At 72.7% G+C, this 56,744-nt stretch carries 50 protein-coding genes (1 of these 50 only partly in view); 21 read left to right on the forward strand and 29 right to left on the reverse strand.

Annotation, left to right across the window (positions count from 1 at the left end; genetic code table 11):
• From ACWEVP_RS12735 to ACWEVP_RS12750, 4 genes are all read right to left on the reverse strand, one after another.
• Positions 1-2,297, reverse strand: the 5' portion of a protein-coding gene (locus tag ACWEVP_RS12735) for a pyruvate carboxylase (protein ID WP_452062691.1). It extends 1,081 nt beyond the left edge of the window; 2,297 of the gene's 3,378 nt are visible here — the first part of the coding sequence; its start codon is at positions 2,295-2,297; the stop codon falls past the left edge of the window.
• A gap of 133 nt (positions 2,298-2,430) precedes the next feature.
• The gene (locus ACWEVP_RS12740; RefSeq protein ID WP_452062692.1) at positions 2,431-3,339 is read right to left on the reverse strand and encodes a S8 family peptidase; all 909 of its coding nucleotides are present in this window, start codon (positions 3,337-3,339) and stop codon (positions 2,431-2,433) included.
• Positions 3,340-3,376: 37 nt separating this feature from the next.
• The gene (locus ACWEVP_RS12745) at positions 3,377-5,791 is read right to left on the reverse strand and encodes a caspase family protein (protein WP_452062693.1); all 2,415 of its coding nucleotides are present in this window, start codon (positions 5,789-5,791) and stop codon (positions 3,377-3,379) included.
• A 62-nt stretch (positions 5,792-5,853) separates the two neighbouring features.
• Positions 5,854-6,978, reverse strand: coding sequence for an erythromycin esterase family protein (locus ACWEVP_RS12750; protein ID WP_452062694.1), 1,125 nt, complete (start codon positions 6,976-6,978; stop codon positions 5,854-5,856).
• A 31-nt stretch (positions 6,979-7,009) separates the two neighbouring features.
• Between ACWEVP_RS12750 and ACWEVP_RS12755 the strand changes: the two genes are divergently transcribed.
• Positions 7,010-7,624 carry a TetR/AcrR family transcriptional regulator gene (locus tag ACWEVP_RS12755; RefSeq protein WP_452062695.1) on the forward strand — a complete coding sequence of 205 codons (615 nt, stop codon included), beginning with the start codon at positions 7,010-7,012 and terminating at the stop codon, positions 7,622-7,624.
• Here the strand turns inward: ACWEVP_RS12755 and ACWEVP_RS12760 are convergent.
• Genes ACWEVP_RS12760 through ACWEVP_RS12770 form a run of 3 tightly spaced genes read right to left on the reverse strand, consistent with a single transcriptional unit; the run spans position 7,605 to position 11,804 of the window.
• The gene (locus tag ACWEVP_RS12760; RefSeq protein ID WP_452062696.1) at positions 7,605-8,075 is read right to left on the reverse strand and encodes an N-acetyltransferase family protein; all 471 of its coding nucleotides are present in this window, start codon (positions 8,073-8,075) and stop codon (positions 7,605-7,607) included. The genes ACWEVP_RS12755 and ACWEVP_RS12760 overlap by 20 nt on opposite strands.
• Positions 8,072-10,225: an ATP-dependent DNA helicase RecG gene (gene recG / locus ACWEVP_RS12765; RefSeq protein ID WP_452062697.1), complete on the reverse strand. Its 2,154-nt coding sequence runs from the start codon at positions 10,223-10,225 to the stop codon at positions 8,072-8,074. The genes ACWEVP_RS12760 and recG overlap by 4 nt, the downstream gene beginning before the upstream one ends.
• A 4-nt stretch (positions 10,226-10,229) precedes the next feature.
• A complete protein-coding gene (locus ACWEVP_RS12770) occupies positions 10,230-11,804 on the reverse strand; it encodes a DAK2 domain-containing protein (RefSeq protein WP_452062698.1) in 1,575 nt (524 codons plus the stop codon).
• 134 nt (positions 11,805-11,938) lie between these two features.
• On the opposite strand from ACWEVP_RS12770, the gene rpmB reads away from it, so the two are divergent.
• Positions 11,939-12,130, forward strand: coding sequence for a 50S ribosomal protein L28 (gene rpmB / locus ACWEVP_RS12775; protein WP_003091970.1), 192 nt, complete (start codon positions 11,939-11,941; stop codon positions 12,128-12,130).
• Between the two features lie 49 nt (positions 12,131-12,179).
• On the opposite strand, the gene ACWEVP_RS12780 is transcribed toward rpmB, so the two are convergent.
• The 3 genes from ACWEVP_RS12780 to ACWEVP_RS12790 all read right to left on the reverse strand — a co-directional run bounded on the left by ACWEVP_RS12780 (position 12,180) and on the right by ACWEVP_RS12790 (position 14,253).
• Positions 12,180-12,947 carry an alpha/beta fold hydrolase gene (locus ACWEVP_RS12780; protein ID WP_452062699.1) on the reverse strand — a complete coding sequence of 256 codons (768 nt, stop codon included), beginning with the start codon at positions 12,945-12,947 and terminating at the stop codon, positions 12,180-12,182.
• 67 nt (positions 12,948-13,014) lie between these two features.
• Positions 13,015-13,692, reverse strand: a complete 678-nt coding sequence (locus tag ACWEVP_RS12785) for a uracil-DNA glycosylase (protein ID WP_452062700.1) — start codon at positions 13,690-13,692, stop codon at positions 13,015-13,017.
• 30 nt (positions 13,693-13,722) lie between these two features.
• Positions 13,723-14,253 (reverse strand): gamma carbonic anhydrase family protein, encoded by a 531-nt coding sequence (locus tag ACWEVP_RS12790; RefSeq protein ID WP_452062701.1) that lies wholly within the window; start codon positions 14,251-14,253, stop codon positions 13,723-13,725.
• Positions 14,254-14,291: 38 nt separating this feature from the next.
• On the opposite strand from ACWEVP_RS12790, the gene ACWEVP_RS12795 reads away from it, so the two are divergent.
• Entirely contained in the window at positions 14,292-15,488 is a 1,197-nt protein-coding gene (locus ACWEVP_RS12795) for a glycoside hydrolase family 27 protein (protein WP_452062702.1), read from the forward strand.
• Here ACWEVP_RS12795 and ACWEVP_RS12800 read toward each other — a convergent pair.
• Positions 15,475-15,954 (reverse strand): GNAT family N-acetyltransferase, encoded by a 480-nt coding sequence (locus tag ACWEVP_RS12800; RefSeq protein WP_452062703.1) that lies wholly within the window; start codon positions 15,952-15,954, stop codon positions 15,475-15,477. The genes ACWEVP_RS12795 and ACWEVP_RS12800 overlap by 14 nt on opposite strands.
• A 16-nt stretch (positions 15,955-15,970) precedes the next feature.
• Complete coding sequence (locus ACWEVP_RS12805) at positions 15,971-16,927, reverse strand: thiamine-phosphate kinase (RefSeq protein WP_452062704.1); 957 nt, start codon at positions 16,925-16,927, stop codon at positions 15,971-15,973.
• A 137-nt stretch (positions 16,928-17,064) separates the two neighbouring features.
• Between ACWEVP_RS12805 and ACWEVP_RS12810 the strand changes: the two genes are divergently transcribed.
• Both ACWEVP_RS12810 and ACWEVP_RS12815 read left to right on the forward strand, forming a co-directional pair.
• Positions 17,065-17,298 (forward strand): Lrp/AsnC family transcriptional regulator, encoded by a 234-nt coding sequence (locus ACWEVP_RS12810; RefSeq protein WP_003091994.1) that lies wholly within the window; start codon positions 17,065-17,067, stop codon positions 17,296-17,298.
• 19 nt (positions 17,299-17,317) lie between these two features.
• On the forward strand, positions 17,318-17,851 hold the full coding sequence (locus ACWEVP_RS12815) for a DUF3515 domain-containing protein (RefSeq protein WP_452062705.1): 534 nt from the start codon (positions 17,318-17,320) through the stop codon (positions 17,849-17,851).
• On the opposite strand, the gene ACWEVP_RS12820 is transcribed toward ACWEVP_RS12815, so the two are convergent.
• Positions 17,848-18,942 (reverse strand): D-alanine--D-alanine ligase family protein, encoded by a 1,095-nt coding sequence (locus tag ACWEVP_RS12820; protein ID WP_452062706.1) that lies wholly within the window; start codon positions 18,940-18,942, stop codon positions 17,848-17,850. The two genes, ACWEVP_RS12815 and ACWEVP_RS12820, sit on opposite strands and share 4 nt — an antisense overlap.
• 106 nt (positions 18,943-19,048) lie before the next feature.
• Positions 19,049-20,434 carry a MocR-like pyridoxine biosynthesis transcription factor PdxR gene (gene pdxR, locus ACWEVP_RS12825; protein WP_452062707.1) on the reverse strand — a complete coding sequence of 462 codons (1,386 nt, stop codon included), beginning with the start codon at positions 20,432-20,434 and terminating at the stop codon, positions 19,049-19,051.
• 81 nt (positions 20,435-20,515) lie between these two features.
• On the opposite strand from pdxR, the gene ACWEVP_RS12830 reads away from it, so the two are divergent.
• Positions 20,516-21,166, forward strand: coding sequence for a pyridoxamine 5'-phosphate oxidase family protein (locus ACWEVP_RS12830; protein WP_452062708.1), 651 nt, complete (start codon positions 20,516-20,518; stop codon positions 21,164-21,166).
• Here the strand turns inward: ACWEVP_RS12830 and ACWEVP_RS12835 are convergent.
• The gene (locus tag ACWEVP_RS12835) at positions 21,144-22,565 is read right to left on the reverse strand and encodes a sensor histidine kinase (protein ID WP_452062709.1); all 1,422 of its coding nucleotides are present in this window, start codon (positions 22,563-22,565) and stop codon (positions 21,144-21,146) included. The two genes, ACWEVP_RS12830 and ACWEVP_RS12835, sit on opposite strands and share 23 nt — an antisense overlap.
• A complete protein-coding gene (locus ACWEVP_RS12840; RefSeq protein WP_452062710.1) occupies positions 22,562-23,272 on the reverse strand; it encodes a response regulator transcription factor in 711 nt (236 codons plus the stop codon). Before ACWEVP_RS12840 ends, ACWEVP_RS12835 begins: the two co-directional genes overlap by 4 nt.
• 148 nt (positions 23,273-23,420) lie before the next feature.
• On the opposite strand from ACWEVP_RS12840, the gene ACWEVP_RS12845 reads away from it, so the two are divergent.
• From ACWEVP_RS12845 to ACWEVP_RS12870, 6 genes are all read left to right on the forward strand, one after another.
• A complete protein-coding gene (locus ACWEVP_RS12845) occupies positions 23,421-24,767 on the forward strand; it encodes a ferredoxin reductase family protein (RefSeq protein ID WP_452062940.1) in 1,347 nt (448 codons plus the stop codon).
• Between the two features lie 12 nt (positions 24,768-24,779).
• Complete coding sequence (locus ACWEVP_RS12850) at positions 24,780-25,235, forward strand: FMN-binding protein (RefSeq protein WP_452062711.1); 456 nt, start codon at positions 24,780-24,782, stop codon at positions 25,233-25,235.
• Positions 25,232-25,972, forward strand: a complete 741-nt coding sequence (locus ACWEVP_RS12855) for an FAD:protein FMN transferase (protein ID WP_452062712.1) — start codon at positions 25,232-25,234, stop codon at positions 25,970-25,972. Before ACWEVP_RS12850 ends, ACWEVP_RS12855 begins: the two co-directional genes overlap by 4 nt.
• 61 nt (positions 25,973-26,033) lie before the next feature.
• Positions 26,034-26,414: a VOC family protein gene (locus ACWEVP_RS12860; protein ID WP_452062713.1), complete on the forward strand. Its 381-nt coding sequence runs from the start codon at positions 26,034-26,036 to the stop codon at positions 26,412-26,414.
• Positions 26,411-27,229, forward strand: coding sequence for a class I SAM-dependent methyltransferase (locus ACWEVP_RS12865; protein ID WP_452062714.1), 819 nt, complete (start codon positions 26,411-26,413; stop codon positions 27,227-27,229). The genes ACWEVP_RS12860 and ACWEVP_RS12865 overlap by 4 nt, the downstream gene beginning before the upstream one ends.
• A 13-nt stretch (positions 27,230-27,242) precedes the next feature.
• A complete protein-coding gene (locus tag ACWEVP_RS12870) occupies positions 27,243-28,220 on the forward strand; it encodes an asparaginase (protein ID WP_452062715.1) in 978 nt (325 codons plus the stop codon).
• A gap of 5 nt (positions 28,221-28,225) precedes the next feature.
• Here ACWEVP_RS12870 and ACWEVP_RS12875 read toward each other — a convergent pair whose 3' ends face one another.
• The 3 genes from ACWEVP_RS12875 to ACWEVP_RS12885 all read right to left on the reverse strand — a co-directional run bounded on the left by ACWEVP_RS12875 (position 28,226) and on the right by ACWEVP_RS12885 (position 30,639).
• Positions 28,226-28,705, reverse strand: coding sequence for a cysteine dioxygenase (locus tag ACWEVP_RS12875; RefSeq protein ID WP_452062941.1), 480 nt, complete (start codon positions 28,703-28,705; stop codon positions 28,226-28,228).
• Between the two features lie 198 nt (positions 28,706-28,903).
• Positions 28,904-29,920 carry an NAD(P)H-dependent glycerol-3-phosphate dehydrogenase gene (locus ACWEVP_RS12880; protein ID WP_452062716.1) on the reverse strand — a complete coding sequence of 339 codons (1,017 nt, stop codon included), beginning with the start codon at positions 29,918-29,920 and terminating at the stop codon, positions 28,904-28,906.
• Positions 29,920-30,639: a lysophospholipid acyltransferase family protein gene (locus tag ACWEVP_RS12885; protein ID WP_452062717.1), complete on the reverse strand. Its 720-nt coding sequence runs from the start codon at positions 30,637-30,639 to the stop codon at positions 29,920-29,922. Before ACWEVP_RS12885 ends, ACWEVP_RS12880 begins: the two co-directional genes overlap by 1 nt.
• 983 nt (positions 30,640-31,622) lie before the next feature.
• On the opposite strand from ACWEVP_RS12885, the gene cofC reads away from it, so the two are divergent.
• The 3 genes from cofC to ACWEVP_RS12900 are packed head-to-tail and all read left to right on the forward strand — an operon-like array spanning position 31,623 to position 35,596.
• Positions 31,623-32,234 carry a 2-phospho-L-lactate guanylyltransferase gene (gene cofC, locus ACWEVP_RS12890; RefSeq protein ID WP_452062718.1) on the forward strand — a complete coding sequence of 204 codons (612 nt, stop codon included), beginning with the start codon at positions 31,623-31,625 and terminating at the stop codon, positions 32,232-32,234.
• A gap of 42 nt (positions 32,235-32,276) precedes the next feature.
• Positions 32,277-34,646 (forward strand): RNA degradosome polyphosphate kinase, encoded by a 2,370-nt coding sequence (locus ACWEVP_RS12895; protein ID WP_452062719.1) that lies wholly within the window; start codon positions 32,277-32,279, stop codon positions 34,644-34,646.
• Positions 34,643-35,596 (forward strand): NUDIX hydrolase, encoded by a 954-nt coding sequence (locus ACWEVP_RS12900; protein ID WP_452062720.1) that lies wholly within the window; start codon positions 34,643-34,645, stop codon positions 35,594-35,596. The genes ACWEVP_RS12895 and ACWEVP_RS12900 overlap by 4 nt, the downstream gene beginning before the upstream one ends.
• A gap of 77 nt (positions 35,597-35,673) precedes the next feature.
• On the opposite strand, the gene ACWEVP_RS12905 is transcribed toward ACWEVP_RS12900, so the two are convergent.
• The 4 genes from ACWEVP_RS12905 to leuC all read right to left on the reverse strand — a co-directional run bounded on the left by ACWEVP_RS12905 (position 35,674) and on the right by leuC (position 41,899).
• Entirely contained in the window at positions 35,674-38,385 is a 2,712-nt protein-coding gene (locus ACWEVP_RS12905; RefSeq protein ID WP_452062721.1) for a BTAD domain-containing putative transcriptional regulator, read from the reverse strand.
• A 555-nt stretch (positions 38,386-38,940) separates the two neighbouring features.
• Positions 38,941-39,612 carry an HU family DNA-binding protein gene (locus ACWEVP_RS12910; RefSeq protein WP_452062722.1) on the reverse strand — a complete coding sequence of 224 codons (672 nt, stop codon included), beginning with the start codon at positions 39,610-39,612 and terminating at the stop codon, positions 38,941-38,943.
• Between the two features lie 229 nt (positions 39,613-39,841).
• Positions 39,842-40,444, reverse strand: coding sequence for a 3-isopropylmalate dehydratase small subunit (gene leuD, locus ACWEVP_RS12915; protein ID WP_452062723.1), 603 nt, complete (start codon positions 40,442-40,444; stop codon positions 39,842-39,844).
• Between the two features lie 21 nt (positions 40,445-40,465).
• Positions 40,466-41,899, reverse strand: coding sequence for a 3-isopropylmalate dehydratase large subunit (gene leuC, locus ACWEVP_RS12920; RefSeq protein WP_452062724.1), 1,434 nt, complete (start codon positions 41,897-41,899; stop codon positions 40,466-40,468).
• Between the two features lie 142 nt (positions 41,900-42,041).
• Between leuC and ACWEVP_RS12925 the strand changes: the two genes are divergently transcribed.
• A complete protein-coding gene (locus ACWEVP_RS12925) occupies positions 42,042-42,743 on the forward strand; it encodes an IclR family transcriptional regulator (RefSeq protein WP_051183801.1) in 702 nt (233 codons plus the stop codon).
• Positions 42,744-42,757: 14 nt separating this feature from the next.
• Here ACWEVP_RS12925 and ACWEVP_RS12930 read toward each other — a convergent pair whose 3' ends face one another.
• Positions 42,758-43,072 (reverse strand): nuclear transport factor 2 family protein, encoded by a 315-nt coding sequence (locus ACWEVP_RS12930; protein ID WP_452062725.1) that lies wholly within the window; start codon positions 43,070-43,072, stop codon positions 42,758-42,760.
• Positions 43,073-43,172: 100 nt separating this feature from the next.
• On the opposite strand from ACWEVP_RS12930, the gene ACWEVP_RS12935 reads away from it, so the two are divergent.
• On the forward strand, positions 43,173-43,418 hold the full coding sequence (locus ACWEVP_RS12935; RefSeq protein ID WP_452062726.1) for a hypothetical protein: 246 nt from the start codon (positions 43,173-43,175) through the stop codon (positions 43,416-43,418).
• A 52-nt stretch (positions 43,419-43,470) separates the two neighbouring features.
• Complete coding sequence (locus tag ACWEVP_RS12940) at positions 43,471-44,043, forward strand: hypothetical protein (RefSeq protein ID WP_452062727.1); 573 nt, start codon at positions 43,471-43,473, stop codon at positions 44,041-44,043.
• A 4-nt stretch (positions 44,044-44,047) separates the two neighbouring features.
• Here ACWEVP_RS12940 and ACWEVP_RS12945 read toward each other — a convergent pair whose 3' ends face one another.
• The 5 genes from ACWEVP_RS12945 to ACWEVP_RS12965 all read right to left on the reverse strand — a co-directional run bounded on the left by ACWEVP_RS12945 (position 44,048) and on the right by ACWEVP_RS12965 (position 53,827).
• On the reverse strand, positions 44,048-46,108 hold the full coding sequence (locus ACWEVP_RS12945) for a glycoside hydrolase family 3 C-terminal domain-containing protein (protein ID WP_452062728.1): 2,061 nt from the start codon (positions 46,106-46,108) through the stop codon (positions 44,048-44,050).
• A 401-nt stretch (positions 46,109-46,509) separates the two neighbouring features.
• Positions 46,510-47,487, reverse strand: coding sequence for a hypothetical protein (locus ACWEVP_RS12950; protein ID WP_452062729.1), 978 nt, complete (start codon positions 47,485-47,487; stop codon positions 46,510-46,512).
• Entirely contained in the window at positions 47,484-50,885 is a 3,402-nt protein-coding gene (locus tag ACWEVP_RS12955; protein ID WP_452062730.1) for an AAA family ATPase, read from the reverse strand. The genes ACWEVP_RS12950 and ACWEVP_RS12955 overlap by 4 nt, the downstream gene beginning before the upstream one ends.
• 1 nt (position 50,886) lies before the next feature.
• Entirely contained in the window at positions 50,887-52,047 is a 1,161-nt protein-coding gene (locus ACWEVP_RS12960) for an exonuclease SbcCD subunit D (RefSeq protein ID WP_452062731.1), read from the reverse strand.
• 37 nt (positions 52,048-52,084) lie between these two features.
• The gene (locus tag ACWEVP_RS12965) at positions 52,085-53,827 is read right to left on the reverse strand and encodes an ATP-binding protein (protein ID WP_452062732.1); all 1,743 of its coding nucleotides are present in this window, start codon (positions 53,825-53,827) and stop codon (positions 52,085-52,087) included.
• A gap of 529 nt (positions 53,828-54,356) precedes the next feature.
• Between ACWEVP_RS12965 and ACWEVP_RS12970 the strand changes: the two genes are divergently transcribed.
• From ACWEVP_RS12970 to ACWEVP_RS12980, 3 genes are all read left to right on the forward strand, one after another.
• The gene (locus ACWEVP_RS12970; RefSeq protein ID WP_452062733.1) at positions 54,357-54,935 is read left to right on the forward strand and encodes a hypothetical protein; all 579 of its coding nucleotides are present in this window, start codon (positions 54,357-54,359) and stop codon (positions 54,933-54,935) included.
• A 366-nt stretch (positions 54,936-55,301) separates the two neighbouring features.
• The gene (locus tag ACWEVP_RS12975) at positions 55,302-55,958 is read left to right on the forward strand and encodes an HU family DNA-binding protein (RefSeq protein ID WP_452062734.1); all 657 of its coding nucleotides are present in this window, start codon (positions 55,302-55,304) and stop codon (positions 55,956-55,958) included.
• 585 nt (positions 55,959-56,543) lie between these two features.
• Positions 56,544-56,720, forward strand: a complete 177-nt coding sequence (locus ACWEVP_RS12980; protein ID WP_452062735.1) for a hypothetical protein — start codon at positions 56,544-56,546, stop codon at positions 56,718-56,720.
• Positions 56,721-56,744: the final 24 nt, after the last annotated feature.

Below are 56,744 nucleotides of genomic sequence, written 5' to 3' on the forward strand. Positions count from 1 at the left end.
GTGCCCGCCATCGACGAGACCGCGCCGTCGACGGCGTCCGCGCCCGCGTTGATCGCCGCGAGGTAGGTGGCCAGCTGGCCGCCCGCGGTGTCGTGGGTGTGGATGTGCACCGGCAGGTCGAACTCCTTGCGCAGCGCGGTGACCAGCTTGGTCGCCGCGGGCGCGCGCAGCAGCCCGGCCATGTCCTTGATCGCCAGGACGTGCGCCCCGGCGCCGACGATCTGCTCGGCCAGCTTGAGGTAGTAGTCGAGCGTGTAGAGCTTCTCGGCCGGGTCGGACAGGTCCGACGTGTAGCAGAGCGCCACCTCGGCGACGGCGGACCCGGTTTCGCGCACGGCTTCGATCGCCGGGCGCATCTGCTCGACGTCGTTGAGGGCGTCGAAGATCCGGAAGATGTCGATGCCGGTCTTCGTGGCCTCCTGGACGAAGGCGGTGGTCACCTCGGTCGGGTACGGCGTGTAGCCGACGGTGTTGCGCCCGCGCAGCAGCATCTGCAGGCAGATGTTCGGCACGGCCTCGCGCAGCGCGGCGAGCCGCTCCCACGGGTCCTCGGCGAGGAACCGCAGCGCGACGTCGTAGGTCGCGCCGCCCCAGCACTCCAGCGACAGCAGCTCGGGCAACGTGTTCGCGACGACCGGCGCCACCGCCAGGAGGTCCTTCGTGCGGACGCGGGTGGCGAGCAGCGACTGGTGCGCGTCGCGGAACGTCGTGTCGGTGACGCCGATGTGCGGCGACTTCCGCAGCCACTCCGCGAACCCGGCCGGGCCCAGCTCCACCAGCTTCTGCTTCGACCCCGGCGCCGGCTGGGCGTCCTTCGCGAGCTTCGGCAGCTTGAGCGTGGCGTCCGGCGTCTTCGGGCGCTCGCCGTTGGGCTTGTTGACCGTCTGGTCGGCGAGGTAGGTCAGCAGCCGCGTACCGCGGTCGGCGGACTGCCGCGCGGTGAGCAGCTGCGGGCGCTCCTCGATGAACGACGTCGTGACGCGCCCGGCGCGGAAGTCCGGGTCGTCGAGCACCGCCTGCAGGAACGGGATGTTCGTCGCGACGCCGCGGATCCGGAACTCGGCGACGGCGCGGCGCGCGCGGCCGACGGCGGTCTTGAAGTCGCGGCCGCGGCAGGTGAGCTTCACCAGCAGCGAGTCGAAGTGCGCGCTGATCTCGGTGCCGGAGAAGGCGGTGCCGCCGTCGAGCCGGATGCCGGAGCCGCCCGGCGAGCGGTAGGCGGAGATCATCCCGGTGTCCGGGCGGAACCCGTTGGCCGGGTCCTCGGTGGTGATGCGGCACTGCAGCGCGGCACCGCGCAGGTAGATCTTGTCCTGGGACAGGCCGAGGTCGTCGAGGGTCTCGCCGGAGGCGATCCGCAGCTGCGACTGCACGAGGTCGACGTCGGTGACCTCTTCGGTGACCGTGTGCTCGACCTGGATGCGCGGGTTCATCTCGATGAAGACGTGGTTGCCCTGCTTGTCGAGCAGGAACTCGACGGTGCCGGCGTTGCGGTAGCCGATCTGCTTCGCGAACTTGACGGCGTCCGCGCAGATCCGGTCACGCAGCTCGGGGTCGAGGTTCGGCGCGGGCGCCAGCTCGACGACCTTCTGGTGGCGCCGTTGCACCGAGCAGTCGCGCTCGTAGAGGTGGATGATGTTGCCCGCGCCGTCGGCGAGGATCTGCACCTCGATGTGCCGCGGCTCGACGACGGCCTTCTCCAGGAAGACGGTCGGGTCGCCGAAGGCGGACTCGGCCTCGCGCGCGGCGGCCTCGATGGACTCGCGCAGCTGGGCGGGGTCCTCGACGCGGCGCATCCCGCGCCCGCCACCACCGGCGACGGCCTTCACGAACACCGGGAAGCCCAGCTCCTCGGCCGCCGCGACCAGCGCGTCGACGTCGCTGGAGGGCTCGGACGACCCGAGCACCGGCACGCCGGCCTCGCGCGCGGCCTTGACCGCGCGGGCCTTGTTGCCGGTGAGCTCGAGGATGTCGGCGCTCGGCCCGACGAAGGTGATGCCCGCTTCTTCGCACGCGCGGGCGAGGTCGGGGTTCTCCGACAGGAAGCCGTACCCGGGGTAGACGGCGTCGGCCCCCGCCTTCTTCGCGGCGGCGACGATCTCGTCGACCGAGAGGTAGGCGCGCACGGGGTGACCGGGTTCGCCGATCTCGTACGCCTCGTCGGCCTTCAGCCGGTGCAGGGAGTTGCGGTCTTCGTGCGGAAACACGGCGACGGTCCCCGCGCCCAGTTCGTAGCCGGCGCGGAACGCTCGGATCGCGATCTCCCCGCGGTTGGCCACCAGCACCTTGCGGAACATGCCCGGTCCTTCCCAGTTGGATCGGTAAGTCAACGCACGTTACCCGGTTCTTCCCGCTCTGCGGGAGTTCAGTCCCGGGTGATGGACATCATGCGCCGCTGGGGGTTGGCGCCGACGGCGTCGGGGCAGCTTGTCAGGATCCCGGTGGCGCGTAAAGCAGCCGGTTGGCCGTGCCGTCCGGAACCCCCTTCAGCGCGTCCGTCGTCGCGGCCTGAACAAGCGCTTGGTCCACCTGGGCCGGGGTCGATTCCGGGTGCCGGGCGAGGTAGAGCGCCGCCACGCCGGCCGCGAACGCCGCCGCCATCGACGTCCCCGATTCGGGCCCCGCGCCGGTGCCGCCCGCGATCGGGCCGGGGACGTCGACGCCCGGGGCGTAGAGGTCGACGTCCTGGCCGAAGTTCGACGCCTTGTCCGGGTGGTCCTGGCTGTCGGTGGCCCCGACGGTCAGGGCTTCGGCGACCCGGCCCGGGGAGAAGCCGCTCGCGTCCGCCGTCTCGCTGCCCGCGGGGACCGCGACCGGGACGACGGCCGCGAGGCGCTTGACCGCGGCGTCGAGCCGGTCGTTCGGGACCCCGCCGATGCCGAGGACGGCGACGGCGGGCTGCTGGGCGTTCTGCGCGACCCAGTCGATGCCGGCGATGATCTGGTCGGTGGCGCCGCCGCCGTCCTTGTCGAGCACCCGCACCGGGACGATCTGCGCGCCCTTCGCGACGCCGTAGTCCTTGCCGGCGGCGATCCCCGCGAGACGGGTGCCGTGGCCGTTGGTGTCGGTGGTGTCGGAGCCGCCGTTCAGGAAGTCCCGCCCGGGCGCGACGCGGCCCTGGAAGTCGGGGTGCTTCGCGTCGACCCCGCTGTCGATCACGTAGAGGGTGACGCCCGCGGCATCGGTGGCGTAGCGGTAGGTGTGGTCGAGCCCGGCATGCTGGTCGATCCGGTCGAGGCCCCAGCTGGGTGGGTCGGCCTGCACCCCGCCGTCGGCGAGGGCGGGGGCCTGCCCGGCGAGCACGACCACCACGGCGGCCACCACTGTCGCTGTCTTCATGATCGTCGTCGTACCCCGGCGATGCCGGGCCGACAACTCAGGACTGTCGCTCGATCGGCTGATTCCGCCGGGCCGGCACGACTACGTCGGCGGCGAGCAGCACGAGCGCCACGACGGCGACGACCTGCCCGGCATAGGTGAGCGAGGAGTAGTCGGCGAGCGCGGCGAAGGTCGGCGGCAGCACGGCGACCGGCCCCGCGAGCCCCGTGGCGAGGACGGCGGGCGTGACGGGCCGCAGCACGACGGCGACCACCGGGACGACGACGGCCACCAGGGCCCCGAGCAGGAAGTAGGCGCCGTTGCGCCCGGCGCTGTCGGAGTCGTAGGCGGCGAGTTCGGCGAGCTGGAACACCCAGCCGGCGGCGGCCACGATCCCCAGCGCGACGGCGGCCCAGGAGGCCCACCCGGTGATCGGCCCGGCGCGGAGACCGCCGTTCCGCCGAAGCGCGACGAGGGCGGACACGCCGGCGACGGCCCAGGCGAGGTGGGCGAGCAGCGCGAACGTGAAGCCGGCGTCGAGTTCGGTCGCCGAGCCGGTGGACAGGGTGAGCGCTTCGCCGATGAAGCGCATGAGCCCGAAGAGGGCGGCCAGGCCGGCACCGAGGAGAAGGGCGGGGCCGGTCCGCGAGCGGGTCCGCGGGACGAGGCTGAGGACCCCGCCGAGGAGCGCGCAGGCGGCGACGAGTCCGACGGAGTACTCCATGCCGGGGCGGTACTGGGCGAGGGTGTAGCTGTCGTAGCGGTAGTTGAGGGGCAGCCCGGCGACGGCGAGGACGGTCCCGGCGACGGCGAGGACCCCGGCAAAGCCACCGACGGGATCAACGGCACGGGTACGACCACCCGGCGCGGCTTCCGGCTCGGACGCGAGCGCGGGCTCGGGATTCGCCGCGACCGCCGGCTCGGGGCTCGGCTCCGGTTCCACCGGCGCGGGCGCGGGCTCCGGTTCCACCGGCGCGGGCTCGGCAGTCCCGGGCCCGACTGCGGCTGGCCCGGGTTCGGCGCCGGCAGCTTCCCGCGCGGTAATCGGCTCGGGCTCGACGGCGGCTGGCCCGGGTTCGGCGCCGGCAGCTCCCCGCGCGGTGACCAGCTCGGGCTCCACCGCCACCGGCCCAGGATCCGCGCCGGCAGCTCCCCGCGCGGTGACCAGCTCGGGCTCCACCGCCACCGGCCCGGGATCCGCGCCGGCAGCTCCCCGCGCGGTAATCGGCTCGGGCTCCACCGGCGCGGGCTCGGTCTCGATTTCCACCTCCACCACCGCGTCCCCCGTCGGGCCGGTCACCACCACCTTGCCGCGCCGGACACCCGACTCCCCCGCCGTCACCGACAGCTCCGCCCCGCCGGCCACCTCGGCCGCCCGGATCCACGCGTGCGACGCGTCGAACCGCACCTCCCGAGCCACCGGCGGCCCCGAAACCCGGACCGGAGCCGACGCCCGCGAACCCGCCGGGGCCGACAACCGCACCGCGGCCACGTCCACCCGCACCACCGCGAACGACAACGCGTCCGCGGCCGCCGCCGCCACGTGCTCGATGTCCGTGGCCGCCATCGACCGGAGCGCCTCGAACGCCCCCACCGCCACCGGCAGGTTGTCGCTCGCCAGCCGGCGGCGCAGCTCCGCCACCGCGCCCAGCCTCGTGAACGGGTTCTCCGCCGCGATCGCCCCCGCCAGATCCGGCGGGACCGGGGACGGCTTGATGCGCCGTCGCCTGCTCTTCGCCAGGTACAGCTCGCCCTGCATCTCGATGTCGCGGCTCGGCGTCTGCTTCGGGTTGCGCTCGCGGACGCGGTCGAACAGGTACTCGTACAGCTCGCCCAGCGCGATCCAGCCGTCCTCGTCGCGGTCGGCCTCGCCCGTGCGCAGCCCCTCCACCAGCGCCGCCGTGAACACCGACGGCTGGGCCGGCTCGTCCGAAGCCAGCGTCGCCCCCTCGAACGCGTACTCGATCGAGTTCGACGCCGTGATCACCGCCCGGCCGCGGCCGCCGCGGAAGCTGTCCAGGACGTTCGCGTCGCCGGACGCCCGGACCGCCACGCCCTGGCCGAACGCCCCGCCGTAGCAGCAGTCCAGCAGCAGCACCACGCTGCGCGAGCGCGTCTGCCGGATGCACTGCTGGACGAACTGCGCCGGCACGGCCGTCGACCGCAGCCGGTCCGGGCGCGTGTTGCGGGCCGCGAAGTACAGCCCGCCCGCGTCGTCCTTCAAGCCGTGGCAGGAAAAGTGCAGCAGCAGGACGTCCTCGGGGCGGCCTTCCGCGCACAGGTCCTCGATCTCCGCCTGGACCACGTGCGCGGTCTCGTTCCGCACCACGCGCACGTCGAAGTCGCTGATCGCCCGGTCGGCCAGCACGCCGGCGAGGGCGTCGGCGTCCGCCGCGGGCGAGCCCAGCCGCTGCAGTCCCGCGTTGTCGTACTCGCCGTTGGCGACGATCAGCGCCCGCCTCCGCCCGGCCATACCGGTAGGAAACGCCCGCGAACCCACTACGGCAATCAGCCGAACGGGCACACCTGTCCGGTTCAGGCCCGGAAAATCGTTTCCTGCCCCTTCAGGCAGATGACCGCGTCGAACGCCGAAGCGACGTCGACCGAAACCGTCATGTGCGCGTGCCGGATGCCCGTCGCCGCCGGCCGCGCGACCACACACGGCGCCCGGGGAGCCAGCACCGCCTCGACACTGCCGTCCGCGGGCGGGTCGAGGGCCTGCTCGAACATCCGGAACCCCAGCGGGAAACCGTCGTCGGGAGCGAGCCCGGTCGTCGTCCCCGAAACCGCGGTCAACGCGAGCGCGAAATAGCGGTTCCCCAGCTCGGCCGCGAGGAGCGTGCCGGCCGACGGCGCCGTCATGCCCGGCATCGGCGAGAACGGCAGGCGCTGGAGGTGTCCGTTGTGGAGCATCAGGACGATCTTTTCGCCCGGGTGCCGCCGGCGCAGCAGCCGCACGGTCTCCGCCATGTACGTGTCCCGCGACGAACTCTGCGGCTCCGGCGCCTGCCCGGCCATGAGCGCGGCCAGCTCCCGCAGGTACAGGTCGACGCGCAGCGCACCTTCCGCGTCGTGCACGGCTTCGGGCGCCAGCGACTCGACATGTCCTTTGAGGACGGTCAACGCGGTCGTCGCCGCGTCCCGCGCCTCGACGCTCATCGCGCCGTGCCGCGCGGGCGCGACCGCGCTGCTGACCGACGCGTAGGGGGCACAAGCCGCCAGCGCGTTGTCCACAAGGGACACGTTGGCCGGATCCACCCGCGACAGGACTTCCCGGACCGCCCGCAGCGCGGGCACCGGCGAACCCGCCGAACCCGGCACGTCGAGCCCGTGGAACCGGACCCCGCGCCCCCGCAGCCAGGTCAGCATCGAGTGCACCTCGGCCGAGTCGCCGAGGCCGAACGTAAAGCCGTCCCTGGCCACGTCGGCGACGTCGCCGGGGCCGCCCCGCAGCCAGGTGTCGACCAGGCGCCCTTCGGGAAACCCGCCCTCGAACCCCAGCACGGTGAACCCGAGCTCGGTGACCAGGTGCCGGAGGAGGCGGTCGCGCAGCACCCCGAACTCGCGGATGTGATGGTTGTTCTCGCCGATGGCGACGACCTCGGCAGCGCCGATCAGCTCGGCGACGGAAGCGACGTCGATGGAGTCGGGTTCTGGCATACTGGGCACACTAACGCAACAGGAGTAGCAGTTGGCAACCGAGATTTCCGGGACCAAACGCCCGGGCGGCCGCACCGAGCGGACCCGCCTGGCCGCGCTGAACGCCACCTTGGAGCTGCTCGGGGAACGTGGGTACGCGGAGCTGACCGTCGAGGCGGTCGCCGAGCGTTCCGGCGTCCACAAGACGACGCTCTACCGCCGCTGGGAGTCCGCCGAAGGCCTGGTCGCGGCGGCGCTGCTGATGGGCACCGAGCAGGAGTGGACGGCGCCGGACACCGGTTCGCTGGAGGGCGACCTGCGCGGGATCAACCTGGAGCTGGTGCACTACTTCACCTCGCCCGGCGAGCGCGAGCTGCCGACGGCGTCGATCTCGGCGGCGTTCCTGTCGGCCCGCGCCGCGGACGCCCTGCGCGAGTTCTACGTCGACCGCCACGCGCGCTCGGCCGTCGTGGTCGACCGGGCCGTCGAACGCGGCGAGGTCCCGGCGGGCACCGACGCGGTCGAGGTCGTGCGGTTCGCGTGCGGCCCGGTCTTCTACCGCCTGTTCGTCTCCCGCGAAGGCGTGACCCCGCGGGACGCCGGAGTCGCCGCGAAAGCCGCCGCGGCCGCGGCGAGAGCCGGCGTGTTCACCGCAACCGGCGGCTGAACCGCCGCTCCTCCAGCGTGACGCGGCCGTCGTCGACCGTCTCGGTCTGGGTGACGCCGTCGTCGACCCAGCCCTGCCGCGCGTAGAAGGCCTTCGCCCGCTCGTTCGTCGACAGCACCCACAGGACGGCGCTGTCCCCGGGCAGCTCTTCGACGACCCGGTCGTGCAGCGCCCGGCCGAGGCCGCGGCCCCAGTGCTCCGGCAGCAGGTACAGCGCGAAGAGCCGGCCGGGACCGAACGCCGCGAACCCCACGACGACGCCGTCCTCCTCGGCGACCAGGACCGGACCGGCGCCGTTCTCGAGGTGCCGGGCCCACGACGCCGCCCGCGACTCGGCCGACAGCCGGGCGAGGAAGTCCGCGGGGATCAGCCCCGCGTAGGCCGCCTGCCAGGACCGCACGTGGACCTCGCCGATCGCGGGCGCGTCGGCCACCGTGGCTTCGCGGATCAACTCTTCTCCAGGTACTCGGCGCGGTCGACGTCGACGACGTCGGCCACCATCTGGGCCAGGCCCCGGTACTTCTTCAGGTCCGGGTCCTTCTCGACGATCTCCTGCGCACTGGCTCGCGAAGCCGCGATCACGTCTTCGTCGCGCAGCAGCGAAAGCAGCTTCAACGTCGACCGCTTGCCGGACTGCGCGGCGCCGAGGATGTCGCCTTCGCGCCGCAGTTCGAGGTCGAGGCGCGACAGCTCGAAGCCGTCGGTGGTCGACTCGACCGCCGCCAGCCGCTCGCGCGTGGCCGTGCCGTCGAGGGCCTCGGTGACCAGCAGGCATAGGCCCGGCACGCTGCCCCGGCCGACGCGGCCGCGCAGCTGGTGCAGCTGGCTGACGCCGAAGCGGTCGGCGTCCATGATCACCATCGCGGTCGCGTTCGGGACGTTGACGCCGACCTCGATCACCGTCGTGGCCACCAGGACGTCCAGCTGACCGGCCGAGAACGCCCGCATCACGGCGTCCTTGTCGTCGGGCGGCATCCGGCCGTGCAGCACGCCGATCTTCAGCCCCTGCAACGCGCCGTGCTCCAGGTCGGGGGCGACGTCGAGGACCGCGAGCGGCGGGCGCTTGTCGCTCTTGTCCGACGGCGGCTCGTCGCCGATCCGCGGGCACACGACGTACCCCTGGTGCCCCTTGCCGACCTCTTCCCGCACGCGCTGCCAGATCCGCTCGAACCACGCGGGTTTCTCGGCGACCGGCACGACCGTGGTGGAGATCGGCGAGCGCCCGACCGGCATCTCGCGCAGCGCGGACACCTCCAGGTCGCCGTACACGGTCATCGCGACCGTGCGCGGGATCGGCGTCGCGGTCATGACGAGCACGTGCGGGCTGGTGTCGCCGGACCCGCGGGTGCGCAGCGCGTCCCGCTGCTCGACGCCGAAGCGGTGCTGCTCGTCGACGACGGCCAGACCGAGGTCGGCGAACTCGACGTGGTCCTGGATCAGCGCGTGCGTGCCGACGACGATCCCCGCCTCGCCGCTGACGATCTCCAGCAGCGCCTTCTTGCGTTCCTTCGCGCCCATCGACCCGGTCAGCAGCGTCACCTTCGTGGCGTTCTCCGCCGCGCCCAGCTCGCCGGCCTGGCCGAGGTCGCCGAGCATCTCCCGCAGCGACCGCGCGTGCTGCGCGGCGAGAACTTCGGTCGGCGCGAGCATCGCGGCCTGCCGCCCGTTGTCGACGACCTGCAGCATCGCCCGCAGCGCGACGATCGTCTTGCCGGAGCCGACCTCGCCCTGCAGCAGCCGGTTCATCGGGTGCTCGGAGGCCAGGTCGGCGGCGATCTCGTCGCCGATCCCCCGCTGGCCCGCGGTGAGGTCGAACGGCAGCCGCTTGTCGAAGGCGTCCATGATGCCGCCGCTGACGTGCGGGTTCGCCTTCGCCGGCCGCGAGATCGCCGAGTGCCGCCGCTGCGCGAAGATCAGCTGGACGGCCATCGCCTCGTCCCACTTGAGACGTTTCTTCGACGCTTCAAGGTGCGCCCAGTTGCTCGGGCGGTGGATGCCATGCAGCGCGGTGTCGAGGTCGGACAGCTTGTGCAGCCGCCGCAGCTCGGCCGGCATCGGGTCCTCGTCGACCTCCAGGACGTCGAGGACCTGGCGGACGCACTTGGCGATCGACCAGGTCGGCATCCCCTGCGCCGCCGGGTAGACCGGGATGATCGCGGCGAGGAAGTCGTCCATGGCCTCGTCGGCGCGGTCGGCCTCGAAGAGCTCGTACTCGGGGTTGGTCAGCTGCAGCGTGTCGCGGAAGGCGGACACCTTGCCGGCGAACAGGCCGGTCTTGCCGGGGACGAGGTCCTTCTCCCGCCAGGCCTGGTTGAAGAAGGCGCAGGTGAGCCGGCGCTTCCCGTCGGTGATCACCATGTCGAGGATGGTCCCGTTGCGGGACTTCATCCGCCGCTTGCTCACCTTCTCCACGCGCGCCAGCACGGTCGCGTGCTCACCCAGCTCGAGGCCCGCGATGTCGGTGAGCTCGCCGCGCTCGGCGTAGCGGCGGGGGTAGTGGCGGAGCAGATCGCTGACGGTCTCGATGCCCAGCGACGTGGCGAGCGCCTTCGCCGTCTTGGCGCCCAGCAGCAGCGGCAGCTTGTCGCGCAGTCCGGCCATCTCGCTATTCGACTCCCATCAGCAGCACGGCGCCGGTCTGGCCGCCGGCGTAGCCGGCCAGCTCCACCTCGGGGTGCTCCACCCGTAGCTGCTCGGCGAGCTCCTCGGCGACCCCGGGCGGGACGCCGGCCCCGCTCAGCACCGTCACCAGCTCGCCGCCGAGCGCCAGCATCCGGTTGAGCACCTTCATCGCGGCGGCGACCAGGTTCGTCTCCGACGCGGGCGCCGGCTCGATCAGCACCACTTCGTCGTCGACCAGGCCGACCACGTCGCCGGACTGGGCCCGGCCCACCCAGGTTAGCGACTCCTCCTGCGCGATCCGCAGTTCGCCACGCCTGGTCGCGGCGGCCGCTTCGGCCATCGCGACGACGTCGTCGTTGGTGCGGCGCCCGGCGTCGTGCACGGCGAGGGCGGCCAGCACCTGCACCGGCGAGACGCACGGGATGACCACGACGTCGCGGTCGGCGGCCATCGCGTGCCCGGCGGCGGCGTCGACCGCCGCGGTGAGCCCGACGCTGCCCGGCAGCACGGTGACGTGCTGCCCGGCGGCTTCGTTGAGCAGGCTGATCACGTCCTCGACACTCGGCGTCCCGCCCTCGGGAACGGCCAGCACGGGAATGCTCTCGGCGCGCAGCAGCTCGGCCAGCGCGCCGCCGTGCACGACGGCGACGACCGTGCGGTCGATCCCGCCGCCCGGCTCGATCGGCGTCGGCGTGAGCAGCGGTTCGACGCGGACCTTGCGCGGGCGGCCCAGCGCGAGGCCGGCTTCGATGGCGGCGCCGATGTCGGCGCAGTGGACGTGCACGGCGTGGCTGCCCGAGCCGTCGCCGGCGACCGTGACGCTGTCGCCGAGGCCGCTCAGCTCCTTGCGCAGGGTCGGCAGGCTCTGCTCGTCGACGCCGTCGAGGAGGTACATGACCTCCCAGGCGTAGGCCTGCTCCTGCGCGGTGGGCACTTCCAGCGCGTGGTCCCGCTCGACGGCGGCGCCGGTGAGGACGCCGACCAAGGCGTCGAGCACGGCGACGAGCCCGCGGGCACCGGCGTCGACCACCCCCGCCCTGGCCAGGGCGGGCAGCTGCAGGGGCGTCTTCTCGAGGGCGTGCGCGGCCTCTTCGGCGGCTTTCCGCGCGACTTCGCCGAGGCTGCGCGTGTCCCCGCGCACGGCCAGGGCGACGGCGTGCAGGACGGTGAGGATGGTCCCGGCGACCGGGCGGCTCACGGCGCCGGTGGCGACCTCGTCGGCGTGGCCCAGCGCGGCGGCCAGCCACGCGCCGTCCAGCTCGCCTTCGGCGCGGTCCGCGAGCCCGCGCACGACCTGGGAGAGGATGACACCGGAGTTGCCCTTGGCCGCGGCGACCGCACCCCGGGCGAGGACCTTCAGCGCCTCGGCGGCGGTTCCCGGCGCGGACTGCTCCAGCTCCCGCGCCGCGCCGCGCATCGTGAAGAGCATGTTGGAGCCGGTGTCGGAGTCGGCGACGGGGTAGACGTTGATCTCGTCGATGGCCGGCCGCAGGCTCGCCAGGCTGTGCACACAACCCGCAGCCCAGGCCGACACCGCCGCCGCGTCCAGCACCCGCACCCCGTAACCTCCTGACCGGTCCTCCGGCAGCGTATCGACCCGGTGCCGAGGGCCTCGATCGCAGTAGTTACTATGGTCGAGTTGCCCAGTGCATCTGGGCTCATTTCTATGACCCAGATCCAAAGGAGTTCGACGTGGCTGCCGTGTGCGACGTCTGTGGCAAGGGACCCGGCTTCGGCAAGTCGGTCTCGCACTCCCACCGCCGTACCAACCGCCGGTGGAACCCGAACATCCAGACCGTCCACGCCAAGGTGGGTGTGTCCCAGCGCAAGCGCCTGAACGTGTGCACGTCCTGCATCAAGGCGGGCAAGGTCGTTCGCGGCTGAGGCGAGAAGAGTTTGGGTGGCGGGTGCTCCTCGGAGCACCCGCCATTTTCTATTTCAGGAAACCTGTCAGCAGCTCCTTGAGCGTTTCCGGGTACTGCAGCACCCCGTGGTCCTGGCCTTCCAGCGTCTCGTGACGGGCGCCAGGCACCGCCGCGGCCGCCGCGCGGGCGCCCGCCTGCAGGGTCTCGTCGCTGGCGCCGCCGCCGATCACCAGCGCCGGGATCGCGATGCGGGCCAAGGAGGCGCGCGGGCGCGCGTCCGGGCCGACGATCGTCAGGTCGTACGGCAGCGTGTGCGCCAGCGCCGTGAACCAGCCCCACACCGGCGCCTGCTTCATCCCCTCGATCATCTCCGCCGGAGTGCCCGCGACCTCCAGGAACGTCGCCACCGCGCCGTCCCGGTCCCCCGCCGCGAGCAGGGCGCGCACTTCGTCCACCACGTCCGCGCGCGGGTGCTCGTCCGTCGCGTACGGCGGCTCGTACGCCACCACCTTGTCGATCCCGATGCCCGCCGCGGCCGCCTCCAGCGCCAGGACCGCGCCCGACGAGTGGCCGAACACCGACGCCGTGCCACCCGCGTGCGCGATCAGCGCCGCGAGGTCCTCGATCTCGCGTTCCACCGCGTACTCGGCCGAGTCGCCGGAATCACCACGGCCTCGCCGGTCGAAGGTGATCGCCGTGAAGTCGCCGGCCAGGACCTCCGCCAGGCCCACCGTGGTCGTGCGGTCGTTGAACGCGCCGCCGACCAGGATCACCGGCGGGCCGTCCCCGCGCCGCTCGAAGAAGATCGACGTGCCGTCGGCCGAGGTGACGTTCATGGTTTCCTCCGGAAAGGGGTTCGTTTCCCCCTGGTCGGAGCCGTCACGTCGATCCGGACACGGCTCCTCAGGGAAGTTTCCAGTCGACCGGCGCCGCGCCCTGCTGTTCCAGGAGCTGGTTGGCCCGGCTGAACGGCCGCGACCCGAAGAAGCCGTTGTGCGCCGAAAGCGGGCTCGGGTGGGCCGACTCGATGCACGGCACCTCGCCCAGCATCGGCCGCAGGTTCCGCGCGTTGCGGCCCCACAGGATCGCCACCATCGGCTCCGAGCGCGCCGCGAGGGCCTTGATCGCCTGCTCGGTGACCGCTTCCCAGCCCTTGCCCTGGTGCGAGTTCGACTTCCCGGGCTGCACGGTCAGCGACCTGTTGAGCAGCAGCACGCCCTGGTCGGCCCACGGCGTCAGGTCGCCGTTGGACGGCAGCGGGTGCCCGAGGTCGTCGCAGTACTCCTTGTAGATGTTGACCAGGCTCTTCGGGATCGGCCGGACGTCCGGCGCCACCGAGAAGCTCAGGCCCACCGCGTGCCCGGGCGTCGGGTACGGGTCCTGCCCCACGATCAGCACGCGCACGTCGTGGAACGGCTGCTTGAACGCCCGCAGCACGTGCTCACCCGCCGGCAGGTACGTCCGGCCCGCGGCGATCTCCGCGCGGAGGAACTCCCCCATCGCGGCGACCTGCGGCGCCACCGGTTCGAGGGCCTTGGCCCAGCCTGCCTCGACGATGTCCTGCAGCGGTCGTGCGGTCACGGCGCGCAAGCCTACCCGGCGTGGCCGGCGTCACCCGAGCGGGTCGAGCCGCCTCAGCTCCGCCTTGAACCGGCGGCCGCGCTCGACGTAGGACTCGACGACCAGCGCGATGTTCTCCGCGCTGAACGAGGTGTTCTCCCGCGTCTTCCCGGGCACGCCCAGCGCGATCTCCCCGGTTTTGACGTACGAGCCGTACGACAGGACCGCGCCCGCGCCGACCATGCCGCCGTCCTCGATCACCGAGCCGTTGAGCACCACCGAACCGGACGCGATGAGGCAGCCTGTGCCGATCGTCGCGCCCTCGACGTGCACCGCGTGCCCGATCGCCGACGACGGCCCGAGGATCGTCGGGTGCCGCTCGGTGCAGTGCAGGACGCAGCCGTCCTGGACGTTCGAGCGCTCGCCGATCTCGATGTAGCCGTGGTCGCCGCGCAGCACGGTCTGCGGCCACACCGACGCGTGCGCGCCGATCCGGACGTCGCCGATCACCGTCGCGTCCGGGTGGACGTAGGCGTCGGGGTGGATCGTCGGTTCGAGCGAACCGAGTGCGTAGATCGGCATGCCGCCTCCGGGTGACTGCGGTTTCACGTGTCCTGCGATTGGATCACGCCATCGCCGTCAAGCCGAAAACCAGCCCGCTCCTGATCCTCCTCGTCGCGGTGACGTGGCTGCTCAGCCTGCCCACGGCGTCCCCCGCGCTCGCGAACGGCCTGGCCGGGACGCCGCCGATGGGCTGGAACAGCTGGAACCAGGTGCGCTGCCACGACCTGACCGAGGACGTCGTGAAGCGCGCCGCCGACGCGCTCGCGGACACCGGACTGCGTGACGCGGGTTACCGGTACGTCGTCGTCGACGACTGCTGGCAGGCGCCCGCGCGCGCCGCCGACGGGTCGCTGCGGGCCGATCCGGCGCGGTTCCCGCACGGCATCGCCGACCTCGCCGACTACGTGCACTCGCGCGGTCTGCTGTTCGGCATCTACGCGGTACCCGGCAGCCGGACCTGCGCGATGGCCAACGACGCCTACCCCGCGTCCGGCATCGGCTCGCTCGGCCACGAACGCCAGGACGCCGAGACGTTCGGCCGCTGGGGTGTCGACTACCTCAAGTACGACTGGTGCAACGCCGACACGGTCGACGGCCTCGACCGCAAAGCCGCGTTCGAGAAGATGCGTGACGAGCTCGCCGCGCTGCCCCGCCCGATCGTCTACGCGATCTCCGAGTACGGCGTCTCCAGCCCGTGGACCTGGGCGCGGCCGGTGGCGAACCTGTGGCGGACCACCTACGACCTCACCGCGACCTGGGATTCGGTGCTCGCGACGATCGACCAGCAGGCCGCCGTCGCCGTGCACAGCGGCGGCCCGGGCGGCTGGAACGACCCGGACATGCTGCAGGTCGGCAACGGCACGCTGACCGCCGACGAGGCCCGCGCGCACTTCAGCGTCTGGGCCGTGCTGAACGCGCCGCTGTTCGCCGGCACCGACCCGGCGAAGCTGAGCGAGGCCGACCTCGCGACGCTCGGCAACCCCGAGGCGATCGCCGTCGACCAGGACTTCGCGGGCGGCCAGGGCCGCCGGCTCGCCGCCGGGCCCGGCTACCAGGTGTGGGGGAAACCGCTTACCGGCGGCGGGTTCGCGGTGGTGCTGCTCAACACCGGCAGCACCACCGCGACCGTCTCCGCGCCGATCCCCGGTTCGTGGAACGTCCGGGACCTCTGGGCCCACCGGGACATCGGCACCGGTGTCTCGGCGACCCTGCGGCCGCACGCGGCGGCCCTGCTGAAGCTCACGCCGAGGTGAGGTCCTTGCCGAAGCACCGGCTCTCCGGCTCGTTCTTGTACACGCCGAAGTTCGGGATTTCGGCGTACCCCGACGACGTGTAGAGCGCGATGGCCTCCGGCTGCTTGGTGCCGGTTTCGAGGACCGCGCGCTTGCGGCCGCACAACGCCGCCGTGCGTTCCAGCTCGGACAGGATCATCCGCGCGAACCCGCGGCCCCGGGCGGAATCGGCGACGTACATCCGCTTGAACTCGGCGTCGCCGTCCCGGAAGTCGGGCGCCGGGCCGTCGTGGGCGCGCCACGCTCCGCAGGCGACCGCTTCCTCGCCCTGGTAACCGACGAGGAAAACCCCCTGTGGGGGGTCGAAGTCCGCCGGGCTCATCGGGGTCACGTCCTCGTCGCCGTAGCGCTCGACGTAGACCTGCTGCACCGCGGCCATGAGCTTGGCCGCGTCGGGGTGGTCGTAGGGGACCGGAACGATTCTCACGTCCACCGACTCTAGATCAGCGCCAGTGGGTCCAGCCGCCTTCTCGCGAGAAAGGCTTGCCGTCCACGGTGATCCCGGAGTCCGCCATCGTGACGACGCCGATCGTGCGCCAGCCGTCGGGCAGTTCGGTGAACGGCGGGAAGGTCGCCGCGAGGGCGTGGTCTTCGCCACCGGTGAGGACCCAGTCGAGGGGGTCGGCGCCCAGTGCGGCGCCGACTTCGGTGAGCCGGGCCGGGATTTCGAGGTCGGCGGTGCGGACGTCGAGGCCGACGCCGGACGCCTCGCCGATGTGCCCGAGGTCGGCCAGCAGCCCGTCGGAGACGTCGATCATGGCCGTGGCCCCGGCGAGGGCGGCGCGCGGGCCGGCTTCGTAGGGCGGTTCCGGGCAGCGCTGGGCGTTGACGACGCCGACCGGGGAGCGGAACCCGCGCCCGAGCACGGCGAGGCCCGCCGCGGCCCAGCCGAGGCGCCCGTTGACGGCCAGGAGGTCGCCGGGGCGGGCCCCCGAGCGCGTCACGGGTTCGCGGTCGCCGAGGTCGCCGAGGGCGGTGACGCTGATCACGAGCTGGTCGGCGCGGACCATGTCGCCGCCGGAGACGCCGATGCCGGCACGTTCCGCCTCGGCCCACATACCGTCCGCGAGACCGGTGACGACCGCGTGCGGGGTGTCGGGCGGGCAGGCCAGTCCGACCAGGACGGTCGTCGGGGTGGCGCCCATGGCGGCGATGTCGGCCAGGTTGACCGCGACGGCCTTGCGCCCGACGTACTCGGGCGGTGACCAGTCGAGCCGGAAGTGGACGCCCTGGACGAGCACGTCGGTGCTGGCGACCACGCGGCCGTCGGGCGCGGCGACGACGGCGGCGTCGTCACCCGGACCGAGCAGGGTGCCCGGCGGCTGGCGCCGTCCTTCGGTGACGGCGCGGATGAGCGCGAACTCCCCGGTCTCGGCGACCGTTCCGTCGTTCGGTGACACCGGTCACCTCTGCTTTCTCTACCGGGACAAAGGTCGATCACCGATAGTCGGATGCCCTATGTTTTTTGATGAGCTGGCGATACGTTGCTGATGACGTTCCTACCTTGAGCCGATCGATCCCGACGAAAGGGCGCGCCGTGGTCCACGCATACATCCTCATCCAGACCGAGGTCGGCAAGGCGGCCGCGGTGGCTGCCGAGATCTCCAGCATCCCGGGTGTGACCAGCTCGGAGGATGTCACCGGACCGTACGACGTGATCGTCCGCGCGGCGGCGGACAACGTGGACCAGCTGGGCCAGCTCGTGGTCGCGAAGGTGCAGAACGTGGAGGGCATCACGCGGACGCTGACCTGCCCGGTCGTCCATCTCTGACCAGTGGTGTAGTGGTCGGGTGCCTGATTCCGACACCGGTGCCCCGCCCCGGGTGGTCTTCGTCACCGCGGCCGCGCTCGCCGTGGCCCTGGCGGTAGCGGTCGCCGTCTTCGCGTTGACCAAGGGCTCCGAGCAGCCCGAAGCCGGTCCCCTGCCGCTGGTCCCGGTCACCGCCCCCGAGTCGGGGTCGCCGGCCTGCGCCACGCTGCTGGGCGCCGTCCCGGCGGAACTGACGTCGAACGGCAAGTCCCTCAAGGTGCGCGAGCTGGCCGCTCCGGCGCCGCCGGCGACGGTGGCCTGGGGCACCGAAGACCCGCTGGTGCTGCGGTGCGGGCTGAACCGTCCGCCGGAGCTGACGCCGACGGCGGCGTTGCGCCTGGTGAATGGCGTCCAGTGGCTGCAGGTGCCGGGCGAGGGCGCGTCGACGTGGTACGTCGTGGACCGCGAGGTCTACGCGGCGCTGACCGTGCCGGACAGCGCCGGGACCGGTCCGTTGCAGACGATCTCGGACGCGGTGGCGGCGAAGCTGCCGGCCCGGCCGCTGAAGTTCTAGCGGAGGCCGGTGCCGCGGGCGATCGCCGTCTCGATGAGGGTGGTCAGCAGCGTCGCGTAGTCCACGCCGGTGACCTCCCACATCTTCGGGTAGGCGGACTTCGTCGTGAAGCCGGGCATGGTGTTGACCTCGTTGATGGTCAGCTCGCCGTCGGCGCCGACGAAGAAGTCGACGCGGGCGAGGCCCTGGCAGTCGAGCGCGTGGAAGGCCCGCACCGCCATCGCGCGGAGCTTCTCGGTGAGGGCGTCGTCGAGCTTGGCCGGGATGTCGAGCTCCGCGTCGTCGCCGAGGTACTTGGTTTCGAAGTCGTACCAAGCGTTTTCGTCCTCGGACAGGACGCGGATCTCGGCGGGCAGCGAGGCTTCGACGTGCCCGTCCGGGAATTCGAGGACCCCGCACTCGACCTCGCAGCCGACGACGGCGGCCTCGACGAGGACCTTGGGATCGGTGGCGCGCGCGAACTCGATGGCGGCGTCGAGGTCGTCCCACGACGTGACGCGGCTGATCCCGACGGAAGAGCCGGCGCGGGAGGGCTTGACGAACACGGGCAGGCCGAGCCGATCCCGGTCGTTTTCGTCCAAAGTGGACTGCCCGCGCTTGAGCGCGGCGAAGGTCCCGACCGGAAGCCCTTCGGCGGCCAGGAGCTTCTTCGCGGTCTCCTTGTCCATGGCCGCGGCGCTGGCGAGCACGCCGGGCCCGACGTACGGGATACCGGCGAGCTCGAGCAGGCCCTGGATGGTGCCGTCTTCGCCGAAGGCGCCGTGCAGCACCGGGAAGACGACGTCCACCTGGGAAAGGAGTTCGCTTTCCCGCCCGGGTTCGACGGCGACGAGCCCCCGGCTGGAGGGATCGCCGGCGAGGACGAGGCCCTTGCCGTCGTCGACCGACGGCAGTTCGCGGCCGCGGATGGCGAGCTGGGCGGAGTCGCCGGTGCCGAGCACCCAGCGGCCTTCCCGGGTGATGCCGACGGGGACGGCCTCGAACCGCGCCGGATCGAGGTTCCCGAGGACGCTGCCAGCGGACAGGCAGGAGATGGTGTGCTCGCTGCTGCGCCCGCCGAACACGACCGCCACCCGGATCTTCTCGCTCATGGTGAGCCACCGTACCCGGTGACCTCGCGGAACAGCCGAGCCCGGTGCGGCGGGCGGCCCCACCCGAGCGGCGAGCGCAACCTCCCCGGTTCCGGCGCGTCGCTTCCTACGGGAGGGCCTGTCCGCGCAGCAACGACACCAGCGCCGGCAGCGCCGCCACCAGCGCCTCCCGCGAGCACCCCGCGTACCCGATCGCCACGCCGTGCGCCGTCGGCTCGCCCGCGAAGTGCCTTGCCAGCCCGTCCAGCCGGATCCCCCGCCGCTCGGCCGCGGCGATCACCGCCTCCTCCACCGGAGCCGACGGGAACGGCACCACCAGGTGCGCGCCGGCGTCGTCGCCCCGGACCGGCACCCCGGCCGACGACAACGCCCCCGCCAGCAACGTCCGCCGCTCGGCCATCTCCCGGCGCAGTTTGCGCAGGTGGCGGCCCAGATCCCCGTTCCGCGCGAACTCGTACAGCACGCGCTGCCCCGCCGGCGACGGCCGCGTCCCCGTCAGGTCCCGGTACGCCAGCACCGCCGACGTGATGGCTTCCGGCGCCACCATCCAGCCCGCCCCCAGCGTCGGGGTGAGGATCTTCGACGTCGTCCCCAGGTGCACCACCACGTCCGGGGCCAGCGACGCCAGCATCGGCAGCGGCGCCACGTCGAACCGCAGCTCGCCGTCGTAGTCGTCCTCGATCACCAGCATGCCGGACGAGCGCGCCAGCTCCACCAGGGACACCCGCCGCGCCGCGGAGAGCCTGCTGCCCATCGGGTACTGGTGCGCCGGCGAGCAGTACACCGCCCGCGCCCCCGCCGGGATCGCGGAAGGCCGCAGCCCCTCGAGGTCCACCGGGACGCCCACCACCCGCATGCCCGCGCGGCGGAACGCCTGCACCGCCCGCTGGTAGCCCGGCTCCTCGACCGCGACGACGTCCCCGCGTTCCAGCACCGCCGCCGCCAGCTCGACGACCGCCGCCGTCGTGCCGCCCGTCGCCAGCACCGAGCCCGCCGCCAGCCCGCGGTGGCGCAGCAGGTGCTCCGACACGGCCGCGCGGTACTCGGGCAGCCCCGCCCGGTGCGCCCGGACCAGCGGGTCCGGGTCGGCCGCGGCCCGCCAGGCGCGGCGCCAGGCCGCGCGGTCCAGGCCGTCCGCCCACGGCGTCCCCGGCCCGAGGTCGAGCAGCGGGGACGCGGCGGCCTCGGGCGCCGGGACAGCGGGGGCCGGCACCTCCGAAGCCGAAAAGGACGGTGGCGTCGTCACGTACGTGCCGGAGCCGTGCCGCCCGGCGATCCAGCCCTCGGCGTGCAGCTGCTCGTACGCCGCCGAGGTCACCGTGCGGCTGACGCCGAGGCGGCCGGCCAGCGCCCGCGTCGACGGCAGCCGGTCACCCCCGCGCAGGTGCCCGGACGCGGCGGCCTCGCGCAGCGCGTCGGCGAGCTGGACGGCCAGCGGCGTCACCGCCGAACGGTCGAGGCTGACCGGCAGCGCGGTGTCGGCGTGGGTCACGGGAGCCTCCTCGAGTGGACTTCCCAAGTGTACGAGAAGTGGACGTTTTCCGATGCCACTGTGCCGGGAGACGCTGGTCGCATGCTGTCCACCACGCCCCGCACCACGCTCGGCCGCAAGAAGCACCGCGCCGTGACCGACCGCTCGGCGCTGTACGCCGTCCTCGACGAGGGCCTGATCTGCCACCTCGGCATCGTCCGCGACGGCGCGCCCCTCGTCCTGCCGACCGGCTACGGCCGCGACGGCGACGTGCTCTACCTGCACGGTTCCACCGGCGCGGCCAGCCTCCGCACGGCGGCGAAGGACCTCGACGTCTGCGTCACCGTGACGCTCCTCGACGGCATCGTCTACTCGCGCTCGGTGAACAACCACTCGATGAACTACCGCAGCGCGGTGATCTTCGGGAAGGCGACGGCGGTCACCGACGCCGAAGCCAAGATGCACGGCTTGCAGGTGCTCACCGACCACCTGGCGCCCGGCTCGTGGGAGCACGCGCGCGAAGTGAACGCGAAGGAGTTCGCCGCGGTCAGCGTGCTCGCGCTCGACCTCGCCGAGGCGTCGGTGAAGATGCGCGCCGAGGGCCCGGACGACGAGCCCGAAGACCTCGACGCGGACGCCGCGTGGGCCGGCGTCCTGCCGGTCCGGACGGTCTTCGGCACGCCCGAGCCGTCGGCGGACCTCTCCCCCGGCTGGCAGGTCCCGCCGCACGTCAGCGGTCGAGCGGCAACCTGACCGTGAACGTCGTGCGGCCCGGCGCCGAAGCCACCGTGACCGTGCCGCCGTGCGCCGTCACCAGGGACTGGACCACCGACAGCCCGAGCCCGGTGCCGCCGTTGCCGCGGGTGCGGGAGTCGTCGACGCGGAAGAACCGGTCGAAGATCCGCTCCTGGTCGGCGGCCGCGATCCCCGGGCCGGCGTCGGTCACCGCCACGACCGCCTCGGGACCGTCGACCGCCACCGAGACGTGCACCGCGGTCCCCGGCGGGGTGTGCACGGCCGCGTTGGCCAGCAGGTTGTCGAGCACCTGCCGCAGCCGCAGCGGGTCCGCGGACACGAAAGCCGGCGCGAGCGCGGCGGAAACCGGGTGGTCCGGCCGCCCGGCGGCGAACGCGTCCACCGCGTCGCCCGCCAGCTCCGCCAGGTCGACGCGCTCGGGCCGCAACGGCGTCTCGGCGGCCCGGGCGTCGAGCCGCGCCAGCAGCAGGAGGTCGTCGACGAGCACGCTCATCCGGGCCGTCTCCGAGCGGATCTTCGCCAGGTGCGCCTCCCGCTCGGCCGGCTCGTTCGCCGCCGCGTAGCGGAAGAGGTCGGCGTAGCCCCGGATCGACGTCAGCGGCGTGCGCAGCTCGTGGGAGGCGTCGGCGACGAACCGGCGCAGCCGCTCGTTCGCCTCGGTCTTCGCCGCCAGTGACGTGTCGATGTGGGCCAGCATCACGTTGAACGCCGTCCGCAGCTCCTCGACCTCGGCGCCGCCGCCGGTGCCCGCCGCGCGCACCGGGAGGTCGGCGTTCGCCGTGAGGTCGTGCGACGCGATGTCGTGTGCGGTGCCCGCCATGTCGGCCAGCGGGCGCAGGCCGCGGCGCAGCACGAGCCGCCCGACGACCACCAGCACGCCCAGCGCGAGCGCGAACGCGGCGACCTCGACCCAGACCAGCTGCCGGACCGTGCCGTCGAGGTCCTTCTGCGGCGCCGCCGACAGCAGCACCGACCCGGTGTCGACCGGACACGCGCGCACCCGGTACGGCCCGTCGCCGTACAGGTAGACGGTGCGGGTGACGTCGCCGTCCACCGCGTCGGCGGCGATCTTCGCCAGCTGCTTCGCGTCGCCGGGCAGCTGACCACCCGGTTCGGGCGTCGCGACGCCGTCGCGCACCTTGTACAGCGCCGAATACCAGGAGTAGACCGACTGCGGCGAGCCGTGCGTCTCGCGCAGCTGCGGCAGCTGGGTGTTCTGGCTCTTGGACAGCTGCTCGTCGAGCCGCCGGTCGAGGTAGCCGTGCATGATCCCGACCGTCGTGACGCCGACCGCGGCGAACACGACCAGCGCGAGCGCGCCGAGGCCGAGCGTGATCCGGGTGCCCAGCCGGGTGCGCTGCCAGGCCCCGTACCACCGGCGGAAGAAGCGCTTCACCGGGTGGCCCGGCGCACGACGTACCCGACGCCCCGCACGGTGTGGATCAGCGGTTCGCCGTCGCCCGCGTCGACCTTGCGCCGCAGGTGCGAGATGACGAGTTCGACCACATTGGACCGGCCGCCGAAGTCGTACTCCCAGACGTGGTCGAGGATCTGCGCCTTGGTCAGCACCGACGGCGACCGCCGCATGAGGTAGCGCAGCAGCTCGTACTCGGTGGGGGTGAGCTCGGCGAGGCGGTCGCCGCGGCGGACCTCGCGGGTGTCCTCGTCCAGGGTCAGGTCCCCGACGCGCAGCACCGCGCCGCGCGCCGCGGCCGGCACGCCGCCGTGGCTGCGCCGCAGCACCGCCCGCAGCCGCGCCATCAGCTCCTCCACGGAAAACGGTTTCACGAGGTAGTCGTCACCCCCGCGGGTGAGCCCGGCGACCCGGTCGGAGGTCGCGTCCTTGGCCGTGAGGAAGACCACGGGGACCGCGCCGCCGTTCTCGCGCAGGCGGTCGAGCACGGTGAAGCCGTCGAGGTCGGGCAGCATCAGGTCGAGCACGACGATGTCCGGCCCGAACTCGGCGGCCCGGCTCAGCGCGGCCTTCCCCGATCCGGCCGTGACGGCGTCCCAGCCCTCGTACCGGGCGACGGTGGCGACGAGGTCGGCGATGTGCGGCTCGTCGTCCACGACGAGCAGGCGCACGGGTTCGGCGGGCTGCACCCCGCCATCTTCTCCCGGCGCGCGGGCACCCGGCGAGGCGGCGGCGCGGGCCGACAGGAATCCGACAGCCGCTACCCAGACTCGCCACAGGGTCCGTGGCGAGGCTGGCCTTCGTGAACCGAAACCGAAGGGGATCCGTGTGACCACCATGACGCAGACCGCCGAGGCCACGCGCCCGGCGATCCGCCCCCGGATCGCCGCGAAATCCGGCCTCTTCCTCTTCCTGGGCGCCAACGTGGCGGCCGTCACCGCGCTGTTCGCGGAGGCCGGCCTGTCGCAGAACGTGCTGATCAGCATCGGCAGGCTCGCCGGCATGTACGGCGCGCTGGCCATGGCGGTCCAGCTGCTGCTGGTCGCCCGGCTGCCCTGGCTGGACCGGCGGATCGGCATGGACCGGCTCACCACGTGGCACCGCTGGACCGGCTTCACGATCCTGTGGACCCTGCTGGCGCACCTGGTGTTCATCGCCTTCGGCTACGCGGAGGTCTCGAGCAAGGGCGTCGTCGACGAGCTGGTCGAAATGGCCAATACGCTCGAAGGCATCCTGCGGGCGCTGGTCGCGTTCGCCGTGATCCTGATGGTCGGCGCGGCTTCGGCGAAGTTCGCGCGCAAGCGGCTGGCGTACGAGACGTGGCACTTCATCCACCTCTACACCTACGCCGCGGTGCTGCTGGCGTTCACCCACCAGATCGCGCTGGGCCAGTCGTTCGCCGGTTCCGAGACGGCGAAGACCTACTGGTGGACGCTCTGGCTCGGCGCCGGCGCCGCCGTGCTCGCCGGGCGGGTCGTGCTCCCGCTGTGGCGGAACCTGCGCCACCAGCTGCGGGTGACCGCCGTCGTGTCCGAGGCGCCCGACGTGGTTTCGGTGTACATGACCGGCAAGCACCTCGACAAGATGCCGGCACGGGCGGGGCAGTTCTTCCTGTGGCGGTTCCTCACGAAGGACCGCTGGTGGCAGGCCAACCCCTTCTCGCTGTCGGCCGCGCCCGACGGCCGCACGCTGCGCCTGACCGCGAAGGCGCTCGGCGACGCCAGCGCGTCGCTGCGCAACCTGCGCGTGGGGACGCGGGTGTTCGCCGAAGGCCCGTACGGCGCGTTCACCACGATCCACCAGCGCCGGCCCAACGCGCTGCTCGTGGCCGGCGGGGTCGGGATCACGCCGATCCGGGCGCTGCTGGAGGACATCGACGGGCACGTCGTCGTGCTCTACCGGGTGCGCACGCAGGCCGACGCGGTGCTGCTGCCGGAGCTGAACGGGCTGGCCAAGGCCCGAGGCGCCGTGGTCAGCGTCCTCACCGGACCGGACCAGGCGGTCGGCCCGCGCGGGGCGATGCTCGGCCCGGCGAACCTGCACATGATGGTGCCGGACGTGCACGAGCGGGACGTGTTCGTCTGCGGCCCGCCGGGGATGACGTCGGCCGTGCTGCGCAGCCTGCGCGAGCTGAAGGTGCCGAAGACCCAGGTCCACGCCGAACGCTTCAGCCTCGCGGCCTAAGGGGATCCTGTCGTGAAGAAGACCATTTTCGTCGTCGCGCTGTCGATCGCGGGGTTCATCGCGGTCTGGCGGTTCGAGCCGGGGCCGGTGCACAACACCGCCGTCGCCGCGCCGGCCCCGCCCAGCACCAGCGCACCGTCCACATCGGCCGCCCCGCCGGCCTCGACATCGGCGTCTCCGTCCACTCCGGACAGTGCGAATGCGACGGTGACCACCCAGGGCACCGCGGAGTCCAGCCGCTACGGCACCGTCCAGGTGCAGGTGACCTTCACCGGGTCGCGGATGGTCGCGGTCACGCTGCTGCAGGCCCCCGACGACGGCCGCGCGCTCACCGCGTTGCCGCGCCTGCAGGAGGAAGCGATGAAGGCCCAGAACGCCGACATCGACACGGTGACCGGCGCGACCGAGACGAGCGAGTCCTACAAGACGTCGCTGCAGGCGGCCATCGACGCACGGGGCAGCAGATGACCACGCGCGTGGAGCAGGTGATGGGCCTGCCGATCTCCCTCGACCTGCGGGACGAGGGAGATTTCGCCGAGATCGTCGACGAGGTGTTCGCCTGGTTCCGGGACGTCGACGCGAAGTTCAGCCCGTTCAAAGAGGACAGTGAAGTCAGCCGCTACGACCGCGGCGAGCTGACCGCCGCCGAGCTCAGCGACGACCTCCTCGAAGTGCTGGAACTCTGCGCGTACTACGAACAGCTCTCCGGCGGCGCGTTCCGCGCGCGGCTGCCCGGCCGCGGCCTCGACCCGTGCGCGGTGGTGAAGGGCTGGGCGGTGCAGCGCGCCGCCGACATGCTCAAAGCCGAAGGCGCGACGACGTTCTGCCTCAACGCCGGCGGCGACGTCGTCACCGCCGGCGAGCCGCGGCCGGGACGGCCGTGGCGGGTCGGCGTCCGCCACCCCGAGCAGCCCCTATCCGTGTGCGCGGTGCTGGAGTCGCGCGACGGCGCCATCGCGACGTCGGCGGCGTACGAGCGCGGCTCGCACATCCTCGACGGCCGCTCGGGCGCGCCGGCGACGGGGCTGCTGAGCGTCACCGTCATGGCCCGCGACCTGGTCACCGCGGACGCGCTGGCGACGGCGGCGTTCGCGATGGGCGCCGAAGGCATCACGTGGGCGGCCGACCGGCCGGACTGCGAGATCCTCATCGTCGACGACAGCCGCCGCGTGCACCGGACGGCCGGGCTCGCGCTGGCGTCCTGAAATCGGTCGCCGTCGCGCCGCGGCTCGGCCAGACTCGGGTCAAGCCGACCCGAGGAGTGCCATGCCGTCGTCCGTCCTGCACGTGTCCGTCGATTGCGCCGATCCGTACAAGCTGTGCCAGTTCTGGAGCGAAGTCACCGGGAAGCCGGTGCCGGACGAGGACCAGCCCGGCGACGACGAGTGCGGCATCCAGCTCGAGGGCGGCATCGACATGCTGTTCCTGCGCGTGCCCGAACCGAAGACCGTCAAGAACCGGCTCCACGTGTGCCTGCAGCCGGACATCCCGCGCGACGACGAGGTCGAGCGCATCCTCGGGCTGGGCGCCACGCTGGTGAACGACCTCCGCAAGCCCGACGGCACCGGCTGGGCCGTGCTCGCCGACCCCGAGGGCAACGAGTTCTGCGTGCTGCGCAGCGCGGCCGAACGAGCCGCGACGTCGTGACGGATTCCTTCGCCGTCAACAAGGCCAACTGGGACGAACGCGCGGTGCTGCACGCGGCGTCGCCCGGCTACGGCTTCGACGACTTCGTGACGGATCCGGCGCACCTCAGCGACGTCGTGCGGTTCGACCTCCCGCGCCTGGGCGACATCCGCGGCCTGCGCGCGGTGCACCTGCAGTGCCACCTGGCCACGGACACCATCTCCCTGGCCCGGCTCGGCGCTTCCGTGACGGGACTGGACTTCTCCGGGCAGGCGCTCGCGGAGGCCCGCAGGCGAGCCGAGGCGGCGGGCGCGTCCATCGACTTCCACGAAGCCAACGTGTACGACGCCGTCGAGGTGCTGGGCGCCGGTCGGTTCGACCTGGTCTACACCGGGATCGGCGCGCTGTGCTGGCTGCCGTCGGTGGCGCGCTGGGCCGCGGTGGTCGCCGGTCTGCTGCGTCCGGGCGGGCGGCTGTTCATCCGGGAGTGCCACCCGATGCTGGGCACGCTCGACGAAACCGCCGACCCCGCGGTGCCGCGGTACCCGTACTTCGAGCACGCCGAGCCGCTCGTGTTCGACGAGCCGGGCAGCTACGTCGAAGTGACGGGCGAGCAGCACCACACCGTGACCCACGAGTGGGCCCACTCCCTCGGCGAGATCGTCACCGCCCTGCTGGACAACGGGCTGGCGCTGACCGGGTTCACCGAACACGACAGCGTCCCGTGGGACGCGCTGCCCGGGCAGATGGTGCGCGACGGGAACGAGTGGCGGCTGCGGGACGCGCCGCCGCGGCTGGCGGCGAGCTACACGCTCCAGGCGGTCAAGACCGGCTGAATAGGGTGGCCGCATGCCCTTGATCGCCCTCGCCACCCTCGGCGGCACCATCTCCATGGCCCCGGCCGCCGGTTCCGGCGGTGCGGTGCCCCGGCTCGGCGCGGCCGACCTGCTCGGCGGTCTCGGCGACCTGCCGATGGACGTCCTCGCCGAGACGCTGGCCGGCATCGGCAGCGCGTCGCTGGACTTCGCGACGCTGCTGCGGTGCCGCGACTGGGGGCTGCGGCAGGAAGCCGACGGGTTCGTCGTCGTCCAGGGCACGGACACCCTCGAGGAGACCGCGTACTTCCTGGAGCTGGTCTGGCCGTCGGACGTCCCGGTCGTGGTCACCGGGGCGATGCGCAACGCGGGGCTGCTCAGCCCGGACGGCCCGGCCAACCTGCGTAACGCACTGACCGTGGCGGCCGACCCGCGCAGCCGCGGCCGGGGTGCCCTGGTGACGCTGAACGACGACGTCCACGCGGCGCGCTGGGTGCGCAAGGCGCATTCGACCCACCTGGAGGCGTTCTCGTCGGCGCCCGCGGGTCCGCTCGGCACGGTCGTCGAGAACGCGGTGCACTACTTCCACCCGTCGCCGCCGCGGCCGCCCGCGTTGACCGGGACGCGCTTTTCGGGGCTGGTCCCGGTGGTCGAGGCCGGTCTGGACGACTCGGGAGCGGTGCTCGCGCACGCGGCCACGCAGCCGGACGTGCGCGGGATCGTGGTCGCGGCGACCGGCGCGGGCCACGTGTCCGCCGGCACGGCCGACGTGATCGCGCGGCTGGTGCCTTCGCTGCCGGTCGTCGTCGCCTCGCGAACGGGCGCGGGCCCGACGCTGCGTTCGACGTACGGCTTCCACGGTTCGGAGTCGAGCTTGATCGCGATGGGCGCGACGATGGCCGGCTGGCTCGACGCGCGCAAGTCCCGCATCCTGCTGCACGCGCTGCTGGCCTCGGGAGCGGACCGGGCCGCGATCGAGCGCGGGTTCCGCGCCCGCGGCGACCTGGACTGAAGCGGTCAGTCGAGGACCGGGCCGCCCAGCAGGTCCAGGTGGTAGGAGCGCATCGCGCGCTCCGCGTCGCGGTAGACGTGGACCGAGACCGCCGGGTCCGGGCCGTCGTTGCGCACCTCGTGCACGTACCCCGGGCCGAACACCCGCGACTGCCCCGCCGACAGCGCGTGCAGCTCGGTGACCGCGCGGCCGTCCGGCGCGCGCCGGGCCACCGCCTCCGTCAACCGGCCGCTGACCAGCGTGAACGCGCCGCTGGCGAACGCGTGGTCGTGCAGGTCGGTGTGCTGTCCGGGCAGCCAGCTCATCAGCCAGACCTCCTGCCGCTCGTCCTTCTCGACGAGCGTCGCGAAGCGCTCGTCGGGGTCGTAGCGCAGCAGGTGCTTCCAGCGGTCGCGGTCGGCTGCGACCTCCAGCGCGACGCGCACCGGGTGGCGCAGCGCGGGGTTTTCGGGACGCAGCAGGGTGTTGTCGGGAACGGCGAACATGAGGGTCCTCACGGGTGAAAAGGAGTGTCGAGCCGGGCCGGGGCGGGGGTCACCGACAGCAGCGACACGCGCACGTGACGGCGCGCAGGTACGACGTACCCCGCAGCTCGATCAGTCCGTGCGCCATCATGCGACCAGCGTCGCAGGCTTCCCGTAACCGGTCAAGACGTCTCAGCAACCGGGAAGAAGGACCGCTTCTCAGGACCATTCGTGCTTCTGCGACCGGCCCAGCAGCTCCGCGCCCGCCTGCCGCGGGTCGACGCCCTCGTGGCAGACGCGGTGCATCGCGTCGGTGATCGGCATGTCGACACCGAGGCTCTGCGCCAGCGCCCGGATCGACGAGCACGACATGACTCCCTCGGCGACCTGCCCGCCGGCCGCCGCCTGCGCCTGTTCGAGGGTCTCGCCCCGGCCGAGGCGCTCGCCGAAGGTCCGGTTGCGCGAAAGCGGCGACGAGCAGGTCGCGACCAGGTCGCCGACGCCGGCGAGCCCGGCGAACGTCAGCGGGTCGGCACCCAGCTTCGCGCCGAGCCGGGCCATCTCGGCCAGGCCGCGCGTGATGAGCGTCGCCATCGTGTTCGTGCCGAGGCCCAGGCCCGCGGCCATCCCGGTGCTGAGCGCGATGACGTTCTTGCACGCGCCGCCGAGCTCGCAGCCGACGACGTCGGTGTTGGTGTACGGGCGGAAGTAGGAGTTGGCGCAGGCGCGCTGGATCGCGACGGCGCGTTCGTGGTCGGCGCAGGCGAGCACCGAAGCGGACGGCTGCCCGGCGGCGATCTCCTTGGCCAGGTTCGGCCCGGTGACGACGACGACCTCGTTCGGATCGATCCCGACGATCTCGCCGATCACCTCGCTCATCCGCTTGAGCGTGCCGAGCTCGACGCCCTTGGCGAGGCTCACGAGGACGGCGTCCGGCGGCAGCAGCGGGCGCCATTCCGAGAGGTTCGCGCGCAGGCTCTGGCTGGGGACGGCCAGCACGACCGCTTGGGCGCCTTCGAGAGCCTTCGCCGGGTCGCTGGTCGCGGTGATGTTCTCCGGCAGGCCGACGCCGGGCAGGTAGGCGCTGTTGACGTGCCGTTCCCGGATGTCCTCGGCGACCTGCTCGCGGCGCGCCCACATCGTGACGTCGCGGCCGGCGTCGCCGAGCACCTTCGCGAAGGCGGTGCCCCAGGAGCCGGCCCCGAGGACGGTGACCCGCTGGACGTCGGCGCGCATCAGGCGGGTTCCCCCGGCTTCGCCGACGGCGGTTCTTCGTGGCGGATCTCGCCGAGCAGGCGGGTCACCTCGTCCATCATGACCTTGGTGACCTCGCGCAGCTTCGAGGCGCTGCGGGTGTTGCCGCCGCGGTAGGCGGACAGGTCGATCGGGTCGCCGACGGAGTGGGTGATCGTCTTGCGCGGGAAGGGGGTGAACTTCTTCGTGTAGCCGTTGAAGATCTGGCTGGTGCCCCACCGCGCGATGGGGATGACGGGGACGTCGTTCTGCAGCGCGAGCCGGGCGGCGCCGGTGAAGGACTCCTTCGGCCAGCCGGCGGGGTCCTTGGTGATGGTGCCCTCGGGGTAGATGACGACGATCTTGCCTTCTTCGAGGGCCTGGTGGGCGGCCTTGAGGCTGTCCCCGGCGGCGGCGGACCCCCGCGAGACGGGGATCTGCCCGGACCCTCCGACGATCGGGCCGAGGACCGGCGCGCGCAGCAGGCTCTCCTTGAAGAGGAACCGCGGAACCCGCTTCTGCCGGTGCACGAAGACGGCGTCGACGGCGGGGTCCAGGTGCGAGATGTGGTTCATGACGAGCAGCGCGGGGCCCTGCCGGGGGATCTTCTCGGCCCCGACGTAGACCCGCCGGGCAATGCCGGTGAGCGGGTAGAACAGTGCGGCGGCCAGCCCTACCCAGAAGCCGCCCTTCTCACGCCGGGCCACGATCTCCTCCTCCACGTCAACTCCCCCAGATCCTGCCGCGCCGGGGTGAGGGCAGTCCAGGGAGGGTGCGCTTGACCGGTGATCGAGGTGGTCGGCGGGGGATCCGGGGGCCGGTGAGTGGCTTCGGGTCAGCGGGTCGGGCTGGCCGGGTTCGGACTCGGCTCCGCCCGGTTCGTCCGCTCAGGTCCGGGCCCGGCTCGGCCCGGGTTCGGCGCTGCGGTTCCGGCTCGGTTCGGTCCTGGCCCAGGCTCGACGCGACAGGGTTCTGCCGCCCCGATCCAGGCTCGACCGCGCTCGACCAGGTGGGGTTTGGCCTGCCCGCGCCCGAGCCCGACCCGGCAGACTCCGGTTGCCCCGCCCAAGCTCGACCGCGCTCGGCCCGGCCGGGGTTGGCCCGCCCCGCCCGAGCCCGACCCGGCAGAGCCCGGTCGCCCCACCCAAGCTCGACCGCGCACGACCCGCCGGGGTTGGCCCGCCCCACCCGCGCCAGAGCCCGACCCGGCAGAGCCCTGTGGCCCCACCCAGGCTCGGCCGGGTCCGGGTTCGGCTAGCCTTCGCCCAGACTCGGCCCACTCTCGCCCGGCCCACCCGGCGCGAGTTTGAATCCGGAGCACGAACTCGCCGACAATGCCGCCGGCCGAACCCCTCCTCCCGCCTCGGCACCCGGCCCCGACCGCAGGCCCGGCCGGTTTTCCACGTCCCCACCAACCAGAGCCCACCCCGCCGCCAGGGCCCCGGCAAAGTCGGCATTCTGGTTCGCCGAAGGCAAGCCCACCCTCCCCCGACCAGCAGGCCCAGCCGGTTTTCCACACCCCCCACCCCCACCACCAGAGCCCACCCTCCCTGGGGGCCACCCCGTCTCGAGCGTATCGACCCCCACCGACCGGAAACCCCCACCGACCGCCCCCACCCCCGGACTTGTCCACAACACCCGTCACCTGTGGACAACCGCCCCCTCCCGCCCACCCCCGCCCCCGGTTTCGGGTAAAGATGGACACGTGGACGTGGACCTGGTCGTGCCGATGAAACACCCCCGCGACGGCAAGTCGCGGCTGCGTGGTGCCGTCGCGCCCGCCCTGCACCCCGGGCTCGTCCTCGCCCTCGCCGCCGACACCCTCGCCGCCGTCACCTCGACCGCGCGGGTCCGGCGGGTGCTGCTCGTCGCCGCCGATCCCGGAGCCGTCGCCGAACTGGCCCAGCTCGGGGTCGAGATCGTCGCCGAGCCTCCCGAGAAGACCCTCAACGCCGCCTTCCGACACGGCGCCGACCTGCTCCGGCAAGACGATCCGCACGCCGTCGTCGGCGCGCTCCAGGCCGATCTCCCCGCACTGCGCGCCATCGACCTGACCGGCGCGATCGCCGAAAGCGACAACCGCAGGGCCTTCGTCGCCGACCGCCAGGGCACCGGCACCACCCTCCTGCTGTCCGCCCCCGGCGCCCCCCTCGACCCGCGTTTCGGCGCCGGCTCGGCCCGGCACCACGAAGCCTCCGGAGCGGTCCCGCTCCGGGGAGAGCTCCCCACCCTGCGCAGCGACGTCGACACCGCCGAAGACCTCGCCCACGTCAAAAGCCTGGGTGTCGGGAAACACACAGCAGAGCTGTTCACCTGACCTTCACCGCGGTCTGCGCAATTCCCCGTGGCTTGGTGAAGAATGGGGTCCGTGAGCACAGACGACGGCGGCACGCCCGCACCGCGGAGGCGACGGAACCCGGCCAGTGGATCTTCGGAGACGGCGAAGAAGACCAGCGCCGCCAAACCCGCCGCGGCGAAGAAGGTCCCGTCGAAGTCCACCGCGCGCGACACCGCGGCCCGTGCCACCGCCGGCAAGCCGAGGCCCCGCAAGACGACCGCCGCGGCCGCCACCCCGGCGACGACGCGCCGCCGGGCGGCCGAGCGCCCGGCCGAGGAGTTCCGCGCCGTCCCGTCCGCGCCGCCCGCCGTCACCGCCGCGCCCACCGCCGTCGAGACGCTGCCGGACGACCGGTACTTCAACCGCGAGCTCTCCTGGCAGGACTTCAACGCCCGCGTCCTCGCGCTGGCCGAGGACGAGTCGCAGCCGCTGCTCGAGCGGACGAAGTTCCTCGCCATCTTCGCGTCCAATCTGGACGAGTTCTACATGGTCCGCGTCGCCGGCCTGAAGCGCCGCGACGAGACCGGCCTCCTGGTGCGCAGCGCCGACGGCCTCACCCCGCGCGAGCAGCTGGACTACATCTCCAAGCGCAACCAGGACCTGGTCGAGCGGCAGACCGGCGCGTTCGAGAAGAACCTGCGCCCGCAGCTGGCCGAGCACGACATCCGGATCGTCGGCTGGGCCGACCTCGCCGGCGCCGACCAGCTCCGGCTGTCCAGCTACTTCTCCGAGCAGATCTTCCCGGTGCTGACGCCGCTGGCCGTCGACCCGGCGCACCCGTTCCCCTACATCTCCGGCCTTTCGCTCAACCTCGCCGTGACGGTCCGCGACCCGGAGGGCGGCACCGAGCGCTTCGCGCGCGTGAAGGTGCCGAGCAACGTGCCGCGCCTGATGCGCGTCGAGACCGAACGCACGAGCCGGACCGCGACCTTCCTGCCCCTCGAAGAGCTCATCGCCGCGCACCTCGGCGAGCTGTTCACCGGCATGGACGTCACCGAGCACCACGTCTTCCGCGTCACCCGCAACGCCGACTTCGAGGTCGACGAAGACCGGGACGAAGACCTCCTGCAGGCCCTCGAGCGCGAGCTGGCGCAGCGCCGGTTCGGCCCGCCGGTGCGGCTCGAGGTCGCGCAGGACATGAGCGAGCACATGCTCGAGCTGCTGCTGCGCGAGCTGGACGTCGACCCGGCCGACGTCGTCGAGGTGCCGGGCCTGCTCGACCTGACCTGCCTGCACCAGCTGTCCGGAGTGGACCGCAAGGAGCTGAAGGACCGGCCGTTCGTCCCGGCGACGCACCCGGCGTTCGGCGAGCGCGAGACGCCGAAGAGCGTCTTCGCGACGCTGCGCGAGGGTGACGTGCTGGTGCACCACCCGTACGACTCGTTCTCCACCAGCGTGCAGCGGTTCATCGAGCAGGCGGCGGCCGACTCGAAGGTCCTCGCGATCAAGCAGACGCTGTACCGGACGTCCGGCGACTCGCCGATCGTCGACGCCCTGATCGACGCCGCCGAGGCGGGCAAGCAGGTCGTCGCGCTGGTCGAGATCAAGGCGCGCTTCGACGAGCAGGCCAACATCACGTGGGCGCGGACGCTGGAGCGCGCGGGCGTGCACGTCGTGTACGGCCTGGTCGGGCTGAAGACGCACTGCAAGGTGTCGATGGTCGTGCGCCAGGAGGGCTCGACGATCCGGCGCTACTGCCACATCGGCACCGGCAACTACAACCCGAAGACCGCGCGGCTGTACGAAGACCTCGGGCTGCTGACGGCCGACCCGAGCATCGGCGCGGACATCACCGACCTGTTCAACGTCCTGACCGGCTACTCCCGGCAGGACACCTACCGGACGATCCTGACCTCGCCGCACGGGATCCGCCGCGGCATCGTGCGCGCGATCGGCGAAGAGATCGAGCTGGCCAGGGCCGGGCAGCAGGCCGGGATCCGGATCAAGTGCAACTCGCTGGTCGACGAGCAGGTGATCGACGCGCTGTACCACGCGTCGCAGGCCGGCGTGCCGGTCGACGTCGTCGTCCGCGGGATCTGCGCGCTCAAGCCGGGTGTCGAAGGCCTGTCGGAGAACATCCACGTCCGGTCGATCCTGGGCCGGTTCCTGGAGCACTCGCGGGTCTTCCACTTCCGCGCGGGCGGGACGCACTGGATCGGCAGCGCGGACATGATGCACCGGAACCTCGACCGGCGGATCGAGGCGCTGGTGCGCGTCAAGGACCCGAAGCTGACGCGGCAGCTCGACGACATCTTCGACTCGGCGCTCGACCCGGCGACGCGGTGCTGGGTGCTGACGGCGAGCGGCGAGTGGTCGCCGTTCCCGGCGGACGGCTCGCGGGTGCGCGACCACCAGCTGGAGCTGGCGAAGCTGCACGGGGCCGCCGGATGACCCACGCAGTACGGGCGGCCGGCGCGGTGCTGTGGCGCGTCGCCGGCGGGACGACGGAAGTCGCCCTGGTCCACCGCCCGCGGTACGACGACTGGTCGCTGCCGAAGGGAAAGCTCGATCCGGGCGAGACGATCGCCGAGGCCGCCGTGCGCGAAGTGCGCGAGGAGACGGGGTTCGACGCGGTCCTGGGCCGCTACCTGGTTCGGACCTCGTACCCGGTGCCGGCGCGCGACGGCGACGGTACGGTCCCGAAGACGGTCGACTACTTCGCCGCCGAAGCCGTGTCCGGGGAGTTCGCGGCGAACGACGAGGTCGACGAGCTGCGCTGGCTCGACCCGACGGCGGCGGAGAAACTGCTGACGCGACCGGAAGACGTGCGGGTGCTGCGCGCTTTCTGCGAACTACCGGTGGGCCTGACGACGCTGGTGCTGGTGCGCCACGCGAAGGCGGGCAAGCGGGACGAGTGGACCGGCGACGACGACCTCCGGCCGTTGTCGGAGGCGGGGCTGCGGCAGGCGTCGGCGCTGCGGCGGGTGCTGCGGTTGTTCGGCCCGGACCGGGTGCTTTCGGCGCCGCGGCTGCGGTGCGTGCAGACGGTGCACGGGGTCGCCGAAGACGTCGGCGCCGAGGTGCGCCACGAGCCGCTGCTGTCGGAAGAGGGGTACTGGCCGGACCCGGTGCTGGGCGTCGCGCGCCTGCTGGCGCTGGCGGGCGACGGCGGGACCCCGGTGGTGTGCAGCCAGGGCGGCGTCATCCCGGACCTGGTCAGCGCGCTGGCCGACCGCGACGGCGTGGAGCTGCCCGCCGCGCGCGGCGGGGTGGTGCCGAGCAAGAAGGGCTCGTTCTGGGTCCTGTCGTTCCGCCCGCCGACGGCGGACGAGGGGCCGGTCCTCGTCGCGGCCGACTACCACCCGAGCGCGCTGCCGACCCCCTCCCCCAGCCACCGCTGAGGCGCCGCTGTCACGCGACAGCGTCGTGACAGTCGATCTTGGTGTACTGGTACCGGGTCCCGCTGGGCTGCGCCGGGCTAGGGGTACGGCGCATCCCGGGCCGGGGGCCCCTCCGCCGGCACCGTCGCCAGCAGGGCCTGGATCTCCGGGACACGGGGATCGCCGAGGCGCTGGCTGACGTTCAGCGCCTCGGCCCAGTGCTGCCTCGCCTCCTCGCTCCGCCCCGTGCGGAGCTTGAGCCGGCCGAGGGTGATCCGGACGTCGATGGTGCCGTAGTCGGCGTTCAGCTCCTTCAGCTCGGCGAGCGCTTCCAAGCCCGCTTTCTCCGCTTCGTCGTGGCGTCCGGCCCCTTCGAGCGCTTCGGCGACGTTCCCCAGGGCCAGCGCCGCGTGGTAGCGGTCGCCCAGCCCCTCGAAGGCTTCGTGCGCCGCCTGGGCCGCTTCGGCGGCGTTGTCGTAGTTGCGCAGGCCGATGCGGCTGGCGCTCACGTTGAGCAAGGCGTGGGGCACGAACGTCCGCTGGCCGTGGTCGCGGGCGAGCCGGACCGCCTGCAGCGCGTGGCGCTCGGCCTCGGCGTACTCGGCCCGCACGTAGTACGCGCCGGCCAGGTTGGACAGGATCGCCACGGCCAGCGCGGTCCCGTCGCCCGTCTCGGACGCCGCGCGGGCCTCCTCCAGGGCTTCGAGCGCCTTGTCGGGCTGCAGGGTGCGCAGGTACGCCGAGCCGAGGTTGTTGGCGCTGTACTGCAGGCCCGTGTTGTCGTCGGCGGCGCGGGTGGCGGTCACGGCCGTGCGAGCCGTCGTGATCCAGTCGTCGCGGTCGTGGCGTTCGGCGAAGAACCCGCGCAGCAGCCAGGCGAGCTTCCACGCGTGGGCGGTGAAGCCGTTTTCGGCGGCGATGCCGACGAGCGCGGTGAGCGCCGCACGCTCGGTCGTGTACCAGGAGATCGTCTGTTCGTGCTGGGTGAACGGGACGGCGGGCAGCGGCGGGGCGTCGAGCGCGATGTCGTCGGTGAGCAGGTCGGGGCGCACGAGCTTGGTCGCTTCGGCGACGGTCGCGAGGTACCAGTCGAGGAGCCGGCGCAGCGCCGCCGCGCGTTCGGCCGCGCTCGACTCGGTTTCGACGAGCTCGGCGGCGTAGACGCGCAGCAGGTCGTGGAACTGGTACCGGTCGGTGCCGGGCTGGTTGAGCAGGTGGGCGGCGGCGAGCTGGTCGGCGAGCTCGCGGGCTTCGCGCAGGTCCGCGCCGGCGAGCGCGGCGGCCGAGGACAGGCTGAAGCCGTGGCCGGGGTGCAGGCCGAGCAGCCGGAAGAAGCGCGCGGCGGCCGGGCGCAACGCCTTGTAGGACCACGAGAACGCGGCACGCAGGTCCGTGCCGGCGTCCTGCGGGTCGCGCAGGGTGTCCAGGCGCAGCCGCTGGTCGCGCAGCTCTTCGACGATCCCCGCGAGCGAGACGCCGGAGAATCGCGACGCGCGTTCCCCGGCCAGCGCCAGCGCCAGCGGGAGCCGGCCGCACAGCTGGACGAGCTCGGCGACGGCGTCCGGTTCGGCGGCCAGGCGCTGCGGCCCGACGCTGCCGGCGAGCAGGGCGGTGGCGTCGACGTCGTCGAAGGAGCGCAACGCGATCCGGCGGGCGCCGTCGCGGGCGACGAGGCCGCGCAGCTGGTTGCGGCTGGTCACGACGACGAGGTTGTCCGGGCCGGGCAGCAGCGGCCGGACCTGGTCGGCGTCGCGGGCGTTGTCGAGCAGCATGAGCGTGCGGCTGCCGGCGAGGCGGCTGCGCAGGAGCGCGGAGCGTTCCTCCACTGTGGAAGGCAGGGTTTCGGGCGGGACGCCGAGGGCGCGCAGGAACCCGGCCAGTGCGGCGCCGGGCGTGACCGGCGTGCCGGCGGAGTGCCCGCGCAGGTCGAGGAACAGCTGGCCACCGGCGAAGCGGTCGCGGACGCGGTGCGACCAGTGCACGGCCAGCGACGTCTTCCCGACCCCGGCCGTGCCTTCGATGACGACGATGCCGGACGCGCCGCCGGGCGGGAGCCGGTCGAGTTCGGCGAGTTCGGGGCCGCGGCCGGTGAAGCCGGCGACGTCGAAGGGCAGCTGGCGCGGGACCGTGTGCACGGCGGGTTCGCTGTCGGCGGCGAGCAGTTCGGCGTGCAGGCGGCGCAGGTCCTCACCCGGTTCGACGCCGAGTTCGTCGGCCAGCAGGGCCCGCAGCCCGGCGTAGCGGGAGAGCGCCTCGGCGCGGCGGCCGGACCGGGCGAGGACGCGCACCAGCCGTTCCCACAACGATTCCCGCAGCGGGTGCTGGGCGACGAGGTCGGTGAGTTCGGCGACGAGCCGGGCGTCGGGGACGAGCCCGGTGTCGAGGTCGATGCGCTGCTCGACGGCGAAGAGGTACCGCTCGGTCAGCAGCGGGCCCCATTCGGCGGCGAGCACGGGGGACCCGACGCCTTCGAGGGGTGTGCCGCCCCAGGCGGCGAGCGCGGCGGTGAGCAGGGCGCGGCGACGGGTGGGTTCGGTGGCGGCGGCGGCCTGGTCGAGGGTGCGGAGGAAGCGCAGGGCGTCCACCCGGGACGGGTCGACGACCAGCCGGTACCCGTCCGGTTCGGTGACGACGGTGTCTTCGCCGCACAGCCGGCGCAGGCGCATGACGTAGGTCTGGAGGCTGCCGCGGATGTGCGCGGGCGGCGCTTCGCCCCACACACCGCGCGCGAGGGCGTCGATCGTCACCAGGCGCCCCGCGGAGAGGGCGAGCGTCGCGAGCAGCGCGCGCTGCCGGGAGCTGGTCAGCACGACCGGCGAACCGCCGACGAGCGCCTGGAACGGGCCGAGCAGCCGGATGTCGATGGTGGTCGCCCCCAGGTTCGCGCGCGCCGCGGGACACCGCCGGACGCGGACCCCGAGGAACGCAGCGTGGCATCACTCGGCCGGGCGCTCAAGCAACTTTGCGAAATTGGGCGGAACCGGTTGCGGGGCCGGCGGGTGCTCCGAGCGGGTGGTGCACGAATCCCGTTCGGACGGCCGATCTTGGCAGTGGGTGACTTCCGGTTCGTGGTCTCGGAGAACGGCTTGCACCGCAACGCCAACCGGCGCACCCGGAACGGCCGCGTTCGCACTCCGCCCGTGACCGGCGCACCGGAACGGCCGGGCTCGCACGCCGGCTCACCGATTCGCGAGCCCACGGGACCCCGGCGGATCGCTTCTCCCCCGCCAAGCCCGCGAAACACGGCAGGGCCCTGCGCACGGGATGCGCAGGGCCCTGCCGTGAATGTCCTACGCCCAGCGGGGGTCACCCCCTGGGGGACCCCCGTTTTCACGTTACCGCAGGGGTCCGACAGTTTCGGGTGGTCAGCTCTTCTTCGCCGCCGTGGTGCGCCGGGCCGGGGCCTTCGCCGCCGTCGTCCGCCGGGTCGTCGTGGACTTCGCCGCCGTCGTCTTGGCCGCCGTCGTCTTCGCCGCCGCCTTCGGGGCCGCGGCCGCCTTCGGAGCCGCCGCCTTCGTCGTGGCCGCCTTGGCCGCGGTCGCCTTCGGAGCCGCCTTCGCGCGGGACGTGGTCGCCTTCGCGGCCGTCGCGCGCGTGGTCGTCGCCGGCTTCGCCGCCGTCGCGCGGGTCCGGGTCGTCGTCGCGCGCGTGGTCGCCGGCTTGGCCGCCGCCGCGCGCGTGGACGTCGTCGCCCGGGAAGACGTGGTGGCGCGGGAAGACGCCGCCGCGCGCTTCACCGGCGTGGCCTTCGGCAGCTTCTTCGCGCCGGAGATGACGTCCTTGAACGTGGTTCCGGCGCGGAACGCCGGCACGTTGGTCTTCTTGACCCGCACGGCTTCACCGGTACGCGGGTTGCGCGCGGTACGAGCGGCGCGGGCACGCTTCTCGAACACCCCGAAGCCGGTGATGTTGACCTTTTCGCCCTTGTTGACCGTCCGGATGATGATGTCGACCAGACCGTCGACCGCCTCGGAAGCGGCCTTCTTGTCGCCCAGGCGCTCAGTCAGCGCCTCGATCAGCTGGGCCTTGTTGGCCATTCCAGTCCTCCAAGAAGGAAGTACTCGTCCACGGCCGCGTCGGGCCGACTAGCGACACGGTATTACCAAGGCAGCACAAATTCCAAACGGCACGCGGAATCTTTCCCTTGCCCCGGGGCGGGTTCCGCCTCGCGGGAGATCCCCGCGAGGGCCGTTCGGCGTGGTGTCGCAGTCAACCGAAAAGGGGGCGGGATCCCTTACCTCACAAGGGATTCCGCCCCCGACAACCTTACGAAGCGGGGACCGGGGTGGTCGTCGGCTTCCAGGACGGGCGGGCCGTCTCGAACGCGTCGATCTCACCGGCATGGCGCAACGTGAGAGCGATGTCGTCGAGGCCTTCCAGCAGCCGCCAGCGGACGTAGTCGTCGATCTGGAAGGGGGCGGTGAAGTCCTTGGCCCGCACGGTCTTGGTCTCGAGGTCGACCGTGACCTCGGTGCCCGGCTCGTTCTCCAGCAGCTTCCAGAGCAGCTCGACGTCGTGCTGCTCGCACTGGGCGGCCACCAGGCCGCCCTTGCCGGAGTTGCCCCGGAAGATGTCGGCGAACCGGGCGGAGATGACGACCCGGAAGCCGTAGTCCATCAGCGCCCAGACGGCGTGCTCGCGGGAGGAGCCGGTGCCGAAGTCCGGCCCCGCGACCAGCACGCTGCCCCGCGAAAACGGCTCTTGGTTGAGGATGAACTCCTGGTCACCGCGCCAGGCGGCGAACAGGCCGTCCTCGAACCCGGTCCGGGTCACCCGCTTGAGGTAGACCGCCGGGATGATCTGGTCGGTGTCCACGTTGGACCGGCGCAGCGGGACGCCGATGCCGGTGTGCTGGGTGAACGGTTCCATGTCGGTAGCTCCTCGGGTGGGTCAGCGGGCGGCGGTCAGCAGGTCTTCCGGCGACGACAGCGTGCCCCGCACGGCCGTGGCGGCGGCCACGAGCGGCGAGACCAGGTGCGTCCGGCCGCCCTTGCCCTGCCGGCCCTCGAAGTTGCGGTTCGACGTCGACGCGCTGCGCTCGCCCGGCTTCAGCTGGTCCGGGTTCATGCCGAGGCACATCGAGCAGCCCGCCTGGCGCCACTCGGCGCCGGCCGCGGTGAAGACCTCGTCGAGGCCCTCCTCTTCGGCCGCCTTGCGGACCCGCATGGAGCCGGGAACCACCAGCATCCGGACCGAGTCCGCCACTTTCCGACCGCGCAGCACCTCGGCCGCGGCCCGCAGGTCCTCGATCCGGCCGTTGGTGCAGGAGCCGAGGAAGACGGTGTCGACGGCGATCTCGCGCAGCGGCGTGCCGGGCTTCAGGTCCATGTAGGACAGGGCTTTTTCAGCGGCGATGCGGTCGTTCTCGTCCGGGATCTGCTCCGGGTCGGGCACGTCGGCGCCCAGCGGGAGACCCTGGCCGGGGTTGGTGCCCCAGGTCACGAACGGCGTGAGCTCGTTCGCGTCGAGGTGCACCTCGGCGTCGAACTCGGCGCCGTCGTCGGTGCGCAGCTGCCGCCAGTTCTCCACCGCGGCGTCCCAGTCGGCGCCCCGCGGCGCGTGCGGACGGCCCTTCAGGTAGGCGAACGTCGTCTCGTCCGGCGCGATCATCCCGGCGCGGGCGCCGGCCTCGATCGACATGTTGCAGACGGTCATCCGCGCCTCCATCGAGAGCGACTCGATGGCCTGGCCGCGGTACTCCAGGACGTAGCCCTGCCCGCCGCCGGTGCCGATCTTCGCGATCACCGCGAGGATGATGTCCTTCGCCGTGACGCCGGGCCGCAGCTGCCCGTCGACGGTGATCGCCATCGTCTTGAAGGGACGCAGCGGCAGCGTCTGCGTGGCGAGCACGTGCTCGACCTCGGAGGTGCCGATGCCGAAGGCGATGGCGCCGAACGCGCCGTGCGTGGAGGTGTGGCTGTCGCCGCAGACCACGGTCATCCCGGGCTGCGTCAGGCCGAGCTGCGGGCCGATGACGTGCACGATGCCCTGCTCGGCGTCACCCATCGGGTGCAGCCGGACCCCGAACTCCTTGCAGTTGCGGCGAAGGGTGTCGACCTGGGTGCGCGAGACCGGATCGGCGATGGGGAGCTCGATGTCGACGGTCGGGACGTTGTGGTCCTCGGTCGCGATGGTCAGGTCGGGGCGGCGCACCGGCCGCCCGGCCAGGCGGAGGCCGTCGAAGGCCTGCGGGCTGGTCACTTCGTGCAGCAGGTGGAGGTCGATGTAGAGCAGGTCCGGCTCGGCGCCTTCACCTCGGCGCACGAGGTGGCTTTCCCACACCTTCTCCGCCAGCGTGCGGGCCTTGCCGGTCGGGCTGGTCATCTCCGGCTCCTTCCACGGTTCGACGTCGGAACTCGGGCGCGCACCTGCGGAACGGAGGCGAGCCGCGAAGGAAGGACGCAGCTCGAGTTCGGGGTTTCCCAGATACTGGACTTCCCAAAGTGCGGGACGCTAGTATCGGTTCGTGGGACAGCATAGCGGTATCGGAGTACTGGACAAAGCAGTGGCCGTCCTGCAGGCGGTCGCGGACGACCCCTGCGGCCTCGCGGAACTGTGCACGCGGACGGGCCTGCCCCGGGCCACCGCGCACCGGCTCGCGGTCGGGCTCGAGGTGCACCGGCTGCTGCGCCGCGGTCCGGACGGCCGCTGGCGGCCCGGTACGGCGCTGGCCGAGCTGGCGGGTGGTTCGACCGACCCGCTGCTCGACGCGGCGGGCGTGGTGCTGCCGAAGCTGCGGGACGTCACGGGCGAAAGCGTGCAGCTCTACCGCCGCGACGGCGTCCAGCGCGTGTGCGTCGCGACGGCCGAGCCGCCGTCCGGCCTGCGCGACACGGTCCCGGTGGGCTCGCGGCTGCCGATGACGGCCGGCTCGGGCGCGAAGGTCCTCGCCGCGTGGGCGGACCCGCACACGCAGCGCACGATCCTCGCCGACGCGGTCTTCGGCGAGCGGACGCTCCTGGAAGTGCGGCGCCGCGGGTGGGCGCAGTCCGTCGCCGAGCGCGAGCCCGGCGTGGCGAGCATCTCGGCGCCGGTCCGCGATTCGGCGGGCACGGTCGTGGCCGCGGTGTCGGTGTCCGGCCCGATCGAGCGCATCGGCCGCAAGCCGGGCGCGCGCTGGGCCGCGGACCTGCTCGCCGCGGCGGACGCGTTGCAGGAACGGCTCTGAATTCCGGTCAGGTCTCAGGCTTGGCCGGTTTCGAACCGCGCCACCTTGCCGTCGCGAACGGTGAACGCCCATCGCGTGCGCATGGCACCCCACGTCGAGTTCGAGTAGTTCGCGACGAACCGCCTCCCCTCGTCCTGGGCGGTCTCCACTTCGAGGTGGCCCTGGCTGGAGAAGATCTCCTTTCCGGTCCACTCCTCGAGGTCGCGGTCGGTGCCGTCGTCGGACATCGTCGCGTCGGGCGTCAGCGCGGCCCGGAACGCGGTGCGGTCGCCCGCGTTCAGCGCGTCGACGAACGCGCGCACGGCCGGGTCTTCGATCTGGTGCGTCATGCCGTCATCGTGCACCGTTCGGGGGAACCTCGCGAAAACCGCGTATTCGGTGACGGCGGTCACGTCTCCTCCAGGACAGCACCACGGAGGGGGAAGGACCATGTTGAACAGACGAGCACTGGCGATGCTGCGGGCGGTCGGCGCCGGGCGGGCCGAGCTGACCTGCAGCTGCGAACCGGACCTGCGGGTCGACGGGCTGCCGTGCTGCGACCAGGCGACGGCGCACGAGCTGGCGCGGGCGGGGCTGATCCGGCCGGCCCGCGTGGTGGCCGTCGGGCAGTGGACGCGCGCGGAGCTGACCGACGACGGGCGGCTGGCGCTGGGCGGGACGCTCGCCGCGGCGTGACGCAACCGGCGGGGCCCCTCGCGCGTGTACTCGCAAAGCGTGAGGGGAAACCATGAAGATCCTGCCGGGTGTGCTGGGGGCGTGCCTGCTGCTGACCGCGTGTTCGGAGCCGGGTCCGGCGGCACCACCGCCGACGGTGACGGTGACGGCGCCGACGACCGCGCCGTCGGTGGACCCGGCGACGCTCGGCTGGCTGGACGGGTTCTGCTCGGCGATCCACGACTACCGGAAGCGCACCAACGCGGAGGCGGTCCCGGGCACCTCGCGGCCGGGCTCGGTCGAGGAGGCGCAGCGGGCGCTGAGCCAGGAGCTGGGCGGCATCGCGGACCGGGCGGGCGAAGTGGTCGACCGCCTCGCGGCGCTCCCGCCGGCCCCGGTCCCGCTGGCGGAGACGGTCCGCAAGGCGTTCGTCACGAAGTACACGACGGCCCGCGACCGGGCACGCGACGCGAAGACGGCCCTCGACAGCGCGAAGCCCGGCGACGCGGCTTCGCAGGATCCGGCGTGGCAGGCGCTGGAGCAGGCTCAGCAGGACGTCGACGGCACGTACGACCCCGTCGCCCCGCTGGCGGAGTCCCCGGAACTGCTGACCGCGGCGGCGAGCGCCCCGGGCTGCAAGGCCTGAGCGGTCACCGGCGGACGAGCGGAGCCTGCAGCGGCAGCGACCGCGACGAGTCGCCCACCTGCACCGTGAACCCGCCCTTCACCGGTGCCCACGCGTGGCTCGCCGCGTCCCACACCGAAAAGTCGCGCGCGTCCAGGTGGATCGTCACCCGGCGGGACTGCCCCGGCGCCAGCTCGACCCGCGAGAACCCCTTCAGCTGCCGCGGCGGTTCGCCCGCGGCCGCCGGGAAACCGAGGTACAGCTGGGCCACCTCCGCGCCCGCGCGCCGGCCGGTGTTGCGGACCGTGAACGTCGCCGTCGCGCCGTCGCCCGTCGAACGCACCGACAGCCCCGAGAACGCGAACGTCGTGTACGACAGGCCGTACCCGAAGGGGAACAGCGGCGCGCGGCCCTGTGCGTCGAACCAGCGGTAGCCGACCTGCAGCCCTTCCGAATACTCCGCGACCCCGTTCACACCGGGGAACTGCGCCACCGTGCCGGCCGGGGTGTCCGCGTCGGCCGCGGGGAACGTGATCGGCAGCTTCGCCGACGGGTTGACGTCGCCGAACAGCACGCTCGCCACCGCGGCGCCGTCCTGCTGGCCCGGGTACCACGCCTGCAGGATCGCCGGCACCGACGACGCCCACGGCATCAGCACCGGACCGCCGCTCTTCACCACGACCACCGTGTGCGGGTTCGCCGCGGCGACCGCGGTCACCAGCGTGTCCTGGGTGCCGTCCAGGGCCAGGCTCGGCCGGTCCTTGCCTTCGGTTTCGTTGTCGCCGACCATCACGACCGCGACCTCCGCACCGGCCGCCAGCGCGGCCGCCCGCGCGGGGTCGCTGCCGTCGTCCAAGGTCACCGCGGCCCCCGGCACCCGGGCCTTGAGCCCCGCCAACGGGTCCACTGTGGACGTCGGGATGACGGCGGAGCTGCCCCCGCCGCCGGTCTTGGCCTTGGTGGCGAACGGCCCGATCAGCGCGATCGACTTCACCGCGGAGCCGAGCGGCAGCTGGGCGTGGTCGTTGCGCAGCAGCACCATGCCGCGTTCGGCGAACTGCTTCGCGGCCGCGTCGTGCTCCGCGGCCGGCAGCGGGGTGAGCACGGGCGGGTGGTCGAACTGCCCGAACGCGAACATCGTCCGGAACCGCGGGATCAGCAGCTGGTCGACGCGCTGTTCGCTGACCTGCCCGGCGAGCACGGCCTGCTTCATCTTCTCGCCGTACCAGGTGCCGTCGATCATCTCGAGGTTCATGCCCGCGTTCGCCGAACCGATCGTGCTGTGCGCGGCGCCCCAGTCGGACTGGACGAACCCCGTGAAGCCCCAGTCGCCGCGCAGCTTGTCCTGCAGCAGCGCCGGGTTTTCGCACGTGAAGACGCCGTTGATCTTCGGGTAGGCGCACATCACCGAGCCCGCGCGGCCTTCGGTCACCGCCTGCTCGAAGTGCGGCAGGTACACCTCGTTGAGCGTGCGCTCGTCGATGTGCTCGTCGATGCTCTGGCGCTGGGTCTCCTGGTTGTTCGCCGCGTAGTGCTTGACCTCGGCGATGGTGCCGTTCTCCTGGATGCCGCGGATGTCGGCGGCGCCCATGGCCCCGACGAGCACCGGGTCCTCGCCCATGCCCTCGAACGTCCGGCCGTTGCGCGGGACGCGGGCGATGTTGATGTCGGGCCCTTCGGAGACGTTGTGCGCGAGCGCGCGGGTTTCGTCACCGATCAGGCGGCCGTAGCGGCGCGCGAGTGCGGTGTCGAACGTCGACGCGAGCGCCATCGTGGCGGGCAGCGCGGTCGCCGGTTTCTGCGGTTTGTCGTCGGCCGGGCCCATCCCGGCGGGGCCGTTGGCGATCCGGAAGCCGGGGACGCCGAGGCGCGGGATGGGCGGGACGAACCGCTGGTGCTGCGCGTCGGGCTGCAGGTGCAGCTGGGAGATCTTCTCGTCGAGGGTCATCGCGGCGACGAGCTCGGCGGCGCGGCGGTCGGGCGGTTGACGGGTGTCGCGCCACGGCTGCGCGTCCGCGACCGCCGTCGCCGGTGCCGAGAGCGACAACCCCAGTACCGCGGCAAGAACGAGCCGGCCGGTGCGCATCGCGGTCTCCCTCGTCGTCGAGCGGGATCAACGGCGGACAAGTTAACGCATACGTGACCAGGAAACATAGACTCGATAGTCGTTCACGTACTTGAACGTCGGTGCGGCTCAACCGTTTCCCCCGCTCAAGCGTGGAGGGAGCACTCGGGAGTGGGGTGCGAGCTTGCCGCAGAAAGCACTGATCGGACTAACGACCGCGGCGAGGCCACTCGCTCCGGCGCACGCGGGTGGCCGGCGAGCTGACCCTCCACAAAGGACACCCCGGGACGGCGCGGGCCCCCAGGCAGCCGTTCCGGGGGCCCGCCCACCCCAGAGGGCGGGCCCGGCCCGGTGGGCGCGGATCGCGCCCACCGGGCCGGTTCTGGTCACCGGCTTGTTCCGGCTGCGGGCCGAAGCGCTCCTCAGCGGGCCGCGGCCAGCCGCAACGCCCGGTAGACGAACTGCTGGTCCCCCAGCCGGTGCCGCAGGTCCCGCTCCAACCCCGCGATCGGGTACAGGTTCTGCGGCGCCCGCGAGTCCTTGTACTCCACCGACGCGAACCGCCCCAGCACCGACTGCGTCAGGTTCGCCAGATCCGCCACCTCCGCGCGCCCGAGGTGGGGCGCCGCCTCCACGCGGACCACCCCCGACCACGGCGGTCCGCCCACCGACGGCAGCCGCAGGTACCACGAGTGCCGGACCCACGTCGTGCCCATCAGGAACACCGGGGTGCGCTGGCTGGGCGCCAGCCCGCCGACCATCGCGTTGAGCTCGCCCGGCAGGTACGTCGTCTGGTGGCTCTTGATGAACCCGACCGCCCGCGACAGGTGCGTGCGGCCGCTGAGCGGGCCGTCCACCACCAGCAGGTCGCTGCCGACGTGACCGGCGATCGCCGCCCGGGCCGCGGTCGCCGTGTCCAGCTCGGCCTCGGCCAGCTGCTCCTGCAACGCCGACGACAGCACCACCGCCAGCGGCTTGTCCTCCTTGGCCGCGGCGCGGAACGCCCGGTAGACCCCCGCCGGGGTGACGATGTCGGCGGCTTCGGAGGCCACCGTGAACACCCCGCGCCGGACGTCGGTCCCCACGACGTGCGCCCGCCCGTCGCAGCAGCACACCACCCCGGCCGCGTAGGACGCACACAGCCCGATGGACGCCGAGTTCGTCCCGGCCGGGTCGTCGATCCAGACGCGGGCGTCGATGCGGCGGACGCCGTCGACGAACAGCACCGCGTCGGGCGGCGAAACCGGCGAAGGGTCGATCGGGGCCCATTCCGCCATCGGCACCTCGACTTCGAGCTCCACCTCGGCCCCGGACCGCGCCAGCTCTTCGGCCTCCATCGAGCTGCCGTAGCCCGGGTCCCACGAGTCGACGCTGAAGTGCATCCCGGCCACCGCCGTCATGCGCCCTCCCTGCTGATGTGCGAGCCGGAGCCGTCGCGGGTGACCAGGAACCGCACCGGCACGCGCTCGGCGAGCGCCGGTACGTGCGTGATCACCCCGACCATCCGGGAGCCGGTGGCGGACAGGTTCTCCAATGTGGACGCCACGACGTCGAGGGTGGCCTCGTCCAGGGTGCCGAAGCCCTCGTCGAGGAAGATCGACTCGAGCTTGGTCGCCCCTTCGGCGGCCATCGCGCCCAGCTGCGAAGACAGCGCGAGGGCCAGCGAGAGCGACGCCTGGAACGTCTCGCCGCCCGAGAGCGTCTTCACCGGGCGGCGGGCGTCGGCCTCGTTGTGGTCCACCACCAGGAAGTCGCCCTTGTCGTGGGTCAGCTCGAACTGGCCGCCGGACAGCTCCAGCAGCGACGCCGACGCCTCGGCGACCAGCGTGTCCAGCGCACCGGCGATCAGCCAGCGCGGGAACTTGTCCGAGCGCAGCTGATCCGCGAGCAGCCGCGCGACCTGCGCTTCGGACTCCGCGGCGGCGATGTCGCCGTGCAGGCCGGCCACGCGCGCCACCCGTCGCCGCATTTCCGTGTGGTCGGCTTCCGCGCGCGCCCGCGCGGTGGCCAAGGCGACCGGCACGCGGTCGCGCACCGGCCCTTCGGGCAGGGCCACGCCGAGCGCGGTGACGTCGTCGGCGACCGCGCGTTCGGCCGCCCGCAACGCTTCGGCCGCTTCGCGCTCGGCCGTCGTCGCGACGGCCAGGCGGTCGCGGTGCTCGTTCGCCTGCCCCGCCGCCCAGTCCGTGAGCGCGGTCCACGCGCCGAGCAGGCTGTCGCCGTCGATCGGCGGCGCGCCCAGGCTCACCAGAGGGTCGCGAGCCCGGGAGAGCCGCTGCCGTTCGGCGTCGACCTGCTCGGCGATGCGCGTCTGGGCCTCGGTTGCCTGTTTCGCGGCGGCACGGGCGGTCCGCAGGTCCGCGTCCGCCTTCTTCGCGGCTTGCTCGAGTTCGGCGACCTTCGCGAGCTGCTCGGTGACGACCTCGGCGGTGGGCGCGCCCGCCAGGGTTTCGCCCAGTTCGCCGTGCCGGCGCCGGGTGGTCGCGAGCGCGGTGCTCGCCGACTGCTCGGCCAGCGCCGCGTCTCCCGCTCGTTTCCGGCGTTGCTCGGCGGCCCGCTCGGCGGAGGCGAGGTCGTCGGCCGCGACGACGGCTTCCTTGCCCGCGGTCTCGGCCGCCGCTTCCAGCGCGGCCAGCGCCGTCCGCCGGTCTTCCAGCGTGGCCGCCGCCCACGCGGTGAGCCGCTGCCAGCCCGCGGGGACGTCACCGTCGTCGACCGCGGGCGCGCCCAGCTCCACCAGCGGATCGCGGGCCGCCCGCAGCGCTTCCCTGGCCGCGGCGAAGGACTTCTCGACGGCGTCGGCCTCTTCCTGCGCCGCCGCACGATCGGCGCGGGCCGCCGCCAGTTCCTGGTCGGCGGCGTGTGCAGCGTCGGCGACGCGGGCACGGCGCTCGATCGTCGCCGACAGCCACTCGCCCCGCTCGCGCACGGCCGTGACGAGGTCCGCGTAGTCCTGCTCGGAAAAACCCGCTTCGACCGGGCGACGCAATACCGGCGATTCCGGCGGGCCGTCGACCTCCACCAGTACCGCGCGCAGTTCTTCCGCCTGCGCGGCCGCCGACGCGGCCGAGTCGGCGTCGCGGTCTACGGCCCGTTCCAGCGTGCGCAGCGCGGACTCGGCGGCGGCGCGTTCGCGTTCGGCGCGCTCGAGGCGTTCCGCCGCTTCGGCCAGGTGGGCGTGGCCCCCGGCGTCGGGCAGCGTCGCGACTTCCTGCTCGCAGACCGGGCACGGGTGCCCGACGGCGAGGCCGGCCCGCAGCGTCAGCGCCTGCCCGGCCCGTTCGGCTTCGAACACCGCCGTCTTCGCCGCGGCGACTTCGGCGTCGGCGCGGGCGAAGCCGGCTCGCGCCGCTTCGAGTTCCGTCCGGCGCGCCGCCTGCTCGGGCGCGGCTTTCCGTTGCGCGTCGCAGACCGTGTAGAGCGTCCTGGCGTCGGAGCGGGCGGCCGCGAGCGGGGCGACGTCCGGCTGCTTGGCCAGCGCCGCGCGTGCTTCGGCATCGGCGGTCTCGGCGGTCCGCAGGCGGGCGTCGGCGTCCGCCGTGCGCTTCGCCACCCGCGCGGCTTCCTTCGCCAGGTCACCGAGATCTTCCGGCGGCCGCAGCCCGGCCAGCCGATCGCGGTCCTGCCGGGCACGCGCCGCTTCGGCGGCGGCGTTCTCGGCCGCCCGCGCCGTCGCGTCCCGCGTCTGACGAGCGACGTCCACGGCGGCCACGGCCTCCGTCACCGCCGCGGCGGCGGCCGTCTTCGCCGCCGCTGCCGCTTTCGCGGCGGCTTCCAGGTCCGGAAGGGCCTTTTCGGCCTCGGCGAGCTCCGCGCGGGCGGCGCGGATCCGTTCCAGCTCGCCGCGGGCGGGAGCGGACGCGAGCGCGGCGCGGGCCGTCTCGTCCGCCGTTTCGGCCGTCTCCAGCGCGGTCCGGGCCGTGGTCGCCTCGTCGGCCGCGGCGCGGCGCCGGTTCTCCAGGTCTTCGACGCCGTCCGGGCGTTCCAGGGCGTCGAGGACGCCCAGTTCCTTCGTCAGGGTCGCGACGCTTTGCCGGGCTTCGTCGTGCGCACGGGTCGCGTCGCCGAGCCCGGGCAGGGCCGCGGTCACGCGCGCGTCCAGGTCGGCCAGCGCCGTCATCCGCGCGGCGAGCTCTTCGACGGCTTCCTCGGTCGCGTCGGCGTAGCTGCCGAGCTGCTCGGTGAGGACGGCGGCCCGCTGCTTCTGCTGCTCCGCCGTGACGCCGGCGCGGCGGCCGATCCGCTCGTAGACCTCCAGGCCCAGCAGCTTGATGAGGATCTTCTGCCGGTCGGCGGCCTTGGCGTGGAGGAACTCGGCGAAGTCGCCCTGGGGCAGCGCGACGCAGGTGCAGAAGTGCTTGAACGTCAACCCGAGCAGCCGCTCGACGGCCGGGGTGACCTCGGAGTCCGCGGCGACCGGGTCGGCGTCGTCCTCCGGGCCGCCGAGCGCGGTGGGGTCGATCAGCCGTTCCAGGCGGACGTTCTTGACGCTGACCGTGGGTTTCTTCCCGCCGCTGCGCCGCACTTCGCGCACGACGTGGTAGCGCGCGCCGCCGGCGTCGAAGACCAGCCGCACGGTCGCGCGGTTCGCCGTCGGGGCGAGGGCGGGCGCGACGAGCCCTTCGTGGTCCCAGCGGGCGACCGAACCGTAGAGGGCGAAGGTGAGCGCGTCGATCACCGTGCTCTTGCCGGCGCCGGTCGGGCCGACGAGCGCGAAGTAGTCCGTGTCCTCGAAGCTGACTTCGGTCTTGTCGCGGAACGACGCGAAGCCGGTCATCTCCAGCAGCACAGGCCGCATGTCACACCCCGCTCGTCTCTTCGTCGTGCAGCCGCGCGAAGAGCGACTGGACCCGCTTGTCCTCGATCGTCCGTTCTTCGCAGTAGGACGCGAACAGCTCCCCCGGTGAACGGTCCGCGACCGCGCGGTCGCCGCCCGCCGTCGTCACGGGCGCGGCGAACTCCGGGTCGATGCGGATTTCCAGGGCGTTCGGCAGGGCTTCCTGGATCTCCTCGCGCAGCCCGGCCCTGGTCGCTTCGCGGACGTAGACGCGGAGGTAGTCCTCGCCGAACTCCTCCTTGCGGCCGGTCAGCTCCGCCACCGTGCCGTGGACGGTCCGCAGCCGGCGCCCCTTCGTCATCGGGATTTCGGTGATCTTCGCCGGTGTCGCCGGCGTGACCTCGACGGCCAGGACGACGCTCTTGTTGTCCTGCTCGCCGAAGTCGACGGCGAACGGCGAACCGCTGTAGTGCACCGGGCACGCGGCGGGCAGGGACTGGCGCCGGTGCAGGTGGCCGAGGGCCACGTAGTGCGGATCGGCGCCGAACGCCGTGGCCGGCACGTGGTACTCGAAGATGGACTGCGCCGCGCGCTCGCCGCCGCCCATCGTCCCGCCGGTGACCGTCAGGTGCGCCATGACGAGGTTCACCGCGCCGTCGGAGAAACCGGTCCGGAGGTGCTCCAGGATGTCGCGCACGCGCTGGTCGTATTCGCCGACGTTGTCCGCCGGGGTCCCGGTGAGCAGTTCGGCGGCGCGGACCGCGTAGCGCTGGGAAAGGAAGGGCAGCACGGCGACGTTGACGCGTTCGCCCGTCGACCGCGCGTCGAACGAGTACACGCCACCGTCGTGGACCGGGCGGGGATCGCCGGTGAGCTGGATGCCCGCCGCCCGCAGCAGCGGGCGGTACGCCTCGAACGTCGCGGCGTGGTCGTGGTTCCCGGCGATGGCGATCACCTCGGCCCCGGTTTCGCGCAGCGCCATCAGGGCCCGCACCACGAGTTCCTGCGCGGCCGCGGACGGCGCCGACGTCTCGTAGAGGTCGCCCGCGACGAGGACGGCGTCGAACTGCTCGTCCCGCGCGATCCGGACGATTTCGCCGAGCACCGCACGCTGCTCGTCCAGGCGGTTGCGGCCCTTGAGCGTCTTGCCGACGTGCCAGTCGGAGGTGTGCAGGAACTTCACGCTTCGTCCTTCCGTTCTTCCGTGCGGGCCGGCGGGCTCAGAACGGCGGCGGGTCGTCGCCGAAGGGGTCGCTGCCGCGCGTCGGCAGGCCGGCGAAGGGATCGGACTTCTTCGACGACGGGGTCGCCGAAGGGATCTGCCCGGCCTCGGAAAGCCGCGTGGCCCAGGCCGGGAACGGGAAGCCGACCGCGATCGGCACCGGGATCTCCGGCTGGCTCACGAACATCGTGCCGGGCGTGGCGAGCGTCGCGCGGACCCGCTGGCTGGCGGGGAGGAAGCCGTATTCCGGGCGCGAGGCCTCGGCGGCGTCGAGGCGGCCGACGATCCGCACCGAGCTGTTGCTGACGATCCGGCGTTCGACCTCGGAGGCGGTCTGCTGCGCGCCGATGAGGATGACGCCGAGGGACCGGCCGCGCTCGGCGATGTCCAGCAGCACCTCCTTGATGGGGCTGCTGCCTTCGCGCGGCGCGTACTTGTTGAGCTCGTCCAGCATGGTGAACAGCAGCCCGCCGGGGCCGGCGGCTTCCTTGCGCGCGGTCTCCGCGGCGAGCGTGACGCCGACGACGAACCGCTGCGCGCGCTCGACGAGGTTGTGGATGTCCACGACGGTCACCTGCTGGTTTTCCGTGGACAGCTTGCGCGCGGCGTGGTCGGTGAGGTCGCCGCGGATGAGGCCGGACAGGGCGCGCTGGCTGGAGCGCAGGCGGCGGATGAAGGCGTTGACCGTGCCGGCGCCGGTGACCGCGCCCGCCCAGCTCGCGCGGGTTTCCTCGTCGGTGACGCGCTCGCAGATGACGTCGATGAGTTCGGCGTAGGTGCGGCACAGGACGCCGTCGACGTTCGCGGCGCCGTCCTTGCCCACCGGGGTGCTGTCCAGCCGCAGGCGGTTCGCGACCTGGTGGATGACCATCGTGTACTGGTTGCGCTCGTCCTCGGCGTCGGCGAAGACGTAGGGCAGCAGGTCGCCGGAGCAGAACTCCGCGATGGTCCACCAGAACGCGCCGACCCCGGAGGTGCGCCCGGTGACGTAAGGCTTCCCGGTGGTGTCCGACGGTGTCGGCGGCGCGTAGAAGCCGACGGAAGCGAAGGGCTCCGCGGGCAGGCCGAGCTTGGCGTACTCGGCCTTGAGGTTCTCGTCGAGGGCGCGGTTGGGGGTGTCGAGGAACAGCAGGTCCTCACCCTTGACGGAGAAGACGAGGGCCTTGGCGTTGTGGGCGTTGGGCAGGGCGCCGCCGCGGAAGATCGAGTGCAGCAGGAACAAGGCGAACGACGTCTTGGTGGCGACGCCGGAGACCCCGGAGATGCTGACGTGCGCGCCGCGGGTGCCGTCGAGGAAGTCCAGGTTGAGGTAGACGGGTTCGCCGTCCCGCCCCAGGCCGACGGCCACCTGCCGGGTCATGTTGTCGAAGTAGAGCGCCTGCGCGCGATCCTCACCCTTGGCGCGCTCGACCTGGCTGCCCGGCTTGGGCGGCACGTAGCACTCGGGCTCGACGCGGGTGGTGGCGATCTCGGCGATCTCCTGCACCTGAGCGGGCAGGACGCCGTCGGAGATCAGGAAGACGTCGCTGCCGAAGCTGGCACCTTCGTGCCGCGCGCTCACCTGCGTGACAACGCCGTAGGAGGTGACTTCGCCGAGGCCGGGCAGCTGCCGCCGGGTGACGACGACGTCGTCGAGCTGCAGGTAGGCATCGGGATCGATGGCCACGTGGAACTGCAGCGGCGTCGAGTCCTCGGTCCCGGCCACCCGGCCGACCACGGTGGTGAGCGTCTCCTGGTCCACGGTTCTCCCTGTCGCACCCGGGTCTTCCTCCCGCGGCAGACTAGCCCGCCGGACCGACAGTCCCGCGTCCAACACGGCGTTGCGCCTGCTGCGTACCGGAGTGGTCACGCTGGGCCGAACGAGTGAGTTCACCCCACGGGGAAGATCTTCAGTCACCGCAGGGCTTTTTCCGTCACTTACCGACATGAGCGTGACGAAGGAGCCCACCGTGAGCAGACCGGCCGAACAGATGTCCGACACCGCTCGGTACATCGGGTCTTCCCACGGAGAGCTGCCGGCGCCCGAACATCCGGATCCGGCGTGACGGACGGCACGGGTGACGCAGAACGGGACCGCGCGCTGGGCGGCACATGGCGATGAGCGCTCGGCGGCATCAGTGGCGGTTCGAAGGGAGGGCCGTTGCCCTGTGCTCGGTCGCGATGCCCAGCACCGCGCCCTCACGCGCCTCAGAACGGCCCTGACCGCGCGGGAGGCGATCTGAGTGGGCAGGCGCGAACCCGGCCCCCGCCAGGCGGTTCACCGGACGATCGTGGTGGTCGACGTCTCCGGCTACGGGAACGCCCGCCGGACCAATGCGCATCGGCTCGTCGTCCGGCAGGCGCTGTATCAGGCCCTGCGCCGGGCTTTCGGCGACTCAGGTGTGCCCTGGAAGGACTGTTCGCCCATCGACTGCGGCGACGGCGTGCTGGTCCTCGTTCCGCCCGAAGTCCCCAAAGGGCCCATCGCGGCTTCCCTGCCGCGCGCACTGGTGCGCGGGCTGCAGCGCCACAACGCCCGGCACCGGACGGAGGAACAGCTGCGGCTGCGGATGGCCCTGCACGCCGGAGAGGTCGTCCACGACGAGTTCGGCGTTACGGCCCCTTCGATCATCCATGCCTTCCGGCTGCTGGAAGCGGCCCAGGTGAAGGCCGCTTTGCGGTCGTCAGCGGGTCCGCTCGCCGTGATCACTTCCGCTTGGTTCCACGACGAAGTCGTCCGGCAGACCCCGTCGATCGACGCGGCCGCGTTCCGTCCCGTCGAGGTCGAGGTGAAGGAGACCTACGCGATCGGCTGGCTGTCCCTCCCGGGCTCCGCGGCAAGATCCCCGGCGGCGCCAGGGCAAGCCTGATCGGGGCCGGCCGGTGGGCCCGGGAACCCCCGCCGCTGCGCGGGATCGGGGCCGGCGTGGCCACAGCCACACGCCGGGAGGCCGCGCGTCGGCGTGTCGCGCAAAAAGTCGCCGGAAGGGCCCCGGGTCCTATATGGACGACCACTGTGGACGGCACTCGTACCGCGTTTTGCCTGCTCAGAGCCATGGTCGAAGTCCAGTTTCCATTCCGGGCGCCCTCTCACGGACGTCCCTCAGGAGGCGGAACCAGCGCCCTCGCAAGGAAATATTTCGACCCCCGGTTGGATTTTGTGCGGTATTGGTAATACCGTGTGCAGTGTCGGCCGAGATGGGCCGTGACTAGTAGTTCCACTATGGAGGACTGGAATGACGAACAAGGCCCAGCTGATCGAGGCGCTGTCGGAGCGTCTGGGCGACAAGAAGGTGGCTTCGCAGGCCGTTGACGGTCTCGTGGACATCATCATCCGGACGGTCAACAAGGGCGAAAAGGTCAACATCACCGGCTTCGGGGTGTTCGAGAAGCGTGCCCGCGCCGCCCGCACCGCCCGGAACCCGCGCACCGGCGAGGCCGTGCGCGTCAAGAAGACCAACGTGCCCGCCTTCCGCGCCGGCACCACCTTCAAGGACGTCATCTCCGGCACCAAGAAGCTGCCGAAGGCCACCCCGGTGAAGCGCGCCACCGCCACCGCGACCCGTGCGACCGCCACCAAGGCCGCCGCCGCGCCGGCCAAGGCCACCACCACCCGCACCACGCGCGCCGCCGCCGCCAAGCCGGCCACCACGCGCTCGACGACCACGCGGACCCGCGCCACCGCGGCGAAGCCGGCCGCCAAGGCCACCGCCACCAAGGCGGCCCCGAAGACCGCGGCGAAGACCACCGCGGCCAAGGCCACCACGGCGAAGGCGACCACCACGCGGGCGAAGGCCGCCGCCAAGCCGGCCGCGACCAAGACCGCCGCCGCGAAGAAGACCACAGCCGCCAAGGCTCCGGCCAAGCGCACCTCGGCCGCCAAGAAGAAGTAACTTCCGCTTCACCCCGGAAGGGCCCCGCACCGGCTGGTGCGGGGCCCTTCGGCGTTCCGGGGAAACAGCGTTCACCGGCCGGCGGCGGGAAAGCGGAACCGGTCCCGGACACACGCTCACCACCCGGCGGGTGGTGAGCGGAAGAATTCACGGCCTCGCCGCCACGCGTGCGCCGGACGGGACTCCGGCAGCGAACCAACGCGCCTTCCCGCCGCGCATGTGTACCAGCCAGACTCCCCTGCAACGGCCCCCATAGACCCCTCCGCCGCCCATCTGCACCAGCTGGCTCCCCGCGGCGATCCCACCCCCGGGAAGGACCGTGTGGCCGGCTTGGGGACGCTGTGGCGGTTCTGGGGCACTTGGCGCAGCCCAGTCGGCGCTGTGGTCCACCTGGGCGGTGGGAGGGGCGTGTGAGGGCGCCTGCGGGGAGTCAGCTGGTGCAGATGCGCGGCGAGGGTGCGGCCGGCGAGCGATTCCCCGCCCGCTTTCCGCAATAACCCCCGAAATAATCGATCCGCGCCGACGGTTGCCGTCCCGCCAGGCGGGTATCCACACACCACGGAATTGCCCCGGCAAGGAGTTGTGATGGCAGCGAACCAGAAGCCCGACACCCCCGAAGACCTCGCCCGCTCGCGGCAGCACATCGAAGAGGCCAAAGACGCCGCCGCGAAAGCCGAGCTCGCCGATCCCGTCGAAGAGAAGGCCGACGAGGCACTCGAGACGGATCCGTCCTACCACCACGGCGAACAGAGCACGACCTAGCACTCGCCCGCACCGCGGAGCCGG

This window comes from Amycolatopsis sp. NPDC003865 (assembly GCF_053605345.1).

What these genes read in the sequence shown, in the direction of transcription:
- ACWEVP_RS12895 (WP_452062719.1), top strand. Translation starts at nt 32,277, where the DNA reads ATGGGGTCCGTGAGCACAGACGACGGCGGCACGCCCGCACCGCGGAGG.
- ACWEVP_RS12945 (WP_452062728.1), bottom strand. Translation starts at nt 46,108, where the DNA reads ATGCGCACCGGCCGGCTCGTTCTTGCCGCGGTACTGGGGTTGTCGCTC.
- ACWEVP_RS12845 (WP_452062940.1), top strand. Translation starts at nt 23,421, where the DNA reads ATGACGCAGACCGCCGAGGCCACGCGCCCGGCGATCCGCCCCCGGATC.
- ACWEVP_RS12910 (WP_452062722.1), bottom strand. Translation starts at nt 39,612, where the DNA reads ATGGCCAACAAGGCCCAGCTGATCGAGGCGCTGACTGAGCGCCTGGGC.
- ACWEVP_RS12780 (WP_452062699.1), bottom strand. Translation starts at nt 12,947, where the DNA reads ATGAACGTCACCTCGGCCGACGGCACGTCGATCTTCTTCGAGCGGCGC.
- ACWEVP_RS12870 (WP_452062715.1), top strand. Translation starts at nt 27,243, where the DNA reads ATGCCCTTGATCGCCCTCGCCACCCTCGGCGGCACCATCTCCATGGCC.
- ACWEVP_RS12740 (WP_452062692.1), bottom strand. Translation starts at nt 3,339, where the DNA reads ATGAAGACAGCGACAGTGGTGGCCGCCGTGGTGGTCGTGCTCGCCGGG.
- ACWEVP_RS12900 (WP_452062720.1), top strand. Translation starts at nt 34,643, where the DNA reads ATGACCCACGCAGTACGGGCGGCCGGCGCGGTGCTGTGGCGCGTCGCC.
- ACWEVP_RS12790 (WP_452062701.1), bottom strand. Translation starts at nt 14,253, where the DNA reads ATGCCGATCTACGCACTCGGTTCGCTCGAACCGACGATCCACCCCGAC.
- ACWEVP_RS12860 (WP_452062713.1), top strand. Translation starts at nt 26,034, where the DNA reads ATGCCGTCGTCCGTCCTGCACGTGTCCGTCGATTGCGCCGATCCGTAC.
- ACWEVP_RS12750 (WP_452062694.1), bottom strand. Translation starts at nt 6,978, where the DNA reads ATGCCAGAACCCGACTCCATCGACGTCGCTTCCGTCGCCGAGCTGATC.
- ACWEVP_RS12830 (WP_452062708.1), top strand. Translation starts at nt 20,516, where the DNA reads ATGCTGTCCACCACGCCCCGCACCACGCTCGGCCGCAAGAAGCACCGC.
- recG (WP_452062697.1), bottom strand. Translation starts at nt 10,225, where the DNA reads ATGGCCGGACTGCGCGACAAGCTGCCGCTGCTGCTGGGCGCCAAGACG.
- ACWEVP_RS12875 (WP_452062941.1), bottom strand. Translation starts at nt 28,705, where the DNA reads ATGTTCGCCGTTCCCGACAACACCCTGCTGCGTCCCGAAAACCCCGCG.
- ACWEVP_RS12820 (WP_452062706.1), bottom strand. Translation starts at nt 18,942, where the DNA reads ATGAGCGAGAAGATCCGGGTGGCGGTCGTGTTCGGCGGGCGCAGCAGC.
- ACWEVP_RS12950 (WP_452062729.1), bottom strand. Translation starts at nt 47,487, where the DNA reads ATGACGGCGGTGGCCGGGATGCACTTCAGCGTCGACTCGTGGGACCCG.
- ACWEVP_RS12955 (WP_452062730.1), bottom strand. Translation starts at nt 50,885, where the DNA reads ATGCGGCCTGTGCTGCTGGAGATGACCGGCTTCGCGTCGTTCCGCGAC.
- ACWEVP_RS12880 (WP_452062716.1), bottom strand. Translation starts at nt 29,920, where the DNA reads ATGCGCGCCGACGTCCAGCGGGTCACCGTCCTCGGGGCCGGCTCCTGG.
- leuC (WP_452062724.1), bottom strand. Translation starts at nt 41,899, where the DNA reads ATGACCAGCCCGACCGGCAAGGCCCGCACGCTGGCGGAGAAGGTGTGG.
- ACWEVP_RS12975 (WP_452062734.1), top strand. Translation starts at nt 55,302, where the DNA reads ATGACGAACAAGGCCCAGCTGATCGAGGCGCTGTCGGAGCGTCTGGGC.
- ACWEVP_RS12935 (WP_452062726.1), top strand. Translation starts at nt 43,173, where the DNA reads ATGTTGAACAGACGAGCACTGGCGATGCTGCGGGCGGTCGGCGCCGGG.
- ACWEVP_RS12745 (WP_452062693.1), bottom strand. Translation starts at nt 5,791, where the DNA reads ATGGCCGGGCGGAGGCGGGCGCTGATCGTCGCCAACGGCGAGTACGAC.
- leuD (WP_452062723.1), bottom strand. Translation starts at nt 40,444, where the DNA reads ATGGAACCGTTCACCCAGCACACCGGCATCGGCGTCCCGCTGCGCCGG.
- ACWEVP_RS12855 (WP_452062712.1), top strand. Translation starts at nt 25,232, where the DNA reads ATGACCACGCGCGTGGAGCAGGTGATGGGCCTGCCGATCTCCCTCGAC.
- ACWEVP_RS12980 (WP_452062735.1), top strand. Translation starts at nt 56,544, where the DNA reads ATGGCAGCGAACCAGAAGCCCGACACCCCCGAAGACCTCGCCCGCTCG.
- ACWEVP_RS12930 (WP_452062725.1), bottom strand. Translation starts at nt 43,072, where the DNA reads ATGACGCACCAGATCGAAGACCCGGCCGTGCGCGCGTTCGTCGACGCG.
- ACWEVP_RS12940 (WP_452062727.1), top strand. Translation starts at nt 43,471, where the DNA reads ATGAAGATCCTGCCGGGTGTGCTGGGGGCGTGCCTGCTGCTGACCGCG.